The sequence below is a fragment of the Klebsiella sp. A-Nf5 genome, assembly GCF_002810545.1.
In the GTDB taxonomy this organism is placed as follows: Bacteria; Pseudomonadota; Gammaproteobacteria; order Enterobacterales; family Enterobacteriaceae; genus Klebsiella; species Klebsiella variicola.
Genome location: NZ_PIOG01000031.1, coordinates 1 through 57671 on the forward strand (window position 1 = coordinate 1; position 57671 = coordinate 57671).

Genomic DNA, 57671 nt, shown 5'->3' on the forward strand with positions numbered 1-57671 from the left:
GCGATGTTGAGGCCGCAACACCGGCAGTTTCAGCAGCCCCAGGACCCGCGGTGATTTGGGTTTGTAGGCCGGGTAAGGCGTACGCCGCCACCCGGCATAGATGCGGCTCCAAGCCTGATGCCATCGCCCGGCGGCGCTGCGCTTGCTCGGGCCTACAGACAGTCAGAGCCGAATAAGGTCGGGTAAGCGAAGCGCCACCCGACAAAACAACGGCGCATCCGCTGACCTCACCTCATCCGGTGCTCTCCGTTGACCAGCGCGTCGCGATCGAAAAAGCGCTGGATCACGCCCTCCGCCATAAACGCCGCCCGATCGGACATATGGGCGATGACGTCGGCATCGTGGCTGACCAGCAGATAGGTCATGCCGTGCTCCTGTTTCAGGCGGTTAAGCAGATTGAGAATTTCCGCCTGCACCGACATATCCAGCGCCGAGGTCGGCTCATCCAGCAGCAGGATCTGCGGGCGCAGCAGCAGGGCGCGGGCAATGGCCACGCGCTGCCGTTGCCCGCCGGAGAGCTGGTGTGGATAGCGGCGCACGGCGTCGGCGGCCAGACCCACCTGCTCAAGGGCGGTGGTCACCCGCGGGGCAACGTCGCGGATGCCGTGGATCTGCAGCGGCTCCGCCAGGGTGCGCCACAGGGTATGGTTGGGATGCAGCGAGGCGTACGGATCCTGAAACACCATCTGCACGTTGCGTCGCAGCGCGCCCTGAAAGCGGGCGCCCGGCGCGATGCCCTGGCCCAGCAGTTCCACGCTGCCGCGCCATTCGCGCTGTAATCCGGCGAGCACGCGCAAAATCGTCGATTTGCCGCAGCCGGAGGCGCCGATCAGACTGAAGGTTTCCCCGGCGTCGACACAGAAACTGGCGGCAGAGACCGCCGTCTTCGCGCCGAATGTTACCTGCAAATCCTGAAGATTAACGATCGCCATGGGCCGTCTCCGTAAAGTCCTGGGTTCTGTCGAGGGTCGGCAGCATCTGGCCGTAAGTGTGCGCATTCGGCCGGCAGGTCCACAGGGTGCGCGTATAAGGGTGCGTCGCGCTCGGCAGCGCCGGCGCCGGCATCTCATCGACCCGGCTCCCCTGGTACATCACCAGCACGCGATCGCAATGCGCGGCCACCAGCGGCAGATCGTGGCTGATCAGTAACATGGCCATCTGCCGCTGTGCGCACTGCTCCACCAGCAGCTCGAGGATCTGGTTGCGCAGGCGGGCGTCGAGGGCCGAGGTCGGCTCGTCGGCAATCAGCACTTTCGGGTTATTAAGCAGCGCGAGGGCGATCATTACCCGCTGCCCCATCCCGCCGGAGAGCTCGCCGGGATAGCGGCTGAGGACCGGCAGATCCAGACCGACGGCGGCGATGGCGTCTTTAACCGCCTCGGCGCGCGCGCGGCGGCTGAGACGCTGATGCAGGGTTAACGCCTCTTCCAGCTGCGCCTGAATGGACTGCACAGGATTTAGCGCATAGCGCGGATCCTGCAGCACCATAGCGATATCGTTGCCGCGCAGCGCCCGCCAGCCGCGGGCGCTGAGGGTTAGCACATCGCGCCCCAGCACCTCCAGCCGTTCGGCGCTCACCACCCCGGGCTTGCGCACCAGGCCCATCAGCGCCCGGGCGGTCATCGATTTGCCGGAGCCGGATTCGCCCACCAGCGCCAGCCGCTCGTTGCCGAGGGTGAAGCTGACGTTATCCACCACCCGGGCGGTGGGGTAGTCGACGGCGAGTCCCTGGACGGTCAGTCGGATGTCAGTCATGTTGCGGCTCCAGAATATCGCGCAGGCCATCGCCCAGCAGGTTAAACGCCAGGCTGGCGAGCAGGATCGCCGCGCCGGGGATGGCGGCGATCCACCACTGGTCGAAAATCACCTGCATCCCGTCAGCAATCATCGCTCCCCACTCCGCCATCGGCGGGCGGGCGCCAAGGCCGAGAAAGCCGAGCCCGGCAGCGGCGAGGATAATGCCCGCCAGATCGAGCGCCAGCCGGACAATCGCCGACGGCAGACACAGCGGCAGAATATGGCCGACCAGCAGCCGCCAGCCGCGAATACCCAGCATCTCCGCCGCGGCGAGGTAATCGCTATGGCGCAGGCGCTGAATTTCGCTGCGCGCCTGACGGGCGTAGGCCGGCCAGGTGGTCAGGGCTAACGCCAGCGCGCCGTTGACCAGCCCCGGGCCGAGCATCGCCACGAACGCGAAAGCGAGGATCAGGCGCGGCATCGACATCACCACGTCGGTAAACCGCATCAGTATCCGCTCCAGCCACCCGCCATAGTAGCCGGAGAGGATACCTACCAGCAGCCCGACGGGCAGGGTAATGGCGGTCACCAGCGCCACCAGACCCAGCGCCGGGCGGGTGCCGTAGAGCAGGCGCGACAGCAGGTCGCGGCCGTAGCTGTCGGTGCCGAGCCAGTGCCCTGCGCCCGGCCCCTGCAGACGAGCGGCGGCATCCTGCCAGTTGGGATCGTGCGGTGCCAGCCACGGGGCGAACAGCGCGGTCAGCACCAGCAGGATCACCAGGGTCAGGCCACTGAAGGCGGCGGGTGAGCGGCGCAGACGGCGTAAAAACAGATAAGTCGGCATCAGCGCACCCTCGGATCGGTTAACCGCACCAGCAGGTCGGTCAGGTTATTGATCAGCACAAAGCTCACGCCAATCAGCAGCGTGCCGCCCATGATCGCCGTGGTATCTCCGGCGAACAGCGCGGTGGTGAGATAGCGGCCGATCCCCGGCCACGAGAAGACGGTTTCGGTGAGCACCGCCCCTTCGAGCATCGAGGTCCAGGCGAGAGCGGTCACCGTCAGCAGAGTGCCGCGGATATTGGGCAGGACGTGGCGCAGCAAAATCGTCATCTCTCCGGCCCCTTTGGCCCGCGCCAGCAGAATGTACTCTTTGTTCATCTCGCTCAGGCAGGCGGAGCGGGTCAGACGGGTGATGCTGGCCAGCGAGTAATAGGCCAGCACCAGCACCGGCAGCGCCAGATGGCCGATCGCATTTTTAAACGCCGCGGTATCGCCGGAGAGCCAGGTGTCGATCAGCGCAAAACCGCTGCGCGGCTCGACGGTGTACTGATAAATATCGTCGAGGCGACCCGGGCCCGGCGCCCACTGCAGCCGGGCGTAGAACAGGGCCAGCATCAGCAGGCCGAGCCAGAATATCGGCACCGAGTTGCCCAACAGGGTAAAGGTGCGCACCGCCAGATCCCACGGTGAACCGGCGTAACGCGCGCACAGCACCCCGGCGACGATGCCCAGTACCGCACCGACGATCAGCGCCAGGGTCGCCAGCTCAAGGGTGGCCGGGAAGACCGCCAGCAGATCGTGGAGCACCGGCTGGCCGGTGGCGCTGGCGATACCGAGATCGCCATGGGCCAGGTTGACCAGGTAGTGCCAGAACTGCACCGGCAGCGGCTGGTCGAGACCCAGCTGATGGCGAACCTGGTCATAGGTCGACTGGCTGGCATGGTCGCCGACGATCTGCAGTACGCGGTCGACGGGCGACAGCGCGGAGAGCGAGAAGGTGACCAGCAGCAGCCCGAACAGCGTGAGCAGCAGCGTCAACAGCCCCTGCAGCAGGCGGGTAAGGTGAGTGGAAAACGATGGCATGGAAAATGGAAATTCCTGGTATATCAGCATGGTACCCGGCGGCGCGACGCCGACCGGGCCTGGGTGAGGCGTCGGTCATCCGGGCAGGTGAGGCCGCCGTACCCGGTGACAAAAACCGCTTACTTGGTCACGTTATCGTACCAGACCATATCGGCGTTCAGCCCCTGCTGATAGCCCTTCACGTTATCACGCACCACGATCTGGGTTTTCCCCTGGTCAATAAAGACGTACGGCGAATGCTGCAGCAGGGATCCCTGCATCGTTTTGTACAGGTCGAGGCGCTTCGCCGGGTCCGGCTCCGCCACCGCGGCGAGGGTGGCTTTATTCAGCTCAGGGATCTGCCAGCCGTTGAGCCCGGCCACGGTGCTGGATTTACCATCGTTCCAGGCAAAAGCGCTGGCGTTGGAATGCGCATCAAAGTAGTCCGGGATCCACAGGCGGATCGCCGCCTGATGCTGTTTCGCGCGTACCCGGGCATAGACCTGGCTGCCGGCGGCTGGCAGCAGATCCACTTTCACCCCGCCCTGGGCGAAGCTGGCCTGCAGCGACTGGGCGATGGTGATAAACGGCGGTTTGTTCTCCACGTCGAGGGTGAAGTGGGCATCCTTAATGCCCGCTTTATCGAGGATAGCCTTAGCTTTTTGTGGGTCGAAGGTGAACGGATTGGTTTCCAGCGCCCCCGGCAGGCCGGCCGGCAGGAAGCTTTGGTGAATAAAGTACTGGCCTTTCAGCAGATTTTTGGTGATGCCCTGATAATCGACCAGCCAGCGCGCCGCCTCCCAGAAAGCCGGGTTATTGAGCAGCGGGTTGGCGCTGTTGGCGGTATTAAACACCAGATAGTTCTGCTCGGCGGATGGGATGCTCAGCACCTTCACGCCGGGTTTATCCTGCAGGGCGGCAATCTGGTCAGCGCCGAGATCGCGCGCCACGTCGGCATCCCCCTGCTGGATCAGCAGGCGGCGGGAAGCCGGGTCGGGGACGTTTTTAATAATGATGCTCTTGATCTTCGGCGCGCCGGTGGGGGAGCTGGCGTTGGCTTCCAGCACGATGGCCTGATGCGGCTGGTAGACGCGCATTTTATAGGCCCCGCTGCCCGCCGAGTGCATCTTCAGCCAGTCGTTGCCGAAGTCATTATTTTTCGCGTTCGGCGCCACCTGTTTTTCATCAACGATGGAGGCGATAGGGGTGGAGAGAATATTCAGCGCCACCGCCGGGCTGACGTCGGCGGTCCAGTGCAGCGTCAGGGTATGGTCATCAATCTTTTTCAGCTGGCTGGCGATGTTGTCCGGCTGCCAGCCGAGCACGTTGAGAATAAACGCCGGCGATTTATTCAGCGTCACCGCACGGGTGTAAGAGAAAATCACATCTTCCGGGCGCAGCGGATTACCGGAGGCGAATGTGGCATCCGGCTTCAGTTTGATGGTCAGGGTTTTGGCCGCCGGATCGGCCTGCCAGCTTTCGGCGAGGATCGGCACGATTTTTTCAGGGTTGTTGCGGTCCGGCTGCACCAGACGCTGATAGAGGCTGGGGACCGTCTGAATGCTGGAGAGTTCGTTCGCTTCCGCCGGGTCGAGGCTGACGATATCGTCGAGACCTTGGGCGACCACCAGCGTGTTGGGCGGTGTAGCGGCATGCGCGGCGGCGGTGAGCGCCGTCAGTACCAGTAAAGGCAACAGTTTTTTGGTCATGTGCAATCCCTGAAAAATGGTTGTTTTAATTTTTTATGCCTCGCTACGTTAGGCCGCTTGCCAAAAGGCGTAAAGTCAAAATAAGGATATCCTTATGCTAAAAACGCATATTCAAGATCGACAGGTTATTGCCGGTCGCGCAGAAGCGCCTTTCTCCGCTTCTGGCTTCTTGCTATAACAAATTGTCTATTGCAAGGAGGTGGGTGTGCCGGAAATCAATGAGTTTGGCCAGCAGGTGAACGATCTTGTCCCCGGCTGGCAGGGGGCGCAAGTCCTGCGGCGGACGGCGTTAAACGGCCGTTTTTGTCGACTGGAGCCGCTGGACGTTGACCGTCATGCGGCGGATCTGTTTGCCGCCTATGCGCTCGGCGACAACAGCGACTGGACGTGGCTGGCGTCTACGCGGCCGGAGAGCGTGGCGGCGACCGCCCACTGGATCGCGGGCAAGGTGAATGATGATGCTCTGGTGCCGTACGCGGTGATTGACCTGCGTAGCGAGCAGGCGGTGGGCATCGTCAGCTATATGGCGATCGAGCGGGAAATGGGCACGGTTGAGATCGGCCATGTCACCTGGTCGCGACGGATGAAAAACACCCCGCTGGGTACCGAAGCGGTCTGGCTGTTGCTGAAGAACGGCTTTGACCATGGCTACCGTCGGCTGGAGTGGAAATGCGATTCGATGAATGTCGCCTCGCGCCGGGCCGCCGAGCGGCTGGGCTTTAGCTGGGAAGGACGTCTGCGGCAAAGGCTGGTGCGTAAAGGGCGGACGCGTGACAGCGATATGCTGTCCATCATCGACGGCGAGTGGCCTGCGCGCGATGCGGCGCTGCGGGCGTGGCTGGCGGCGGAGAACTTTACTGCCGACGGGCAGCAGATCAAACGCCTGGAGGCGTTTCGCTAACATCAACCTATGTGGTCAAACCCGGGAACGGCACCCCGGTCGCGCTGCGCTTACCGGGGCTACGTTACATTGCCTCAGGGTAGGCCGGGCAAGGCGTAGCCGCCGCCCGGCATTGACCCGTTAACGGCGAACCGGCGCGTCGCCAGCGACATAATACGCCGCGGTGCTGCGCGGCAGCGGCTGGCGGCCGCGAATGGCGTCAGCCATCTTCTCGCCAATCATAATGGTGGTGGCGTTGAGGTTGCCGGTGATGATCTGCGGCATAATCGAGGCATCGACCACCCGCACGCCTTCCAGACCGTGGACGCGGCCCTCGCCGTCGACCACCGCCATCTCGTCGTAACCCATCTTACAGGTCCCGCACGGGTGGAACGCGGTCTCGGCGTGGTTGCGCACAAACTCATCCAGTTCGGCATCGCTCTGGCATTCTATTCCCGGACTGATTTCGCGGCCGCGATACTTATCCAGCGCTGGCTGGTTCATGATTTCGCGGGTAATGCGGATGGCGTCGCGGAACTCCTGCCAGTCCTGTTCATGGGACATATAGTTAAACAGGATCGCCGGATGGGCGTGCGGATCGCGCGACTTCAGGCGCACGTGGCCGCGGCTGGGCGAACGCATTGAACCGACGTGGCACTGGAAGCCGTGCTCTTTCACCGCGTTGGAGCCATTGTAGTTAATCGCCACCGGCAGGAAGTGGTATTGAATATTTGGCCAGGCAAATTCTGCGCGGCTGCGGATAAAACCGCCCGCTTCGAACTGGTTGCTGGCGCCAATGCCGGTGCCGCCGAACAGCCACTCGGCGCCAATCTTCGGCTGGTTCCACCACTGCAGCGCCGGGTAGAGCGACACCGGCTCTTTGCATTCATATTGCAGATACATCTCCAGATGGTCCTGCAGGTTCTCACCCACGCCGGGGAGATCGTGCACCACCGGGATATCGAACTGCCTGAGCAGCTCCGGGTTACCGACGCCGGAGCGCTGCAGGATCTGCGGCGAGGCAATCGCCCCGGCGCACAGCAGCACCTCTTTGTTGGCCGTCGCTTTGGACGGGATCGTGCTTTCTCCCTCCAGCCACTCGACGCCCACCGCGCGCTTGCCGGCAAAAATAATGTGATCGGTCAGCGCATGCGTGCGGATGGTCAGGTTCGGGCGACCGCGCGCCTGGTCGAGATAGCCGCGGGCGGTGCTGGCGCGACGGCCCTGCGGCGTCACGGTGCGGTCCATCGGGCCAAAGCCTTCCTGCTGGTAGCCGTTGAGATCGTCGGTGCGCGGATAACCCGCCTGCACCCCGGCGGTGACCATCGCCTCGAAGAGGGGATTATTGCCCGGCTTCGGCGTCGTCACACTCACCGGGCCATCGCCGCCGTGATAGTCGTTAGGCCCGATATCGCGGGTTTCCGCTTTCCGGTAGTAGGGCAGGCAGTCGAGATAGCTCCAGTGTTCCAGACCCGGCTCTTTGGCCCAGTTGTCCAGATCCATCGCGTTACCGCGGATGTAGCACATGCCGTTGATCAGCGACGAGCCGCCGAGCCCTTTGCCGCGTCCGCACTCCATGCGGCGATGGTTCATATACGGCTCAGGTTCGGTTTCGTAGGCCCAGTTGTAACGTTTGCCCTGCAGCGGGTAAGCCAGCGCGGCGGGCATCTGGGTGCGGAAATCGAACCGGTAGTCCGGGCCGCCGGCTTCCAGCAGCAGGACGGTGGTGTTTGGATCTTCAGTCAGTCGTGTTGCCAGAACGTTGCCGGCGGAGCCGGCGCCAATAATGATGTAGTCAAATTGCAAAAAAACCTCCCGGTTAAAATATGGACTGGAATTTACCCATCTCAACCTGGATGGACTTCACCTGGGTGTAACTCTGCAGCGTCATGACGCCGTTCTCGCGGCCAATGCCGGAGTGCTTATAGCCGCCAACCGGCATCTCCGCCGGGGATTCACCCCAGCTGTTGATCCAGCAGATGCCGGCTTCCAGCTGGTGGATAAGACGGTGGGCACGGTTGAGGTTGGGCGTCACCACGCCGGCGGCGAGGCCGTATTCGGTGGCGTTGGCGCGGCGAATGACCTCCGCTTCGTCGGTATAGCTGAGGATCGACATCACCGGGCCGAAGATCTCTTCGCGCACGATGGTCATCTCGTCGCTACAGTCGGTAAACACCGTGGGGGCGACCCACGCGCCGTTATCGAAACCATCGCCTTTCAGCGCCTCGCCGCCGCACAGCAGGCGCGCGCCTTCGCGTTTGCCGCTCTCGATATAGCGCAGAACGTTGTCGCGATGGGGGAAGCTGACCAGCGGGCCGAAGTTGGTGTCATCGGCAAACAGATCGCCGGGGCGGATGCGGCCCACGCGTTCGAGGATCTTGTGCTCGAATTCCGCCTTCTGTTTCGCCGGGACAAACACCCGGGTGCCGTTGGTGCACACCTGACCGGAGCTGTAGAAGTTAGCCATCATGGCGATATCGGCAGCGAGGTCGAGGTCGGCATCGTCTGCGATAATCAGCGGCGATTTACCGCCCAGCTCCATGGTGACCTCTTTCAGCGACGATGCCGCGGAGTTGGCCATCACTTTTTTGCCGCTGGCGACGCCGCCGGTGAAGGAGATTTTGGCGATACCCGGATGTTCAGTCAGATACTGGCCGGTCTCCGCACCGATCCCTGGCAGGACGTTAAACACCCCGTCCGGCAGGCCCGCTTCGCTGTAAATTTCCGCCAGCTTGAGGGCGGTGAGCGGGGTGACCTCGCTCGGTTTGAAAATCATCGCATTGCCAGCGGCCAGCGCCGGCGCCGATTTCCACAGGGCGATCTGGATCGGGTAGTTCCACGCGCCGATCCCGGCTACCACCCCCAGCGGTTCGCGACGGGTATAGACGAAGGAACTGTCGCGCAGCGGGATCTGGCTGCCTTCCAGCGCCGGGATCAAGCCAGCGTAATACTCCAGCACGTCGGCGCCGGTGACGATATCGACGGCGGCGGTTTCGCTGAGGGGTTTACCGGTATCCAGCGTCTCCAGTCGCGCCAGCTCGTCGTTGCGCTGGCGCAGAAGGTCGACGGCGCGACGCAGGATGCGCGAGCGTTCCATGGCGGTCATCGCCGCCCAGATTTTTTGCCCACGCTGCGCGCTTTCAACGGCGCGGTCGACATCCTCGCGTCCGGCAGCCTGAACAGTCGCCAGCACCTCGCCAGTGGCAGGGTTGATGGTCTCGAAGGTGCGACCGCTGGTGGCCGATGTATAACCACCATTAATATAAAGCTGCTGTTCTGCCATTCGGGACATAACGCCTCCTCGGTTATGGGTTCGGTAAATGCTGACGAATAAAGTGGCTGGTCAGCGACTGCGCCAGCGTCTTATCCAGCGGTTTGCCGCTGAGCGCCGCCCGCAGCCACAGGCCGTCTATCAGCGCCGCCAGCCCGTAGCCGGCCTCCTGCGCCTGCTCGCGCGGCAGCTCGCGGCGGAATTCGTACACCAGGTTCGACAGCAGCCGACGGCTGCTGACCTGCTGTAACCGATAAAGCATCGGCTGGTGCATGCTGCTGGCCCAGAAGGCCAGCCAGGCCTTCATCGCCGCGCTGCTGATCTGCGTCTCATCAAAGTTGCCGCCGACAATCGCCTGCAGGCGCTGGCTGGCGCTGCCGTCCGGCAGGGCGTGCAGACGGTTGAGCACCGCGTCGCGCAGCTGGCTGGTGATGTCGCGCATGGTCGCCTCCAGCAGACCATTTTTATCTTTGAAATAGTGACTGATGATCCCCGTCGAGACGCCCGCCCGTCGGGCGATCTGCGCGATGGTCGCATCATGCATTCCGACTTCATTTATTGCGTCCAGCGTGGCATCGATCAGTTGCCTGCGCCGGATTGGCTGCATCCCCAGTTTGGGCATTTTTGCCACTCCATTCATCAGCGTTGGTTAACTATTAAAGCGGTTTTTGATTGGACGTTCAATATAAAATGTGTCTTAATTGTTACGTTATTGAATTTTAATAGTTACAAAAACAGTGGGGATACTGGATGACAGATCTTTCGCAAAACAGAGAAAAGGACAAAATCAATCCGGTGGTTTTTTATACCTCGGCCGGACTGATTTTGTTGTTTTCCCTGATGACGATCTTTTTTCGCGATTTTTCTGCCGAGTGGATTGGGCGCACCCTCAACTGGGTGTCGAAAACCTTCGGCTGGTACTATCTGCTGGCGGCGACGCTGTATATCGTCTTCGTCGTCTGCATTGCCTGCTCGCGCTTCGGCTCGGTGAAGCTCGGCCCGGAGCAGTCAAAGCCCGAGTTCAGCCTGCTGAGCTGGGCGGCGATGCTGTTCGCCGCCGGGATCGGTATCGACCTGATGTTCTTCTCGGTCGCCGAGCCGGTGACGCAATATATGCAGCCGCCGGAAGGGGCGGGGCAGACCATCGAGGCGGCGCGCCAGGCGATGGTCTGGACGCTGTTTCACTATGGCTTAACCGGTTGGTCAATGTATGCCCTGATGGGTATGGCGCTGGGATACTTTAGCTATCGTTATAATTTGCCGCTCACCATCCGCTCGGCGCTGTACCCGATTTTTGGCAAACGGATCAATGGGCCCATCGGCCACAGCGTCGATATTGCGGCGGTGATCGGCACCATCTTCGGCATCGCCACCACCCTCGGTATCGGCGTCGTGCAGCTCAACTACGGTCTGAGCGTGCTGTTCGATATTCCGGACTCGCTGGCGGCGAAAGCAGCTCTGATTGCGCTGTCGGTGATCATCGCCACCATCTCGGTCACCTCCGGGGTGGACAAGGGCATCCGCGTGCTCTCCGAGCTGAACGTCGCCCTCGCGCTGGGGTTGATCCTGTTTGTATTGTTCATGGGCGATACCTCCTTCCTGCTTAATGCGTTAGTGCTGAACGTCGGCGACTACGTCAACCGCTTTATGGGCATGACGCTGAACAGCTTCGCCTTCGACCGGCCGGTGGAATGGATGAATAACTGGACGCTCTTTTTCTGGGCGTGGTGGGTGGCCTGGTCGCCGTTTGTGGGCCTGTTCCTGGCGCGCATTTCGCGCGGGCGCACCATCCGCCAGTTTGTGATGGGCACCCTGATTATTCCGTTCACCTTTACCCTGCTATGGCTGTCGGTGTTCGGCAACAGCGCGCTGTATGAGATTATTCACGGCGATGCGGCCTTTGCCGAGGAGGCGATGGTCCACCCGGAGCGCGGATTCTACAGCCTGCTGGCGCAGTACCCGGCGTTTACCTTTAGCGCGTCGGTGGCGACCATTACCGGTCTGCTGTTCTACGTCACCTCCGCCGACTCCGGCGCGCTGGTGCTGGGGAACTTCACCTCGAAGCTGAAGGACATCAACAGCGATGCCCCGAACTGGCTGCGCATCTTCTGGTCGGTGGCCATCGGTCTGTTGACCCTCGGCATGCTGATGACCAACGGCATCTCGGCGCTGCAGAACACCACGGTGATCATGGGGCTGCCGTTCAGCTTTGTGATTTTCTTCGTGATGGCCGGGCTGTATAAATCCCTGAAAGTGGAAGATTACCGCCGGGTCAGCGCCAGTCGCGACACCGCCCCGCGCCCGATGGGCCTCCAGGATCGTCTGAGCTGGAAGAAGCGCCTGTCGCGGCTGATGAATTACCCGGGCACGCGCTATACCAAACAGATGATGGAGACGGTGTGCTACCCGGCGATGGAAGAGGTAGCCCAGGAGCTGCGGCTGCGCGGCGCCGCGGTGGAACTGAAGAGTCTGCCGCCGGAAGAGGGCGAGAACCTTGGCCACCTCGATCTGCTGGTGCACATGGGCGACGAGCAGAACTTCATCTACAAGATCTGGCCGCAGCAGTACTCGGTGCCGGGCTTTACCTATCGAGCGCGCAGCGGGAAATCCACCTATTACCGGCTGGAGACCTTCCTGCTGGAGGGCAGTCAGGGTAACGACCTGATGGACTACAGCAAAGAGCAGGTGATCACCGATATTCTCGACCAGTACGAGCGGCACCTGAACTTTATCCATCTTCATCGGGAAGCGCCGGGGAACAGCGTGATGTTCCCGGACGGCTAATCAGGGGAGCCCCCGTCGGGGAAAGGCTGACGGGGGCGATGGTCGTTACGGGTAGTTAAAGGCGTCCGGATGGTTGTCGAGGCTACCGCTGAGGGCGGCAAACAGCACGGTTTTGCCATCGATGGACAGGGCATCGCTGACGTTAAGCCAGGTCAGCTTCTCCTGGTCGGTTTTTTCATCGACCACCGAGTAAACGCCCGACATCTGTTGGCTTTTCTCGGACCAGATCACCGCGATACGTTCATGACCGCAGTCGTGGGGTTTGCAGGCGCTTAACACCTGCCAGGATTCGCTACCCAGCTTCACCGTCTGCGCCGGCGAACCGGTGCCGCCGGTGGTTACCCAGGCGGGCAGCTGATGGCCTTTGACCATCTGGTTAAACGACGCCCGGGTGGCGGCATCGTGGGCCAGACTGTTCAACGTGACATCGCCTTGCGCCATGACACTGGCGGAGGCGGCTAAGGTGATGATAGCGGTAAGCGCTTTAAACATGTTTCCTCCTGGACTTATTCCGTCCTCATAACAAGCCTCTTTATAGTGAGCGTAGGGAATGATTAATGCAAACTCTGACATATTTTCTGTGAATGATTAGGAGCGGTGCGCGCATGGACGTTACGCTAAGCGATATGCCATGATGCGGATTGATTTATTTTCCAAATATATGCCCTTGTGATAAAGCAGTTAGCGAAATGGCATAGTTATTCAGGCGATAAAGCATGGCGTATGTGAATCATCTACTGACGTTTATTGAGAGTAATCCGGCGCTGGCGGTGGGGTTTAATCTTATTCTGCTGCTGGTCTCCGGCATATTTGCCCATCTTTTATGCAAGTTCTTGCTGATTAAAGTGGTGCGTAAGGTCTTCTTTAGTAGCCACAAACAGGATGTGCCGCTGGAGAAGGATCGACGCATCGCCGAAAAGCTGTCCAATTTCATTCCGGTTATTATCGTCTATTACGTCCTGCAGTTTATGCCGGCGATGCCGACATCGCTGGTGACGGCGATTAATACCATCTGCGGGATCTTGTTTTTTATTTTTATGTCGGTGTTTTTCAACGAGATGTTGGATATTGTCAACAGCTCTTATCTGCGAAAGACCAAACGTAAAAATCATTCCATTAAGGGCTATATCCAGATAGGCAAAATCTTAGTCCACATCCTGGCGGCGATTATGATCCTCGCCGTGATGTCGAACAAATCGCCGATCATTATTATCTCCAGTCTGGGGGCAGTGGCGGCGGTGCTGATGATCGTGTTCCAGCATACCTTGCTGTCGCTGGTGGCGAACGTTCAGCTGTCGTCCAACGATGTGCTCCAGTTGGGGGACTGGATTGAAATGCCTGACAAGAACCTCAGCGGTGAGGTGACGGATATCGCGCTGCACACCATTACCATCCGCAACTGGGACAATACGATCTCCCGCATCCCGACCAAGAATTTCCTCACCGAGACCTATACCAACTGGCAGGCGATGTTCTCCTCCGGGGCGCGGCGGATCATGCGCAGTATCGCCATCGATCAGCACTCGGTGCGTTTTCTCGACCAGGAGATGCTCTCCTCGATGCTGACCATCCGTGGGGTGAGTGAGCCTTTGAGCACGCTGCTTGATGGCCGGGATCCCGGCGGCGTGGCCGACCGCTGGTTTGTCGATAACGGGCTGACCAACCTGACCCTGTTTCGCCACTATCTGATGCACTATCTCGCCGAGCGACCAGATATTATTAAGGAGATGTACATTGTGGCGAGAACGCTGAAACCGTCGCCGTCGGGCATCCCGCTGGAGATTTACTGCTTCACCTCATCGACGCTGTGGAAAGACTACGAAAATACCCAGTCGGCGATATTTGAGTACATTACCGCCGTGGCCGGGCAGTTTTCCCTGCGACTTTATCAGTATCCCGCCGGGCACGATTTCTGGCGTCTCTCCCAGGAGCATGCCGCCCGGACGGGCCTGCCGCCGTCGGCCGAAGGCTAAGCAGTGATCTGCTGGCGCCAGAGGGCGATCTCCTCCTCCAGCCAGGCGATGAACCGGGCGACTTCCCGCCGGTTCTCCGCCTGCGGGGAGACGGTCAGCCAGTAGTGCCAGGGGTAGGGGACGGTGACGGCGGTGAGCTGCACCAGCTCGCCGCGAGCTATCGCCCCCGCCACCAGGGAGCGCCGCTCCAGCGCCACGCCGGCCCCCAGGCGGACCGCCTCCAGCACCAGATTGGAGTCGTTCAGGCGCAGGCCCGAAGGGACGATCGGCTTTTCCAGCCCCGCCTGGCTGCACCAGGCGTTCCAGGACTCCATGGAAAAAATAATATCGCTGGCGGCGATCGCCTGCGGGGTGGTCGGCAGGTCGCCGCCGCGATAGCCGGGGGCGGCGACCACCAGTTGTTCATCGGCAAACAGATGCCGGCTTTCCATCCCCTCCCAGTCACCTTGCCCCATGCGAAGGGCCAGATCGATACCCTCCTGCTGCAGGTTAACCACCGCCAGGCTGGTCAGCAGGCGCACCGCGATCTGCGGATGCCGCGCCTGAAAGCGCGCCAGCCGCGGCAGCAGCCAGTGGCAGCCAAAGGAGGGGAGCGTCGCCAGGGTCACTTCCAGGGTGCGGGGTTTGATCTGCACCATGCGCGTGGCGTCGGCGATGTGCTGTAACGCCTCGCGGATTTGCAGGGCATAGAGCCGTCCTTCTTCCGTGATGCGCACCCCGCGGCCGTGGCGGATAAAGAGCGTGACGCCGACCAGCGCTTCCAGCTGTTTGATGTGCTGGCTGACCGCCGAATGGGTCACGTTCAACTCGTGGGCGGCCTGCGTCACGCTGCCGAGGCGCGCCACCGCCTCAAAGCTGCGCAGGCTGGCGACAGGGGGAAAATCTGCCATGGTGGTTTCTCTGTCAGTGAGTCGATACGTTAACGTTACTACCGGGTTAACGGGTTTTAAAGCCGCTGCGAACAGGCTGAAAAGGGGCTGTATGCTGCCTCAGTCGGTATAGCACAAGGGGGACAGGAGGGCTACCGCGAATCGCCAATCTGTTAGTTTGACTAACCATTGCGGTAAGTATCCCGTGATATTCGCGGCATGGGTTTTCCAGTAAGGTAAAGCCGCAACCCCTTTATCGCAGGCAGGAGTGACGATGAAACTCATTGGTATGATGGATTCACCTTATGTAAGACGCGTGGCGGTTTCTCTGGCGCTCTATGGCGTGGAATTCGAGAGTCTGCCGCTCTCGGTCTTTAGCGGCTTTGACGAATTTTCCCGTATTAATCCGGTGGTCAAGGCGCCGACGGTGGTGCTCGATAACGGGACGCAGCTGATGGACTCCACCCTGATCCTCCACTATTTCGAAACGACCAATCCCACCGGGCGCCGGCTGCTTCCCGCGCAGCCTGACGCGCTGGCCCGCGATCTGCACCTGCTGGGGGTGATCCTCGCCGCCAGTGAAAAAGCGGTCCAGCATGTTTATGAGCACCGTCTGCGGCCGGAAGAGAAGCAGCATCAGCCGTGGATAGCCCGGGTGACCGGCCAGCTGCTCGCCGCCTGTCGGGAATGGGACGCCCGGCTGGCAGACCGCGCCGCCGCCGCGCAGCCGGATCAGGTGCTGGTCACCAGCACGGTGGTCTGGTCCTTTATCCAGTTGATGATCCCGGCGGTGGTGTCGGCAGCGGCGTTTCCTCATATCCGCGCGCTGGCGGAGAAAGGAGAGGCGCTGCCGGCGTTTCAACAGTATCCGCTGGGTTAACGGCAGGGATGGAGAGGGGCGCCGCAGCGTGGCGCCCTGAAGCAGGAGAGGATCACCAGCAGACAAACCCGCCGTCGACCACCAGGTCTACGCCGGTGCAGAACGAGGCGGCGTCGCTGGCGAGGAACAGCGCCGGGCCGGCCATCTCTTCCACCTTCGCCATTCGCTGCATCGGCGTCTGGCTTTCAAACTCGCGGGTCTGGTGCACCATCTCCGGACGGGTATTCATCGGCGTGGCGGTATAGCCCGGGCTAATGGAATTGACGCGGATCCCTTTGCCCACCCACTCCATCGCCAGGCTTTTCGACAGATGGATCACGCCGGCTTTGGAGCAGTTGTAATGCGCCTGGTCGAGGCCGCGGTTAACGATAATCCCCGACATCGAGGCGATATTGATAATCGACCCGCCGCCGGACTCCAGCATCAGTTCCGCTTCCGCTTTGCAGGAGTTCCATACGCCGGTGAGATTGATATCGATCACCCGCTGCCATTGCTCGCTCTCCATCTCCAGCGCCGGATTGGCGTTGGCGATCCCGGCGGCGTTGACGGCGATGTCGAGGCGGCCAAAGCGGTTTTTGGCCAGCGCGACGGCGGCGCGCAGGTCGGCAATCTGGCGGACATCGCCGGTATAAGAACAAGCCTGACCGCCGATGGATTCAATATGGCTGACCGTTTCCGCCAGCCCGCCGTCGTCGCGAAGATCAAAACAGACTACCCGCGCACCCGCGCTGGCGAGGCTGCAGGCGATGGTCTGGCCGATACCGCTGCCGGCGCCGGTGACGAAGGCGACGCGCCCCTGCAGGTTAAACAGCTGCTGTGCAAAATCTTTACCGATCATAATGTTTACTCTCTTCAATATAGTGTCGAACGTCGGGAGCCCTGTTTCCCGAATGGCGGCGCGTAGCGCCTTATCCGGGCAACCTTTCGGCGGTGTTACGTAGCCCCGGTAAGCGAAGCGCCACCGGGGGGCCGTCCCGGGGTGGTGGCGCCAATGCGGGACACCTTATTCGGGCGATGGGGCCCGCTAACCCGCGGGGGATTACGACATAATCAAACCGCCATCGATATTGATGGTCTGCCCGGTGAGATAGCGCGCGTCGTCGGAGGCGAGGAAGGCCACCAGCCCGGCCACGTCTTCCGGTTTACCGGCGCGTTTCATCGGAATGCCCTCGACCCACTCGGCCATCAGTTCGCCCTTGCCGTAGCGCTTCTGCTCGGTGCTGAGAATTTCGCCCCACACGCGATCGTTGTAATCCCACATTTCGCTTTCAATAATGCCCGGGCAGAAGGCGTTGACGGTGATGTTCCACGGCGCCAGCTCGTGAGCCAGGCTTTGGGTAATGCCGATCACGCCCATTTTGCTGGCGGCATAATGCGGCGTGTAGATAAAGCCCTGCCGCCCCTGGCCGGAAGAGGTATTGATCAGGCTGCCGTGATTCTGTTTCACCATATATTTGGCCGCCTCGCGGCAGCACAGCCACACGCCGGTGGTGTTGACCGCCAGCACTTTTTCGAAATCAGCTTTTGGCATCCGGTCGTAGTAATCGATGGTGATCACCCCGGCGTTCTGAATGGAGACGTCAATAGTGCCGAAGCGGGCGGCGGCCTGCTCATATAGCCCCTGAACCTGGGCTTCATCGGTGACATCGACCTGCAGCGATAAAATATCCGCCTGATAGCGCTGACGCAGGGTGTCGGCGGTCTCGTGAACGCGCTCGGCGTTGGAGACCATCACCAGATTCGCGCCGTCGCGGGCAAAGCGCTCCGCAATACCTGCGCCGATGCCGCGGCAGGCGCCGGTGATCACCACCGTTTTGTTCTGGAAATCTCGTTGCATATTTTTTCCCTTTCGCTGAGCCGGGCACCAGGCCCGGCGGAAGATGTGAATCGTTACCGGTTAGCTGGAGGTGGCGCCGTTGGGGGAAATGGCGGCCAGTTTTTCCTCGTGGCGGCGCATCAGGATGACCTTGCTCTGCAGCTTCTGCTGGAACTGGTCGACGACCACAGCGGTGACGATCACCACGCCTTTAATCACCATCTGCCAGAAGTCGCTGACGCCCATCATCACCATGCCGTCGGCAAGGAAGACGATGACGAAGGCGCCGATAATTGACCCGGTCACCCGACCGCGGCCGCCGGCCAGCGCGGTGCCGCCGAGCACGGTGGCGCCGATGGCGTCCATCTCGAACATGTTGCCGGTCATCGGGTGCGCGGTTTGCAGCTGTGATGCGACAATCAGGCCAACAAACGCCGCGCACAGGCCGGAGAAGGCATAGACGAATATTTTCGCTTTCACGATCGGCACGCCGGCGAGGCGGGCGGCGGATTCGTTGCCGCCGATGGCGTAGATGTAGCGGCCAAGCGGCGTTTTGGTGGTCAGCCAGTAGCCCAGCACGAGGAAGCCGATCATCAGCCAGATCGGCAGGTAGACGCCGAGCAGAGTGCCGGAGCCGAGGGTGGCGAAACCGGTGTTGCCCAGCGCTTCCATGCCGTTAAGATTCGGGTAGGTGCTCCCGTCGTTAAACAGCAGCGCGGAGCCGCGGGCGACGTACATCATGCCTAAGGTGCAGATAAACGGCGCCACGCCGAAGCGGGTGATCACCGCGCCGTTCACCAGGCCGACCAGCACGCCGAAGATCGCCACGCAGAGGATCACCTCCGGGACGTTAAAGAAAATAACATCGCCGTTCCACAGCGGCAGGCCGTTGGTCAGCAGCGCGCCCGCCACCATGCCGCAGATCCCCGCCACCGCGCCGACGGACAAATCAATGCCGCCGGTGAGAATGACCAGCGTCATGCCGATGGCCAGCAGGCCGGTGATCGCCACGTGCTGGGTCATGATCAGCAGGTTCGAGGCGGTCAGGAAGTTGGGTACCATCACGCTGAAGAACGCGATCACCAGCAGGAGGGCGATAAAGGTGCGGGCCTTCAGCAGGTACATATAAATCATATATTTCTGGTTCATGATGGATTCCAGCCTGATTAATCTTGAGGTGTTGAAGCCGCGATTAACTGTTCGCGGGTCACCGCGTGACGCGGTAGATCGGCGGTAATGCGGCCATCGGCCATCACCAGGATGCGGTCGGCCAGGGCCATCACCTCATCCAGCTCCGAAGATGAAAACATCACCGCCAGCCCCTGCTGGGCCATTTTGCCGATCAGGTGATAGACGTCGGTTTTCGCGCCGACGTCGATGCCGCGCGTCGGTTCGTCGAGGAATACCACCTGTGGCTGAGTCATCAGCGCTTTACCCAGCACCACTTTTTGTTGATTGCCGCCGCTCAGCGAGGTGATGGGCAATGTGGCGTCGCTGACCTTGATCGCCAGCTGCTGGATCATCTCTTTTACGCAGCTCTCTTCTTTTTGCGGGTTCAACCACCGCCAGGCGCGGCGGAACCCCTGCAGGCTGAAATCAGAGAGCGTCATGTTGGCCTGAATCGACATCATCTGTACCACGCCTTCGCCCTGACGGTCCTCTGGCACCAGTGCCAGCCCCTTTTTCAGACGTTGCTGAAAGCGCGTTTTGCCGATGCTTTCGCCGTTGAGATGCACCTCGCCGCGCTGGCAGGGCATCAAGCCCACCAGACCTTTAAACAGCTCGGTGCGCCCGGCGCCCAGCAGGCCGTAAATACCGATCACTTCGCCTTTGCTGAGGGTGAAGGTGACGTCATTAAGTTTGTAGCCGCCACTCGGATGCAGCGCGGTCAGCCCTTTGACGTCAAGCACTGCGTCGCCTTTCGGCGCCGGTTGATAATCAAAATGTTTTTTCTTATCACCGACCATCTGCTCGATGATCCACGGAACGCTGGCGTCGCTGACGTGACGCTCGCTGATAAAACGACCGTCGCGGAAAATGGTGATGTTGTCTCCAATCTCCATCAGCTCTTCGAGGCGATGCGAGATATAGATGATGGTCACGCCGCGGCGTTTAAGCTGCGCGATCACCTTGAACAGCACTTTGACCTCAGACTGGCTCAGCGCCGAGGTGGGTTCGTCCATGATCAGCACCCGAGTGTCTTTCGACAGCGCGCGGGCAATCTCGACTAACTGCTGGTGGCCGATACCGAGTTCACCGAGCGGGGTGTAGGGATCAACATCCAGCTCCAGCCGTTCCAGCAGCGATTTTGCCAGCGCGTACTGGTATTTTTCGTTAATGCGTCCTTTCTGAAAGAATTCATTCGCCATGAAGATGTTGTCCATCACATTCATATTGGGAAATAAATTCAGTTCCTGGAAAATAATACTGATGCCCAGTTTTTCTGCCTGATGCGTCGACTGTAATGAAACCGCTTCGCCATCAAGAATAATTTGCCCGGAAGAGGGCGTTTCCACACCGGCAAGCATTTTCATCATGGTGGATTTACCCGCACCATTTTCTCCGATCAGCACGTTGACCTTATTTCGATAGACCCGGTAATTAACATTATCCAGGGCGGTCACGCCGGGATAGACGCGCGACAGACCGCGGGTTTCGATAATCACTTCGGACTCAACGGGCTGGGGAGCGACGAGATCGTGCGGCGCCATATTATTGTCCCCCCGCATGAATGATTTTCGCCGGGGTAATTTCCGGGAGAGTTTGCGGAATATCCCAGGCCGAGAAGACGCCGTACACCTCCACGCTATCGCCGGTTTTGACGTTGGCTGTCTGAATCATTTTGACCGCCTGACTGTTGATATTCTTGCTGTACTCGCCGAACAGCACCTGGTCATTAAAGTCCTGATAGCTGGCGCCGCTGTAGCCGTCGCGCAGCTGGGTGCCGCGCAGGGTAGGGCCAATTTGCACCGTCACATTGCCGACGCTGGCGTCGGACAGGGTCATTTTGCCGCTGCGCGAGGCGGTATCGAGTTTGCTGACGGTACCTGAAACCTTGACGTAGAAGATGCAGGGGTTTTCATCCTGCGCACGGTAGCCGAGGGTTTTGCAGGCGCTATCAATGTCTTTTGCCGCCTTGAGCGCGCTCATCAGTTCCGCCGCCGGACGCGCTTTCGTCACCACCTGCGGTACGATGCTCTGCTGCCAGGTTTTATCCATATTCGCCATATGCGGGTTGGGCGGGGATTTCAGGTCTGCCAGCTCCTGCTGCGAGACGATGCGACAGCCCCCTAGCGCCAGTACGGCCAGCGTCAGACAGGTTTTCTTAAACATAATGCTCTCCTCTGCGCCCCCGCAGGGGCGCAACCACCCGAACTCAGGACTTAATGTTGAAATCCTGGACTTTATCGGCGTTATCCTGGGTAATCAGAATGCCGCGGAACATCACGCGCTGTTTGGCCGGTTTTTCGCCTTTTTGCAGGTAATTATCCAGATCGGTGACGCCCTGGGCGGCGATAGCCTGCGCCTGCAGCATCACGGTTGCCTGCAGGGTGCCGGCTTTCACGGCGTCGCGCTCATCGTTGCTGCCGTCGATGCCGACGACAATCACATCGCTACGGTTGGCCGCTTTCAGCGCCGCAATCGCGCCAAGGGCTACCGGCCCGTTGCCACAGATGACGCCTTTCACGTCGGGGTGCGCCTGCAGGATGCTGTCCATGATGCGTTTGCCGTCGATCAGGGTGCCTTTGGCATCCTGTTTCGCCACGCTGACCATATCCGGATACTGGTCAATGACCTGATGGAAAGATTTAGAACGGGTGACGCAGTTATTATCGGCGAGGTTGCAGGTCAGCTCGGCGTATTTGCCTTTCTCCGCCATTTTTTCCACGAAGACGTTGGCGACCTCAGAGCCGGCCTGGAAGTTATTGTGGGTAATTTGTTCCAGCGCCACATCATCAACCGGAATTTCGCGGTTAATTAAGACCACCGGAATGCCGGCTTTTTTGGCTTTTTCAATGGCGGCGACGCTGGCGGTGGAATCAGCGTTATCGAGAATAATGCCCTGCACTTTTTTACCAATCGCGGTGTCGATAAGCTCATTCTGCTTTTTGACATCTTCGCCATGGGACAGCACGGTGGTTTTATAGCCGAGCGCCTGGGCTTTTTCGCTGGCGCCTTTGGCTTCCGAGGCGTAATACGGGTTATCCAGCGAGTTGACCATGATCATAATGGTGCCTTTCTCCGCGGCGTGCGCGGCAAAGGAGAAGGCGGTCAGGGTAGCAGCGGTTAAAAGGGTTATACGTAATTTCATGACTCTGTTCCTGTATTTTTATATTCGAACAAATGAGCCCCTGAGCGGGCAGGCTTTTACGGTCTGAAATTTCCCCTGATGTATTCGGGGATAGCGATATCGTTATGGGCCGGGTTTCTCCTGTGATAAGTGAATGCGTGTCGTCGCGCAGTCTGGCGGTCAGGCTGGCGAGTCCGGTTTCCATAATGTTCGGTCGACCGCATGGCGCCACTCCTGCCAGCGCGTTTGTAAGCGCAGGTGGCGGGCCATGTCGGGCTGAAAGGTGCTGTGTTCGGTTAAGAAGGCCTGCAGATCGGCGGTCGACCCCGGATGGAGCGCTTTGCGCGCCAGCAACGCCGCGCCGATGGCGGACAGCTCCGGCACGTCGCTGCGCATCACCGGGCAGCCGAGCAGATCGGCCTGGTATTGCATCAGCCAGTCATTGTTGGTCGGCCCGCCGTCCACCATCAACGCCGTCAGGGTGAACTCCTCATGCTGACGCATCGCCACCACCACGTCGGCTATCTGATAGGTGATGGACTCCAGCGCCGCACGGATCAGATGCGCGCGTTTCACCCCGCGACTCAGGCCGCAAATCACGCCGCGGGCGCTGTCGTCCCACCAGGGCGCGCCAAGACCGGTCAGCGCCGGCACGAAGTAGACCCCGAGGGTTGAGTCGACGGAGGCGGGGAGGGTATTCAGCTCATGGGCCAGCTCGGCGGCAGAGAGTTCGCTCAGTCCGGTGCTGTCCGCCATCCAGGCGACGGCATCGCCGGTGTGGGGAATATTCCCTTCCAGGCCCCACACCAGCTGGTCACCATCGTGCCAGGCGACAGTGGTCGCCAGCGCGTCGATATCGCACTGGGCCGATTTGACCGGGGCCATGACCGAAGAGCCGGTGCCGTAGGTGGCTTTGACGCAGCCGGCCTCGCCGAGCGCGTGGCCGAACAGCGCGGCGTGGGAGTCGCCGATCATCGCCATGATCGGAATACCGTCCGGAATGGCGGCCAGTCCTTTGGTATGGCCGAAGAGGCCGCTCGACGGTTTAATGTCCGGCAACGCCGCGCGCGGAATGCCGAACAGCGTCAGCATCTCGTCGTCCCACTCGCCGCGGTGCAGGTTCAGCAGCTGGGTGCGGGCGGCATTGGAGTAGTCGCAGCAGAAGGCTTCTCCGGCGGTCAGATTCCACAGCAGCCAGCTGTCGATGGTGCCGAGGCAAATCTCACCGCGTTCGGCGCGCAGGTGGCCATCGACAGTCGCATCCAGCAGCCAGCGCATTTTGGAGGCCGAGAACAGCGGGGCGATTGGCAGGCCGGTGGCACACTTAATGTGCTGTTCCTGGCGATCGTGACGCAGTGTGTCGCAGAACGCGGCGCTGCGGGTGCATTGCCAGGTGATCGCCGCGTTAATCGGTTCGCCGCTGTCGCGATACCAGCCGATGGCGGTTTCCCGCTGGTTGCTGATGGCCAGCGCGGCGACGTTTTCCGCGCCAACGTGGGCCACCGCGCTGGCGATCACCGCCAGCGAGGCGGTAACCAGCGCTTCGCCCGATTGCTCCACCCAGCCGTCGCGCGGCGTTTGGATCGCCAGCGGCTGCGAGAATTTGACGATAACCTTGCCCCGGCTATCCAGCACCACCGCTTTGGCGTTGGTGGTGCCTTCATCCAGGGCAATGATGAACTCTTTTGCTGTCGCCTGCATCGTGCTCTCCTCGGTCACTCGGTGTCCTGGAACCGCGGAGACGAGGAATATCTCCCACCGTCTCCTGCGTCTGTGCAGGCCATGTTGTGACATTTCGTTATCATCTTTTTAATCACTGAATATATATTCGATAGTGATTATTTATTTGATACCTTAAGCCACAAACCCGGTGACGGGCTACCGGAAAAATCATCAATTGTGCTGGCAATCACATTTCGCCGATCGGTGAAAGCGGCGGCTGGCGGCTGGAGTGGTTGATTAACTGATTGAATTTAAATGCATTAGCAGAGCCAGCCCTGAAGCTAAAAAAGCACGTCAGGGCGGCAGAAAGGAAAAGCAGCGCGGCAGGTTAGTCGCTAACCAGCATGCGAGCGGTAGGATAATCGGTGATTAAAACATCAATGTAGCCGCCGGTGAGGGCGCCTTTGATGGCCGCGACTTTATCGGTACCGCCGGCCAGCGCGACCACGTTCGGGCATTTTTTGACCTTCTCCAGCGCCATACCGATCACCGGATCTTCATCATCGCGTAACACCGGATGGCCGTTTTTGTCGTAGTAGTGCAGGCAGATATCACCCACCGCGCCGCGCGCCGCCAGCACCTGCAGCATATCTTCATGATAGTAGTTACCGGAGGTTTTCAGCAGCTGGGAGGGTTCGAGAATGCCGATACCGACGATGGCGATATCCACTTCATCAAAGCGCGACACCACGTCAGCGACGTCTTTGCTGGCCAACAGCCGGTTGCGCTCCTCCATGGATCCCTCGATGCTCTGTGACGGCAGCAGCCAGGCGTCGCAGTTCAGGCGCTGGGCGAGGGTCTGGGTAAGAATCGTCGCCTGCACGTTACCGTTTGGCCCGACGCCGCCGAGCAGCTGGATCACGCCGCTGGCTTTCAGGTTTTGCGCATGAACTTCATCGACCATCGCGCGAATGGTTGAGCTCCACGAGGAGACGCCAATCAGATCTTTTGGCCGCAGCCGGGTTTCCAGATAGTGGGCGGCGGCGGAGCCAATCGCCCGCTTGATGGTATGATCGCTGGCCTCTTCCTCGGTATCCACCACCACCGCCTGCTTAAGGCCGTAGCGATCCTCAAGCCCTTTTTCGAGCTTCAGAAAGATGTTGGACGGCTGAACGACGCTGATCTTGACGACGCCTTCTTTCTGGCAGCGGGTAATGGCGCGGGAGACAAATGACTGAGACAGCGAGAGAAGTTGGGCGATATCAGACTGCTTTCGTCCTTCCAGATAGTAAAGCGTGGCAATCTTAACCAATAGCCGTTGTTCATCCTGCTTAGCCATATTAATCCTCGAAAATCATTTATCGCCTTTCTTCAGGCGGTTAGCTGCAGCCATTATCGTAGTGACTTTTATCATACGCGAAAAAAAATCAGACTTAAGTGTGACAGGCGTCTAACTTTTGCCAATCCTCAAAATCGGCTATGGACAAAAACAAAACAGCCAGGCCATAATCGAATAAAGAATCATTATTGAATATATATTCAAGGCGATTTCGAGTCAACGTGTTTATCCGGGCTTCGCCTGGAGCGGGAGGCAGAATGTTCCTGAGTGGGGCGCTGTGGCAGAAGGCTTACCACCCGGCATGGGGATATCTGGTTTTTTTAGTCCTTGCTGGAATAAATATTCCATGCTGAAAATAAATTCAGAGGTATGAAATGAATCCCTACAGATATGATATTCAGACGCTGGAGCGTAAAGCCCGCGCGGTGCGGCGCCACATTGTGCGCTTAAACGCCAATAGTCCGGCCGGCGGCCACACCGGGGCTGACCTTTCGCAGGTCGAACTGTTAACCGCGCTCTATTTCCGCGTCCTTAACGTCGCGCCGGACCGGCTCGACGACCCGCAGCGCGATATCTACATCCAGTCGAAAGGCCACGCCGTGGGGTGCTACTACTGCGTCCTGGCGGAATCCGGTTTCTTCCCGGTTGAATGGCTGGAGACCTACCAGCATGCCAATTCCCATCTCCCTGGCCACCCGGTACGGCAGAAAACGCCGGGCATCGAGCTGAACACCGGCGCGCTGGGTCACGGTTTGCCTGTTGCGGTGGGGCTGGCGCTGGCCGCGAAGAAAAGCAACAGCACCCGCCGCATTTTTTTGATCACTGGCGACGGCGAGCTGGCGGAGGGGAGCAACTGGGAAGCCGCCCTGGCGGCGGCGCACTACGGTCTGGATAACCTGGTCATTATTAATGATAAGAACAACCTCCAGCTGGCCGGGCCGACGCGCGAAATCATGAATACCGATCCGCTGGCCGATAAATGGCGCGCCTTCGGTATGGAAGTCAGCGAGTGCCAGGGTAACGACATGGCCTCGGTGGTCGCGGCCATCGAGGGGCTACAGCAGACCGGTAAACCGAACGTCATTATTGCCAACACCACGAAAGGCGCGGGGATCTCCTTTATCCAGGGGCGCCCGGAGTGGCACCACCGGGTGCCGAAAGGCGAAGAGATCGCTCTGGCGCTGGAGGAACTGAAAGATGAGTAATACAGAACACCTGGCTAACGTCATGGTCGAGGCCTTTATTGCTGCCGTAGAAAACGGCGTCGATCTGGTGCCGGTGGTGGCCGATTCCACGTCGACGGCTAAAATCGCCCCCTTTATTAAGCAGTTTCCCGGTCGGCTGGTGAACGTCGGCATCGCTGAGCAGAGCATGGTCGGCACCGCCGCGGGGCTGGCGCTGGGCGGCAAAGTGGCAGTGACCTGTAACGCCGCGCCGTTTCTTATCTCGCGGGCCAATGAGCAAATCAAAGTGGATGTCTGCTACAACAACACCAATGTGAAGCTGTTCGGCCTTAACGCCGGGGCCAGCTACGGCCCGCTGGCCAGCACCCACCATGCCATTGACGATCTGGCGGTGATGCGCGGCTTTGGCAATATCCAAATCTTCGCCCCCTCCACGCCGCGCGAATGTCGGCAGATCATCGACTATGCCCTTGCTTATCAGGGCCCGGTCTATATTCGTCTCGATGGCAAAGCGCTGCCGGAGCTGCTTGACGAGTCGTATCGCTTCGTTCCCGGCGCCGTGCTGACCCTGCGTGAAGGCGAGGACGTCGCGCTGGTGGCCACCGGATCGACGGTGCATGAGGTAGTGGAAGCGGCGCAGCAGCTTGCCGACCTCGGTATCCAGGCGAAAGTGGTCAGCGTGCCGTCGATCCGCCCCTGCGATACCGCTGCGCTGCTGGCGGCGCTCCGGCCGTGTGGTTCGGTGATCACCGTCGAGGAGCATAACGTCAACGGCGGGCTGGGCAGCCTGGTGGCGGAGGTGTTGGCGGAAGCGGGGGTGGGCATTGCCCTGCAGCGGTTGGGGATCCCGGACGGGGAGTACGCCGCCGCCGCCGATCGCGGCTGGATGCGCCAGTACCACGGGTTTGATGCCGCCGCCATCGTTGCCCTGGTGCAAAAAAGGGGCTGATGGCCTGAACGCCCGTCGCGTGAAGCGCGGGCGTTTACTGCTGCAATGCGCAAAGCGTGATGACCTGCTCCTCCGACGCTATCCAGTGCAAGGGATAGCGTTGCTCCGCAAACTCAAGCGCTAAGGTGCTTGCCGTTATGTCCACGATCTGAAAATCGGCGAACCCCAGCGCGCGCTGATTTGCCGCAGGCGTCGCCTTAAACCCACTCTCTTTGGCCGAAAACGCCAGCGTCAGCGCCAGCGGAAAGGGCAGGCCGCTGCGCAGCAGCGCCGTTTTTTCCGCCGGACTGATAATGCTGCTCTCCAGCTCCGCCGACAGCTGTGGGGGAAACCGGCGCTCAATATCGACGCCCACCGGCCGATCGGCGATCACCGCCAGCGCGCGCTGGCCGCAATGGCTGATGCTACCGAACCAGGGCGTGGGCCACAGCGGCTGGCGCTGGTCGCCGATGGCGGGAGGCTGTTTCTCCCCCACCTCACGCAGGGCGTACACCGCGGCGATGCGCCCGGCCAGGTGCTCCGCCTGCCGCTTGCGGCCCCAACTGCTCAGGCTGGCGTGATAGGGCAACCAGAACAGATCTTCAGGCTGGAAAGTCGCCGGGTCGAAATCGATCTGCTGCAGCGTATAGCCGGCCAGCGGCAGCGTGGCGTGATGGATGCGCATAGGACAAGGTTACCGCGGTTGTCCCCGCCCTTTATCCTGCAAGGGCGGGGGAGGGAGAACCCGCTATCAGAAGTGGGTGTTGACGCTCATATACCAGGTGCGGCCCGATTCGTTATAGGTCTCGGCACCGGCGCCATACATATAGCCGGTGGTGCCCCCGGTGGTCTGGGCGTTGCCCGCGCGCCAGTGACGCTTGTCGAAGACGTTATCCACGCCGCCGGTCAGACTGACGTATTTGGTGACGTCCCAGGTCGCGCTCAGGCCGAGGATGCTGTAGGGGCTGACCTCGTTCTTCTCGCTGCCGGTAACCGGTTGACCCTTGTAGTTGTACTTCTTCGGCTCCTGCTTGCCGTACCAGGTAAAGGTTGACTGCAGCGAAACGTCATCGCGTACCTGCCAGCTCAGTGTAGAGTTCAGCGTGTATTCCGGGATAATCGACAGACGATCGCCGGTCTCTTTGTTCTTACTCTGCAGCATGTAGGTGATGTTGTTGGTCCAGTTCACGGTCTCGCTTACTGGCACGTTCAACGTCCCTTCCAGGCCTTCCACCACCGCTTTCGGCACGTTTTCCCATTGGTAGAGGTCAGTGCCGCTGCCGTTGGTATAGACCGGGGCATAGCCCGCTTCAATCTTATTGCGATAGTCGTTGCGGAACCAGGTGACGCCCGCCAGCCAGCCGTCGCGTTTAAACTCGAGGCCAATTTCTTTGTTGATGCTGGTCTCGGCTTTTAAGTCATCGTTACCCTGCAGATAGCAACCGGATTTACTGGCGTAGCAGCCCTGTCCTTTGCTGTAGAGAATATAGTTCGGGTTGGTCTGATACAGGCTCGGCGCTTTATAGGCGCGAGCGATACCCATCTTCAGCGTGAAGTCGTCCCACAGCCCCTGCGACAGGTTGAGGGACGGGCTCCAGTTATTGCCGACAATGCTGTGATGATCGAAACGCAGCGCCGGAGTCAGCATGGTGGTGTCGGTCAGCTCCATGTTGTTCTCGGCGAACAGCGAGAAGATTTCCGCCTGCGAGTACGGGCTGCGGCCGGTGCTGTCGTAACCCGGAATTTCGCCTCCCGACAGCGCCTGGGTGTTGGACGCGTTATCCTTCATCCGCTGTTGATTCCACTCGCTGCCCAGCGTCAGGTTCTGATTAACCAGATAGTCGAACGGGATACTGACTTCACTGTGCAGCATCACATCTGACAGATCGATATCCGAGAACTGATTACTGTTAAAGATCCCCTCGGTGCCCCCGGCCAGGCCTTCGCCTTTGCGCGAGTTGCGGGTGCGCTCGTACTGCGCCCAGTTGCTGGTGGTCACCCCGTTGTCCCAGGCGCCGTTCCAGGTGACCGAGTAGGTGTTGCGATACAGCCGGTTGGTCTCTTTACCGTAGTTCTCTTTTACCAGGTCGTTGGTGTTGGTGTTCTGGGTGTCGCCAGCGTAGAGGTTGCCCTGGCGGCTGTAGCCGGCTTCAAACTCCAGCGACTGCATCGGGGCGAATTCCCAGCGCACCAGACCATCGATGTTTTTATTTTGTACCCCTTCGCGCCCGGCAGGCAGGGTGTCGGCATAGATCCCGGTACGTTCGGACTGATGGCCCTGGTTGATATCCCAGGCGTCGGCCTGCGTTTTGTCGAGGTTACCGAACAGACGGAAGCTGAAATCGCCGCCCAGCGGGCCGCTGAGGCTGAAGTTAGTGCGTTTGGTGGAGCCTTCATCCTTGTGCTCCGGGGCGTTCATATAGGTGTTCCATGAGCCGTGCCACTCATCGCCGGTTTTTTTGGTGATGATATTCACCACCCCGCCGGCGGCGCCGTTGCCGTAGCGGGCGGCGGCCGGGCCGCGAATGACTTCGATGCGTTCGATCATCTCCGGCGGCACCCAGCTGGTGTCGCCGCGGGTGTCGCGCTCGCCGCGCCAGCCAAGGCGCACGGAATTGCGGCTGGTGACCGGCTTGCCATCGATCAGGATCAGGGTGTTTTCCGGGCCCATGCCGCGGATATCAATCTGGCGGTTATTGCCGCGCTGGCCGCTGGTGGAGTTGCCGGTCAGGTTGACCCCCGGCATGGTGCGAATGATCTCCGAGACGTCGCGCGCTGGCGGGCGTTTGCGGATCTCATCGGCGGTGATCGTGGAGACGCCCGGCGCCTGCAGATTCTGCTCGGCGGCGGTGACCACCATGGTCTCTTCAGCCGCGCTGTTTTTATCGTCGGTGGCGGTTTCCGCTGCGCTTAACGGAAAAGCAACCCCGTAAATTCCCAGATTGACCAGCAAGGCCAGGGATTTGATCCTGTTATTCATTGTTATTCCTGCTCTTTAGTCGCCACGTTCCCCAAACGCCCCTTCCCACCGGGAGGGGAGGCGGCATAAATGTTGCCGGAAGAGGGCAAAGGCACTCCGTCGCTAGCTGAATAAGCTCTCTTCGACATGTTTTGTGAAAGACGCGCTTCCCACGGCGCGCTAATACGCTATTGCAAATGCAAATAGTTATCAATAATATTATCAATAAAGAATTACAATTAATTAAAAAAGTCACGCTATACATAGGGTTAATGACAGAATGTTAAGGACAGGAAGCGAGGAGTGGTGGCAAACCCTGCAGGGGCCGCAGTGCCGCGCAGTGGATGGCGCCATCGAGGTGACGTTCTGGTGGCGGGATCCGGCGGGGGATGAAACGCACTCTCCGCGCCGTCGGGTATGGCTCTATATCACCGGGGTGACCGACCACCATCAGAATGCGCGGCCGCAATCGCTGACGCGCCTGCCCGGGACCGACGCCTGGTCCTGGCGAACCACGCTGTCGCCGACCTGGCGCGGTAGCTACTGTTTTATTCCCTCCGACCGTGACGATGATTTTTCCCCTGAGGTGTTCAGCGCTGACGCGCCCGACCGCGCGCTGCTGCGCGAAGGCTGGCGCAAACTGCTGCCGCGGGCGATAGCCGATCCGCTGAACCCGCACAGCTGGCAGGGCGGACGCGGCCATGGCGTGTCCGCCCTGGAGATGCCGCAGGCGCCCGCGCAGCCCGGCTGGGACCAGTTTAATGAGGCGCATCCTCCCGCCCGTTGCCTTGAGTGGCGCAGCGCGCGTCTGGGCAACCATCGCCGGGTCTGGATCTACACCACCGGCGAGGCCGTCGACCCGCAAACGCGGCCCCTGGCGATCCTGCTCGACGGCCAGTTCTGGGCCGAGAGCATGCCGGTGTGGTCGCCGCTGGCCGCACTGACCCGCGAGGGGAGACTGCCGCCGGCGGTCTACCTGCTGATCGACGCGATCGACAACCAGCGCCGCGGGGTTGAGCTGCCCTGTCACCGCGATTTCTGGCTGGCGGTGCAGGAGGAGCTCCTGCCGCTGGTCCGCGATCGCGCCCCGTTTAGCGACCGCCCGGAGCGGACAGTGGTGGCCGGGCAAAGCTTCGGCGGCCTGGCGGCGATGTTTGCTGCTCTCAACTGGCCGCAGCGCTTTGGCTGCGTACTCAGCCAGTCAGGCTCCTACTGGTGGCCGCATCGCGATGGCCGCGGGACGGGCTTTATCGGCGAACGTCTCCGCCTGGGCGAGGTATCCGCGGCCGGGCTGCGCATCTGGCTGGAAGCGGGCCAGCGTGAACCGATTATTTTTCGCGCTAACCAGGCGCTGTTGGCGCAACTCACTACGACACAGCAGACGATTTTCTGGCGTCAGGTTGACGGCGGGCATGATGCGCTTTGCTGGCGCGGCGGGCTGACGGCAGGGCTTATCCAGCTCTGGCAGCCTCTGCTGTCGCACCCTTAGCACCGCGCTTTACGACAGGAGTTTGATATGCAATTCAGTAACCCTTTCGACAATCCGCAAGGGCAGTTTTACATTCTGCGCAATGACCAGCAGCAGTACAGCCTGTGGCCGGGGCACTGCGCCCTGCCTGACGGCTGGACGGTGGTGTGCCCCCCGCAGTCGGCCGAGGACTGCAACGCCTGGCTGGCGGCCAACTGGTCAACCCTGACTCCCGCCCATCATGCGTCATAAGGAGCTGACAATGACCACTCGTTTACCGCTGGTTGCCGCGCAGCCGGGGATCTGGATGGCCGAGCGCCTCTCCACTCTGCCAGGCGCCTGGAGCGTGGCCCACTATGTTGAACTGCGGGGCGCACTCGACCCGGCGCTGCTGGGTAAGGCGATTGTCGCCGGTCTGCAGCAGGCGGACACCCTCAGCCTGCGCTTTCAGGAAGAGGAGGGGGAAGTCTGGCAGTGGGTGGCGGCCGACCGCACCTTTGGCGAACCGGCGATCATTGACCTGCGTACGGCGCCGGATCCGCATCGCGCCGCCACGGAGCGGATGCAGGCGGACCTGGCGCAGGATCTGCGTGTCGACGGCGGCAACCCGCTGGTGTGCCATCAGCTGCTGCGCGTCGGCGACGACCGCTGGTACTGGTATCAGCGCTATCACCACTTGCTGGTGGATGGCTTCAGCTTCCCGGCGATAACCCGGCAGATCGCTGCCATTTACCGCGCCTGGCAGCGGGGGGAAGCCACTCCTGAGTCGCCTTTCACCCCCTTCGCCGAGGTGGTGGACGAGTACCAGCGCTACGCCGGCAGCGAGGCCTGGCAGCGGGATAAAGCCTTCTGGCAGGCCCAGCGCCAGGCGTTACCGGCGCCAGCCTCACTCTCTGCCGCGCCGCTGGGCGGACGCGCCGCCGGGAGCGATATCTGGCGGATGAAGCTGGAGATGAACGCCGACGCCTTCCGCCGCCTGGCCGGCCATGCGCCGCAGTGTCAGCCCGCTGACCTGGCGCTGGCGCTCACCACGCTGTGGCTGGGCCGCCTGTGCAACCGGATGGACTACGCGGCGGGCTTTATCTTTATGCGCCGGATGGGTTCAGCCGCGCTGACCTCGACGGGGCCGGTGCTCAATGTCCTGCCTCTGGCGGTGCATATTGTCGCCCAGGAGACGCTGGCGGACCTGGCGATGCGCCTCGCCGGTCAGTTGAAAAAGATGCGCCGCCATCAGCGCTATGACGCCGAACAGATCGTTCGCGACAGCGGCAAAGCGGCAGGGGACGAACCGCTGTTCGGCCCGGTGCTGAACGTCAAAGTCTTTGATTACCAGCTGGATATCGATGGTGTGCAGGCACTGACCCACACCCTCGCCACCGGCCCGGTCAACGATCTCGAGCTGGCGCTGTTCCCGGATGAAACCGGCGGGCTGTCGCTGGAGATCCTCGCCAACAAGGCCCGGTACGATGAAGCCGAGCTCCGTCGCCACATGGCGCGACTGACCGCGCTGCTGGCGCAGTTCGCCGCCGATCCGGCGCTGCGCTGCGGCGAAGCAGAAATGCTCTCCGCCGACGAGCTGGTCCGGCTGGCGGCGGTCAACGATACCGCTGTGCCGCTGCCTGCCACCACCCTCAGCGCGCTGGTGGCCGACCAGGCGCGGAAGACCCCGGATGCCCCGGCGCTGGCGGACGCCCGCTGGCAGTTCAGCTATCGCGAGATGCGTCAGCAGGTGGTGGCGCTCGCGCAGCTGCTGCGTCAGCGCGGCGTGAAGCCGGGCGACAGCGTGGCGGTGGCCCTGCCGCGCTCGGTGTTCCTGACCCTGGCGCTGCACGGTATTGTCGAAGCGGGGGCCGCCTGGCTGCCGCTGGACACCGGCTACCCGGACGATCGCCTGCGGATGATGCTGGAAGACGCCCGGCCGTCGCTGCTGATCACCTCGGAGGATCAGCTGGCCCGCTTCAGCGATATCCCGGGGCTGGAAAGCCTCTGCTACCAGCAGCCGCTGGCCGCCGGGGATGACGCGCCGCTGGCGCTGTCAAAACCGGACCATACCGCCTACATCATCTTTACCTCCGGCTCCACCGGGCGGCCGAAAGGGGTGATGGTCGGCCAGACCGCCATCGTCAACCGCCTGCTGTGGATGCAGGATCGCTATCCGTTATCTGCCGACGACGTGGTGGCGCAGAAAACGCCGTGCAGTTTTGACGTGTCGGTGTGGGAGTTCTGGTGGCCGTTTATCGCCGGCGCACAGCTGGTGATGGCCGAGCCGGAGGCGCACCGCGACCCGCAGGCGATGCAGCAGTTCTTCGCCCACTACGGCGTGACCACCACCCACTTTGTGCCGTCGATGCTGGCGGCGTTTGTCGCCTCGCTGGATGCCGACAGCGTCGCCGCCTGCCGCACGCTGCGGCGGGTATTCTGCAGTGGCGAAGCGCTGCCGACGGAATTGTGCCGTGAATGGGAGCGCTTAACCGGCGCGCCGCTGCATAACCTGTACGGCCCGACGGAGGCGGCGGTGGACGTCAGCTGGTATCCGGCCTGCGGCCCTGAGCTGGCGGCGGTGACCGGCAGCAGCGTGCCGATTGGCTGGCCGGTATGGAACACCGGGCTGCGCATTCTCGATGCCGCGATGCGCCCGGTGCCGCCGGGGGTGGCGGGGGATCTTTATCTCACCGGCATCCAGCTGGCGCAGGGCTATCTGGGGCGTCCGGACCTCACCGCCAGCCGCTTTATTGCCGACCCGTTTGCCCCCGGTGAGCGGATGTATCGCACCGGCGACGTGGCGCGCTGGCTGACGAACGGCGCGGTGGAGTACCTTGGCCGCAGCGACGATCAGCTGAAGATCCGCGGGCAGCGCATCGAGCTTGGCGAGATTGACCGGGTGATGTCGGCCCTGCCGGACGTGGCGCAGGCGGTGAGTCACGCCTGCGTCTTCAATCAGGCGGCGGCGACCGGCGGCGATGCCCGGCAGCTGGTGGGCTATCTGGTCTCTGACTCCGGCCTGCCGCTGGATACCGCGGCACTGAAAGCGCGGCTGGCGGAACAGCTGCCGCCGCATATGGTACCGGTGGTGCTGATGCAGCTCGCCGACCTGCCGCTGAGTGCCAATGGCAAACTGGACCGCAAAGCGCTGCCGCTGCCGACCCTCGGCGGCGAACGCAGCGGCCGACCGCCGGAGCCCGGCATGGAAACCCTTGTCGCCGCCGCCTTCAGCCAGCTGCTGGGCTGCGAGGTGAACGATATCGACGCCGATTTCTTCGCCCTCGGCGGTCATTCTCTGCTGGCGATGCGTCTGGCGGCACAGCTCAGCCGCCAGCTGGCGCGGCAGGTGACCCCGGGGCAGGTGATGGTGGCCTCGACGGTGGGCAAACTGAGCGCGCTGCTGGCTGCCGATCTCAGCGATGAGCAGGCCCGGCGCCTGGGGCTGGATACGCTTCTGCCGCTGCGCGAGAGCGACGGCCCGACGCTGTTCTGCTTCCATCCCGCCTCCGGCTTTGCCTGGCAGTTCAGCGTGCTGGCGCGCTATCTCAGCCCGCGCTGGTCAATAACCGGTATTCAGTCGCCGCGCCCGCAGGGGCCGATGGTCACCGCCACCAGCCTCGACGAGGTGTGCGAGCACCATCTGCGCACGCTGCTGGCGCAGCAGCCGCACGGCCCTTATTACCTGTTTGGGTATTCGCTGGGCGGCACCTTAGCCCAGGGCATTGCCGCCCGGTTGCGCCAGCGCGGCGAAGCGGTGGCCTTCCTCGGCCTGCTGGATACCTGGCCGCCGGAGACGCAAAACTGGGCGGAGAAAGAGGCCAACGGGCTGGATCCCGAAGTGCTGGCGGAAATTGACCGCGAGCGCGAAGCGTTCCTCGCCGCCCAGCAGGGGCAAGCTTCCGGCGAGCTGTTCAGCGCCATCGAAGGCAACTATGCCGATGCGGTGCGGCTGTTAACCACCGCCCACAGCGCGAAGTTTGACGGCAAGGCGACGTTGTTCGTGGCGGAGAAGACGCGGCAGGCGGGGATGGATCCGCAGGTCGTATGGGGCCCGTGGGTGGGGGAACTGGAGGTGTTCAGCCAGAACTGCGCCCACGTCGACATCATCTCCCCGCAGGCCTTTGAGGCCATCGGCCCGGTGGTTAGGGAGATTCTGGGGTAACGGTTGAGTTCGGGCTACAGCACGTAGCCCGTCTCAGCGTAGCGCAAGCCGGGGAAAGAGGAGATTACCGGCGGCCCAGCGGTACCACCAGCGGCGTATGCGCCACCGGATCCTCAATGATCGTGCAGCGCAGGCCGTAAATCCGTTCAATCAGATCGGCGGTGACGATCTCCTTCGGCGCCCCCTCGGCGACGATCTTGCCGTCGCGCAGGGCGATCAGGTGGGTGGCGTAGCGGCAGGCCTGGTTAAGATCGTGCAGCACCGCCGCCAGGGTATATCCCTTCTCGCGATTCAGCTCGCTCAATAGCTCCAGCAGGTCGATCTGATGGCTGATGTCCAGCCAGGTGGTTGGCTCATCCAGCAGCATAATCGCCGTTTCCTGGGCCAGCACCATCGCAATCCACGCCCGCTGCCGCTGGCCGCCGGAAAGCGTGTCGACGCTCTGCAGCGCCAGATCGCTGATCCCGGTCGCCCGCATCGCCTTGTTCACCGCCTCTTCATCTTCTTTGCGCCAGCGGGTAAACAGCGGCTGGTGCGGATAGCGCCCGCGGGCCACCAGCTCCTGCACCGTGATATCGCCAGGAGTGGTGGCATTCTGCGCCAGCAGCCCGATACGGCGGGCAACCTCTTTACTGGCGTACTGCTGGATCTGCGCGCCGTCGAGCCAGACGTGGCCGCTGGCCGGCGTCATCAGGCGACTGAGGGTGCGCAACAGCGTCGACTTGCCGCAGCCGTTGGGGCCGATAATGGCGGTGAAGTGGCCGTCAGGGATGGTCACGTTCAGCGACTCGGCGATGGTCTTGTTACCGTAGGCCAGGGTTAACTGCTCGCCGCGCAAACGGGAGGGGGCTGCACTCATTTTTTGCGGGACTCCTGAATCAACAATGCAATAAGGTAAATACCGCCGAGGCTGACGGTTAACACGCCAACCGGCAGCTGCCACGGCATAAACAGCCGCTGGGCGCCGTAATCGGCCAGCGCCAGCAGCAGCGCGCCGCACAGGGCCGACTGGGTCAGTCCCCAACGGGCCGTGCCGCTCAGGCGGCGGGCGATATGCGGCGCCACCAGCGCGATAAATGAGATCGGCCCGGCCAGCGCCGTCGAGGCGGCGGTGAGCACCACCGCCACCAGCATCAGCAGCAGGCGCGAACGCTCGACCTGCACCCCCAGCGCGCAGGCGGTATCGTCGCCCATCTCCAGCAGTCGCATCCGGCGAACCAGCAGGGCGCTGCCCACCAGCATCAGCAGGATCAGCGGCGCCGACGGCCAGGTTTTACCCCACGTCAGGCCGTTAAGCGATCCGGCGTTCCACAGGCCCGCAGAAAGTGCGGTCTCCAGCGAGGCGCGCAGCAGCAGCCAGGTGTTGAATGCCACCAGCATGGCCCGCACGCCGATACCGATAATGATCAGGCGGAAGGTCTCGATCCCATTGCGCCAGGCCAGCAGCCAGACCACCAGCGAGGTCAACACCCCGCCGGCCATCGCCGCCAGAGCAATCGCCGTCAGGTTCTGGCCGAAGAGGACCATCGCCACCAGCACGCCGCTCCAGGCGCCGGTGTTAAAGCCCATCACGTCCGGGCTGCCGAGCGGGTTGCGGGTCAGCGACTGGAAAATGGCGCCGCTGACGCCGAGCGCGGCACCGATGAGCAGCGCCATTAACACCCGCGGCAGCCGCCATTCGTTCACCACCATCGCGACGTTGCGCGGCGCGTCGCCGAACAGCGCGGAGAACACCTGGTCGATCGTCAGGGGCACCGGGCCTTGCGCCAGCCCGAGCAGGGAAATCAGCAGGCTGGCGGCCATCAGCAGCAGGCAACTGGCTATCAGGCGGCGGGACGGGGCAATCACAGGCCACCTCCCCGCGGCTGGCGGCGCACCAGCCAGATCAGCACCGGCGCGCCGAGAAAGGCGCTCACCACCGATACCCGCAGTTCGCCGGGCACCAGCAGGCGGCCAATCACGTCGGCAAACAGCAGCAGGGCCGGGGTGGCGAGCAGGGTGACCGGCAGCGACCAGCGATGATCGGCACCTACCAGCCAGCGCGCCATATGCGGCATCATCAGGCCGATAAAGGCGATGGGGCCGACGACGGCGGTGGCGCTGCCGCACAGCACGGTGATGACGATCAGGCCGATCAGTTGGGTGCGGGCGACGCGGCTGCCGAGGGCAGTGGCGGTATCGTTGCCCAGGCTCAGGCTGTTAAGCGCCCGGCTCAGCAGCAGGGCGGCGATCCCCGCCATCACCACCGGCAGCAGGACAATTTTCAGGGTTTGCAGGGTGCGGATATCCAGCGAACCGGCCTGCCAGAAGCGCAGCTGATCGTAGACGTCCGGGTTGAGCAGGGCGATGCCGTTTGACAGCCCCTCCAGTACCGCCGCGAGGGCGACCCCGGCGAGGGTGAGGCGTACCGGGCTCAGCTGGCCGCCGCCCTGACTGCCGGTAAAGGCCACCAGCAGCGAGGCGCAGAGCGCGCCGCAAAACGCCAGCAGCAGTTGCTCCTGCGGAGAGGTGATCCCGAACAGCGCCGCGCCGAGGACGATGGCGAAGCTGGCGCCGGAGTTGACCCCCAGCAGGCCGGGGTCGGCCAGCGGGTTACGGGTGAGCGTCTGCATCAGCGCGCCGGCGAGACCGAGGGCGACGCCGGCCAGCAGACCGGCCAGGGTACGCGGCAGGCGCGCGTCCAGCACGATGGTGCAGTCGGCGCTTTGACAGGTTCCGCTGAAGGCGGTGAATACCGTGCCGATCGGCAACGATTTGGCGCCGATGGTCAGGCTAAGCGCGGCGGCTAAGGCGAGTAACAGCAACAATCCGGGCACGGCGACAGAGCGTACCGCGGTCGTAGAAAACGACATAACTGACATCCCTGATATGATAATGATAGTAATTATCGTTATCGATTTTATTCAGCTATGGTAGCATGACCCACAGTAAAAAGGGTATTAAAAATAACGACAAGGCGCTGTAATGAACCGACAATCCTGGCTGCTCAATCTCAGCCTGCTGAAAACTCACCCGGCGTTTCGCGCCGTTTTTATCGCTCGCTTTATCTCTATTCTGTCGCTTGGCCTGCTGGGCGTGGCCATTCCGGTCCAGATCCAGATGATGACTCATTCGACCTGGCAGGTCGGGCTGTCGGTGACCTTGACCGGCGCGTCGATGTTTGTTGGCCTGATGGTGGGGGGCGTGCTGGCTGACCGCTATGAACGTAAACGCCTGATCCTGCTGGCGCGCGGCACCTGCGGCGTGGGCTTTGTCGGCCTGTGTCTGAACGCCCTGCTGCCGGAGCCGTCGCTGGCGGCGATCTACCTGCTGGGGATCTGGGATGGGTTCTTCGCCTCGTTGGGGGTGACCGCGCTGCTGGCGGCGACGCCGGCGCTGGTGGGACGGGAAAACCTGATGCAGGCCGGGGCCATTACTATGCTGACGGTGCGCCTTGGCTCGGTGATTTCGCCGATGATCGGCGGCCTGCTGCTGGCCACCGGCGGCGTGGCCTGGAACTTCGGCCTGGCGGCGGCGGGGACCTTTATCACCACCTTAACCCTGCTGCGTCTGCCGCAGCTGCCGCCGCCTCCGCAGCCGCGCGAGCATCCGCTGCGATCCCTGCTGGCGGGGCTGACCTTCCTCTGCCAGAGCCCGCTTATCGGCGGGATTGCGCTACTCGGCGGTCTGCTGACCATGGCCAGCGCGGTGCGGGTGCTCTATCCGGCGCTGGCCGACGGCTGGCAGATGTCGGCCGGACAGATTGGCCTGCTGTATGCCGCTATTCCGCTCGGGGCGGCGCTGGGGGCGTTGACCAGCGGCCAGCTGGCCCAGACGGTGCGGCCCGGCGCGCTGATGCTGGCGACCACGGTGGGATCGTTTGTCGCCATTGCGCTGTTCAGCCTGATGCCGCACTGGGCGTTGGGCGCGCTGTGCCTGGCGCTGTTTGGCTGGCTGAGCGCTATCAGTTCGTTGCTGCAGTACACCCTGATCCAGACTCAGACGCCGGAAAATATGCTTGGGCGGATTAATGGTCTGTGGACCGCGCAAAACGTCACCGGCGACGCCATCGGCGCGGCGCTGCTCGGTGGCTTAGGGGCGGTGATGACCCCGGCGGCTTCCGCCAGCGCCAGCGGCTGGGCACTGGCGCTCGTCGGCGTGCTGCTGGTGGGGCTGCTACGCGAGCTGCGCCGTTTCCAGCGCCCGGAAATCGTCAACGAAAGTTAAGTAGGGTGCGATTGCCCGGTGGCGGCTGCGCCTTACCGGGCCTACGGTCTGGCCTGGGGGCGCTGGCATTGTAGGCCGGTGCAAGCGCAGCGCCGCCCGGCAAAAGAGTTCAGGCCGCATTCCCGTCCTGATGCCCGGTGGCGGCTACGCCTTACCGGGCCTACGGTCTCGGGCATTGTAGGCCGGTGCAAGCGCAGTGCCGCCCGGCAAGTGATGGTACGGCCCGCGTTAGCCGAACAGGCTGGAGAGACGCTGGAGCACCAGCAGGGCGCTGTAGTAGTCAAGGCGGAAGGTCTCGGTGCCCAGCGGGTAGACGCGTTTGCTTGCCACCGCCGGGAGATGCGCCAGCAGCGGGTTGGCGTAGATGGCATCCGCATCTTTCTGGTCGCCGGCGAACAGGAACAGGCTCTGGCCGTTCAGACCGGCCGCGAGGTTCTCCCCGCCCAGTTGCACGATATCGTGGCGTTTACCCTGGCTATGGCTGGCGGGCAGGCCGCCCGGCAGCGTCGCCAGGCTAAAGCCCAGCTGTTCGAGCATCTGCCCCTGGGCCGATGCCGGCGTCCAGATATTGGCGCTGTGCGCGGCGGCGGTATAGACCAGGGCGGTCACCGGCTGCGGCGGCAGTTTCATTTTTTCTTTTAACGAAACGAGCTGTTTATTGAAGTCGGCAATGCGCGCGCTGGCCTGCTGCTCATGGCCGGTGATCTGCCCCAACTGGGTGAGAAGAGTTTGCCAGCTTTTATCGTCATAGTTGATGACCAGCGTCGGGGCGATCGTTTTGAGCTGATCGTACAGCGGCAGGGCAGAGTCGCCGCCGGTGGCACTCACCAGGATCAGATCCGGCATCTGGGCGGCCACCGCTTCCGCGCTCGGTTCGCCGATGTACAGCCGCGCCAGCTTACGGGCTTTGGCGACCTCGCTCCACTGGCGCAGAAAGCCCTGACTATCGGCGACGCGGTTGTTCGGCGTGGTGGCGCCGCTGGCGACCACCGGGGCGTCAATCGCCAACAGCGAGCCGGTGAGGGTCACGCTGGTGGAGACAATGCGCAGCGGCTGGCTCGCCAGGGTGTGCGTCCCGTAGCTGTCGGTGATCTGGCGCGGCCAGTCCGCCGCCTGGGCTGAGGTAATTCCTAAAAGCAACAGCATGCCGGTCAGCACACCGCGGCGGCAGAAAGAAAAGAAGTTCACGTCATCGCATCCTGATTCGAAAGGTAATAAATGCGTCTCATTTTCAACTTTACATCAGCAGGATGCAAGCCAAAGTGGCGGTGCAATGACGTAACGCGGTTGACATGGCGGGCAATACCTTTTAGGTTAGCCAACCAAAATACAAATGATAATTATTCGTAATATATTTATCGTTTTTTGGAGGATGATATGGAAACGTCACTGGCTGAGGATGTACAGAAACACTCCCAGACCCTGTCTCCGGACAGCTTCTTCTTTATGTCGCCGTACCGCAGTTTTAGCACCTCCGGCTGCTTCCGCCGCTTCTCACAGCCCGCCGTCGGCGGCGATGCGCTGAACGGCGAGTTCCAGCAGCAGCTGGCCGCCGCTTTTGCCGACGCCCGCGCGGCGGGGATCCGCAAGCCGGTGATGGTGGGGGCTATCCCGTTCGACACCTGTCAGCCTTCCGAGCTCTATATCCCCGAGCGCTGGGAAGCGTTCTCCCGCCCGGAAAAACAGCGTTCCGCCCGCTATGCCGCGCCGCTGGAGACAATGGAAGTGGTGGAGCGCCGGGAGATCCCGGAGCAGGACGCGTTTTTAGCCATGGTGGAACGCGCTGCCGCGCTGACCGCCACCCCGGAAGTGGACAAGGTGGTGCTATCAAGGCTTATCGATATTACCACCCGCGACCGCGTCGACAGCGGCGCGCTGATGGAGCGACTGATTGCCCAGAACCCCGCCAGCTTTAACTTCCACGTGCCGCTCTCCGACGGCGGCGTGCTGCTGGGCGCCAGCCCGGAGTTGCTGCTGCGTAAAGAAGGGCCGCGCTTCAGCTCATTGCCGCTGGCTGGCTCCGCTCGTCGTCAACCGGACGATGTGCTGGACCGGGAAGCGGGTAACAGGCTGCTGGCATCCGGCAAAGATCGCCACGAGCACGAGCTGGTGACCCAGGCGATGAAGAGCGTGCTGGGCCCGCGCAGCAGCCAGCTGTCGTTGCCGGCATCGCCGCAGCTGATCACGACGCCGACGCTCTGGCATCTGGCGACGCCAATCGAAGGCACCGCGCTGGCGCAAGAAAATGCCATGTCGCTGGCCTGTCTGCTGCACCCGACCCCGGCGCTGAGCGGCTTCCCACACCAGGTGGCGAAGCGCCTGATTGCCGAACTGGAACCCTTCGACCGCCAGCTGTTCGGCGGCATCGTCGGCTGGTGTGACGATGAAGGCAACGGCGAATGGGTGGTGACCATCCGCTGCGCGCGTCTGCAGCAGCGTACACTGCGCCTGTTTGCCGGCGCGGGCATCGTTCCGGCCTCCTCGCCGTTGGGCGAATGGCGCGAAACCGGCGTCAAACTGACCACCATGCTTAACGTATTTGGCTTGAATTAAGAGGCAAGGATGATTGCATTTACCCGTTGGCCGGAGGCGTTCGCGGCCCGCTATCGTCAAAAAGGCTACTGGCAGGATCTGCCGTTAACCAATCTGATCACCCGTCACGCGGAAAACGACGCCGTGGCGATTATCGATGGCGAGCGGCAGATTAGCTACCGCCAGTTTAATCAGCTGGTGGACAACCTTGCCTGCTCGCTGCAGCGCCAGGGACTGAAGCGCGGGGAAACCGCGCTGGTGCAGCTGGGCAACGTCGCCGAGTTTTACATCACCTTCTTCACGCTGCTGCGCATCGGCGTCGCGCCAGTGAACGCGCTGTTCAGCCATCAGCGCAGCGAGCTTAACGCCTACGCCGCGCAGATTAAACCGGCGCTGCTGATTGCCGATCGCGAGCACGCGCTGTTTGCTGACGATAGCTTCCTCCATGCGTTTATCGCTGAACATCCTTCCCTGCGCGTCGCACTGTTGCGTAACGACGGCGGCGAGCGCGATCTGGCGACGGAGATTAACCGCCCGGCGGATAACTTTGTCGCCAATCCAACCCCTGCCGACGAAGTGGCCTTTTTCCAGCTCTCCGGCGGCAGCACCGGGACGCCGAAGCTGATCCCGCGCACCCATAACGATTACGACTACAGTATCCGCCGCAGCAACGAGATCTGCGGGATTAACGCTGAGACGCGCTACCTCAACGCGCTGCCGGCGGCGCATAACTATGCGATGAGCTCCCCGGGTTCGCTCGGCGTCTTCCTCGCCGGCGGGCGGGTGATCCTCGCCGCTGACCCGAGCGCCACCCTCTGTTTCCCGCTGATTGAACAACATCAGATCAACGTTGCCTCGCTGGTGCCGCCGGCGGTCAGCCTGTGGCTGCAGGCGATTCATGAATGGGGCAGCAACGCGCAACTGCAATCGCTGGAGCTGTTGCAGGTCGGCGGCGCGCGCCTGTCGGCGACCCTCGCCGCGCGCATTCCGGCGGAAATCGGCTGCCAGCTGCAGCAGGTGTTCGGCATGGCGGAAGGGCTGGTGAATTACACCCGCCTTAACGACAGCCCGGAGCGGATCATCCATACCCAGGGCTGCCCGATGTGCCCGGACGATGAAGTGTGGGTCGCGGATGCCGATGGCAACCCGCTGCCGCGCGGCGAAGTGGGCCGTCTGATGACCCGCGGGCCGTACACCTTCCGCGGCTACTACAACAGCCCGCAGCATAACGCAGAAGCCTTTGACGCCGACGGGTTTTACTGCTCCGGCGATCTGATTTCGATCGACGAAGACGGCTATATCACCGTCCAGGGCCGGGAAAAAGATCAGATCAACCGCGGCGGCGAGAAGATCGCCGCCGAAGAGATCGAAAACCTGCTGCTGCGCCATGAGGCGGTGATCCACGCCGCGCTGGTCAGCATCGAAGACAACCTGCTGGGCGAGAAAAGCTGCGCTTATCTGGTGGTGACCTCGCCACTGCGCGCCGTCGCGGTGCGCCGTTTCCTGCGCGAGCAGGGGGTGGCTGAATTTAAACTGCCGGATCGCGTGGAGTGCGTTGCCGCGCTGCCGCTGACGCCGGTGGGCAAAGTCGATAAAAAACAATTACGTCAGTGGCTGGCCGAAGGCAAGCTGGGCTGAAGGAGAACAGAGAATGGCAATCCCTAAATTACAGGCATATGCGCTGCCGGAAGCCAGCGATATCCCGGCGAACAAAGTCAATTGGGCCTTTGAGCCGTCGCGCGCCGCGCTGCTGATCCACGATATGCAGGAGTATTTCCTCAACTTCTGGGGCGAAAACAGCGCGATGATGGAGAAAGTGGTGGCGAATATTGCCGCCCTGCGCGACTTCTGCAAACAGAACGGCATTCCGGTGTACTACACCGCCCAGCCGAAAGAGCAGAGCGATGAAGATCGGGCGCTGCTGAATGATATGTGGGGGCCGGGTCTGACCCGCTCGCCGGAACAACAGCAGGTGATTGCCGCGCTGGCGCCGGATGAAGACGATACCGTGCTGGTGAAATGGCGTTACAGCGCATTTCATCGCTCGCCGCTGGAGGAGATGTTGAAAGAGGCCGGCCGCGACCAGCTGATCATCACCGGCGTTTATGCTCATATCGGCTGCATGACCACCGCCACCGATGCTTTCATGCGCGATATCAAACCGTTCTTTGTCGCCGACGCCCTGGCGGACTTCAGCCGTGAAGAGCACCTGATGGCGCTGAAATACGTCGCCGGCCGCTCCGGCCGCGTGGTGATGACCGAAGAATTGCTGCCTCTGCCGGCTTCTAAAGCGGCGCTGCGCGCGCTGATCCTGCCGCTGCTCGACGAATCCGACGAACCGCTGGATGATGAAAACCTGATCGACTACGGTCTGGATTCGGTGCGGATGATGGCCCTGGCCGCCCGCTGGCGCAAAGTGCACGGCGATATCGACTTCGTGATGCTGGCGAAGAACCCGACCATCGACGCCTGGTGGGCGCTGCTCTCCCGTGAGGTGCAATAATGGCGGCGCTGGATTTTCGCGGCCAGACCGTGTGGGTGACCGGCGCAGGTAAAGGGATCGGCTATGCCACCGCGCTGGCTTTCGTCGAGGCCGGGGCTAACGTCACCGGTTTCGACCTTGCCTTTGCCGGCGAAGGCTACCCGTTTGCCACCGAAACGCTGGACGTCGCCGATGCCGACCAGGTTCGCGACGTGTGCGCGCGGCTGCTCAACAACATCGAACGACTGGACGTGCTGGTGAACGCCGCCGGGATCCTGCGCATGGGCGCCACCGATCAGCTGAGCGCGGAAGACTGGCAGCAAACCTTCGCGGTCAACGTTGGCGGCGCGTTTAATCTGTTTCAGCAGACGATGGCCCAGTTCCGCCGTCAGCGGGGCGGGGCGATCGTTACCGTCGCCTCCGATGCCGCGCATACGCCGCGTATCGGCATGAGCGCATATGGCGCCTCGAAAGCGGCGCTGAAAAGCCTGGCGTTAACCGTTGGCCTTGAGCTGGCGGGCAGCGGGGTGCGCTGTAATCTGGTCTCGCCGGGCTCTACCGATACTGATATGCAGCGCACCCTGTGGGTTAGCTACGATGCCGAGCAGCAGCGGATCCGCGGCTTCGGCGAGCAGTTTAAGCTGGGGATCCCGCTGGGCAAAATCGCCCGTCCGCAGGAGATCGCCAATACCATTTTGTTCCTCGCCTCTTCTCACGCCAGCCATATTACCCTGCAGGATATTGTGGTTGATGGCGGCTCGACGCTGGGGGCGTAAATGGCCTGGAAGCGAGAGCTCACGCTGGCGGCGCTGAACGCCAGCAGCGAAAACACCATGGTGGCGCATCTGGGGATCGTCTACACCCGGCTGGAAGCGGGGCTGCTGGAGGCGGAGATGCCGGTGGATGCGCGCACCCATCAGCCGTTTGGCCTGCTGCACGGCGGCGCTTCCGCGGCGCTGGCGGAGACGCTGGGCTCGATGGCCGGTTGGCTGATGACCGAAGAGGGGCAGTGCGTCGTCGGGACTGAGCTGAACGCCAGCCATCACCGGGCGGTCTCCAGCGGGAAAGTGCGCGGCGAATGCCGTCCGCTACATCTTGGCCGCCAGAGCCAGAGCTGGGAGATAGTGGTGTATGACGAGAAGGGGCGGCGCTGCTGTACTTGTCGTCTGGGCACCGCGGTGCTGGGCTAAGGAGCCGCTATTTCCCCGGCTTGCGCTACGCTTAGCCGGGCTACGTATCGGCGCAATGAGTAGCCCGGATAAGGCGCAGCGCGCCGCCATCCGGGAATTTCCCTGCTCGGGCTGCGCTTAGCCGGGCTACGGATCTGTAGGTCGGGTAAGGCGTTAGCCGCCACCCGACAAAAAAAACGGCACCGTTCACGGTAATCCTTTCATTCATTTTCCTGCCTTAAGTGATCTCGCTAGCAATGTGAGACAAATCTCTGTGGGCGTACGGCATCTGCGCTGTTTCGATGTTGTTAAATTCTGCGTTGTGATCTAGAAACAAAATGTAACATCCTGATTACCCTACCGGTGGACCACAACAATGAATAATTCAGGGAAATACCTCATCTGGACATTGCTCTCCGTGATCGGCGCCTTTGCCCTCGGCTATATCGCCTTAAACCGGGGTGAGCAGATCAACGCGCTGTGGATTGTCGTCGCCGCGGTCTGCGTCTATCTGATCGCGTATCGTTTCTATGGTCTGTATATCGCCAAAACCGTGCTCGGCGTTGACCCGACGCGAATGACGCCGGCGGTGCGGCATAACGATGGCCTCGACTACGTTCCAACCGACAAGAAAGTGCTGTTCGGTCACCATTTTGCGGCGATTGCCGGGGCAGGACCGCTGGTGGGCCCGGTGCTCGCCGCGCAGATGGGCTACCTGCCGGGGATGATCTGGATCCTCGCCGGCGTGGTGCTGGCCGGGGCAGTACAGGACTTTATGGTGCTGTTTGTTTCGACCCGTCGCGATGGCCGCTCGCTTGGCGAACTGGTCAAAGAGGAGATGGGGCCGACCGCAGGCGTCCTGGCGCTGGTGGCTTGCTTTATGATCATGGTCATCATCCTCGCGGTCCTGGCGATGATCGTGGTGAAAGCGCTGACCCACAGCCCGTGGGGCACCTATACCGTCGCCTTTACTATTCCGCTGGCGATCTTTATGGGCATCTATATTCGTTACCTGCGTCCGGGACGCATCGGCGAGGTGTCGGTGATCGGCCTGGTGATGCTGGTGTTCGCCATCATCTCCGGCGGTTGGGTGGCGGAAAGCCCGACCTGGGCGCCGTGGTTTGATTACACCGGCGTACAGCTGACCTGGATCCTGGTGGGCTACGGCTTTATTGCCGCGGTACTGCCGGTCTGGCTGCTGCTGGCCCCGCGCGACTACCTCTCCACCTTCCTGAAAATCGGCACCATTGTTGGGCTGGCGATTGGCATTCTGATTATGCGCCCGACCCTGACCATGCCGGCGTTGACCAAGTTCGTCGACGGTACCGGCCCGGTGTGGAGCGGCAACCTGTTCCCGTTCCTGTTTATCACCATCGCCTGCGGCGCGGTCTCCGGCTTCCACGCGCTGATCTCCTCCGGCACCACGCCGAAAATGTTGGCCAACGAAGGCCAGGCCTGCTTTATCGGCTACGGCGGCATGTTGATGGAATCCTTCGTCGCCATTATGGCGCTGGTGGCGGCCTGTATCATCGACCCGGGCGTCTACTTCGCGATGAACAGCCCGATGGCGGTGCTGGCGCCGGCGGGAACCACCGATGTCGTCGCCTCGGCGGCGCAGGTGGTGAGCGGCTGGGGCTTTAGCATTACGCCTGATACGCTGCATCAGATCGCCAGTGAGGTGGGTGAACAGTCGATTATCTCCCGCGCCGGCGGCGCGCCAACCCTGGCGGTGGGGATGGCCTACATCCTGCACGGCTCGCTGGGCGGGCTGATGGATGTCTCGTTCTGGTACCACTTCGCCATTCTGTTTGAGGCGCTGTTTATCCTGACGGCGGTTGATGCCGGCACCCGCGCGGCGCGATTCATGTTGCAGGATCTGCTGGGCGTGATTAGCCCGGGGCTGAAAAAAACCAGCTCGCTGCCGGCTAACCTGCTGGCGACTGCGCTGTGCGTGCTGGCGTGGGGCTACTTCCTGCATCAGGGGGTAGTGGATCCGCTGGGCGGGATTAACACCCTGTGGCCGCTGTTCGGTATCGCCAACCAGATGCTGGCGGGGATGGCGCTGATGCTCTGCGCGGTGGTCCTGTTCAAGATGAAACGCCAGCGCTACGCGTGGGTGGCGCTGCTGCCGACCAGCTGGCTGCTGATCTGTACCCTGACCGCCGGCTGGCAGAAGTCGTTCAGCCCGGACACCAAAGTCGGTTTCCTGGCGATCGCTAATAAATTCCAGGCGATGATCGACAGCGGCACCATTCCGCCGCAATATACCGAATCACAGCTGGCGCAGCTGGTGTTTAACAACCGTCTCGATGCCGGGCTGACCATCTTCTTTATGATTGTGGTGGTGGTGCTGGCGCTGTTCTCGATTAAAACCGCGCTGGCGGCGCTGAAAGAGGACAAACCGACGGCGAAAGAGACGCCGTATGAGCCAATGCCTGAAAACCTGAACGCGATTGAGACCCAGGCGAAAGGGGCGCATTAACCGGTGTGCCGGGTGGCGGCTTCGCCTTACCCGGCCTACATTTCTGATCCTCCTTCTCCCTTTGGGAGAGGAAAACAAAAGAGAAATGACTTATGTTCGACACCCTTTCCAAAGCGGGAAAATATTTAGGCCAGGCGGCGAAGATGATGATCGGCGTGCCGGATTACGATAACTACGTCGAGCATATGCGAATAACCCACCCGGATCAGACGCCGATGACCTATGAAGAGTTCTTTCGCGAGCGCCAGGACGCGCGCTACGGCGGCAAGGGCGGGGCGAAGTGCTGTTAGCCCTCTTTGGGGAGATAGAGGCTGATTTGCTCCTGGGTACAGCCGTAAATCGCCGCCAGCTTCTCGCGGGTGCGCTTCTGCGGACGGGAGTCCAGCGCTTCCAGCTGTGACACCGCGGACTGGCTGATGCCGAGTTTAGCCGCGACCTCCTGCTGGGATAGCCCGCGCAGGATGCGCCACGCGGCCTGCAGGCTGACGTTTTCTTTATGCATCACGTCGCATACTTCGCCAGGCAGCATGACGTTATCATAGATGTCTGATTCATAAGGAATATCTTCCCAATCGTTTTCATCCTCGTCGTCGTACTCCAGCAGCGCCAGGCGCATACGAAAGTAATCACTGTAAGGAATGACGACATACTGGTCTTTTCCTTCTTCATCCTTGATGTACTGAATAGTCATATTCGGTATGTTCCTCATGAAGGTAGGTGGTGGTGGTTCTGCGTTTAACCGCCACGACGTAGCAGGTATCGCCCGGCGGATCCCCAAAGGTGTAGATGACTCTGTAATCACCTAATCGCAGCCGGTAGTGGTTTTCGGGAGAGGACAATTTTTTGATATCCGAGATAGGTGAAGCTTTATCATCCATCTTCTCCAGCCTGGATTTAATGCGGCTCTTATACCGATTATCGATTTTAGAAAATTGCTTATCTGCCGTTTTTGACCAGACAATCTTCATCTGTACCTCCACTGTACGCCCACACAAAATATAAGGAAATAATAAGACTATTAGATAAATTCCGAATTTCTTATGGGGTACTGTAGAGCGGAGAAAAAACGCAGGTAAGAGGCAAAACGCAACCCGTCGAGGCGGAGCGGGAAGGCCTCTGCCGGGTGACAGAGGCTTGCAGAAAATGTGCGATCAGGCGTTCAAACCGCCATCCACGTCCAGCCCCGTACCGGAGATCTGCCCGGCGGCCGGGCTGGCGAGGAAGGTAACCGCCGCGGCGATGTCTTCCGGCTGGCCGTAGTGACCGACCGCAATCATCTGGCGCTGGGCTTCCGCCTGTTCCCCGTCTTCCGGGTTCATATCGCTGTTGGTCGGCCCTGGATGGACAAGGTTAACGGTGATCCCGCGAGGGCCTAAATCACGCGCCAGGCCACGGGTCAGGGCGTTGAGGGCGGACTTGGTCATGGCGTAAACCGCGATGCCCGGCATGGCCACGCGGTTAGCCAGACAGCTGCCGATATTGATGATCCGTCCGCCATCGGCCATATGCACCAGCGCTTCCTGGGTGGCGATGACCACCCCACGAATATTGACGTTGATAAGCGCGTCAATGTCCGCCAGCGTCATGGATTCCAGTGGGCCGCCGCGGGCGATCCCGGCGTTGTTGACCAGAATATCCAGCCCGCCGAGGGACCGGGCCGCATGGGTGACGGCATCCTGAATCGCCTGCGCGCTGGCGCTGTCGGCCTGCACCGCCTCGCCGTGCCGACCCAGCGCCTTTATTTCATCGGCGACTGCCTGGGCTTTATCGGCCGATTTTTCATACGTAATAACCACATCGGCACCGGCGCGTGCCAGCGACAGCGCGATTGCGCGACCCAACCCACGGCTGGCGCCGGTAACCAGCGCCTTCTTACCTGTTAAATCGATCTGCATGATGACCTCGTTGCGAGAGTGGTGAGAATCATCATTAGGTATAGACGGTCGGGGTGATTAACGGCTGAAGTATTCCACCTTCTCAAACGCCGCGCGCAGAACCTCAGGGGTTAACGTCACCGGTAAATAGTGAATCGACTCGCCCGGGCGCAGGGTATGGGCAATGACCCGGTCCAGTTCTGTGCGGTTATTGATATCGACCTCCAGTGCCGCCAGGGTGGTCGGCAGGTTAAAGCGCTGATACGCCTGCACTAACTGCGCCAGCACATCGTCCTGAGCAAGCAGGGCGCTCTGTACCAGAATGCCGTAGGCGACTTTGGTACCGTGGAGGAATTTATCCGTCTGCGGCAGCACCGTCAGTCCGTTGTGCACCGCATGGGCGGCGGCGACCCGGGTGTAACGTTCCCCCAGCCCGCCAACCATCCCGCCGCCGGCGATAATCGCATCTACCACATCGCGAAACGCCTGGGTCAGATCGCCGCGGCGCTGGTCCGCCAGCGCCGTTTCGCTGCTGGCCAGCAGCACGTCGCGGATCGCCAGCGCGCCGTTAATCCCCAGCCGCACGGTGAGCGGCAGCGCCTCCGGCTGCGGCGCCAGCACCACGGCCTCATACCATTTGGCTAAGGTGTCGCCAATGCCCGCCAGCAGATACTCCGCCGGGGCGTTGAGAATGATGCGCGGCTCGACCAGCACCAGGAAGTTGGCGTCATCGAAGATCTCAAAATTCAGGGCCTGTCCGGCGTCGCTGTACCACACCGAGAGCGGCGTCCACGCCGCGCAGGTAGCGGCGATAGTCGGGATGGCCACCAGCGGTACCCCCAGGCGGCGGGCCAGCACTTTCGCGCTGTCGAGCAGCGCGCCGCCGCCGACGCCAATCACTACCGCCCGATCGTCACCGGAGGCCTGCACCAGCTCCGCCACGTCGCGTTCGCTGCAGTGGCCGGTAAAGCGGATCTTTTTTGCCTCCGGCAGGTGGAAGGCCGCCGGCAGAAAAGGTTCGGCACCGGCCAGGGCGCGCTCGCCATAGACCCACACCGCCCGCGAGAGCTGGTCGGCGCTGAAAAAATCGCTCAGCCGCTCAAGGCTGCCAGGGTGGGAGAAATAGTTGGCCGGGCCGGGTACGACGCGGATGTCGCTGTTGCTCATGGAAGCTGTCCTTATAGGTGTTGGGCTAAACTGATGTTATGTCTGGACATCCAGATGGCTAATATTATTTCGTTGTATCTTATGCTTTTTACGCAGTTGTCAGCCAGCGGCGGCTATGAAAAATTCGTTAAATCAGAAGATTAATTACCGCACGGGAACAGTGATGAGCGCGAACCGCCTTGAGATGCATAACATTAGCCTGGCCTTCTCCGGCTTTCAGGCACTGAACAAGGTGGACTTTACCCTTCATGGCGGGTCGGTGCATGCCCTGACCGGGGCCAACGGCGCGGGTAAGTCGACGTTGATGGCCGTGCTGTGCGGGACGCATGCTCACTATCAGGGCGAGGTGACGATCAACGATCAGCCGGTCACCATTCGTTCGCCGCGGGATGCTAAACAGTTGGGGATCCACCTGGTACAGCAGGAGGTGGATGTGGCGCTGGTACCGGGCCTGAGCATTGCGGAAAACATCATGCTGGACAGGCTGGCGGAGCCGGGCATGGCGTTTCGCTGGTCGCGGGTTCGGCAGCTGGCGCGCGAGGCGCTGGCGCAGCTGGACGTGGCGCTGGACGTCAGACGCTCCATTGACAGCTGCACGCTCGCCGAAAAACAGCAAATCCTGCTGGCCCGCGCCCTGTCGCATCATTGCCGCTTTTTGATTCTGGATGAGCCCACCGCGCCGCTGGATCAGCATGAAAGTGAGCGCCTGTTTGCGGTAGTACGCCGTCTGCAGCAGCAGGGGATCGGGGTGGTGTTTATTTCGCATCGTATCCATGAACTGAAGGCAATCTGCGACACCCTGACGGTGCTGCGCGACGGGCGGCTGATTGAAAGCGGCCCGATGGCGCCGCTGAGCGGCGAACAGATTGTCGAAAAGATGCTGGGCCACGAGCTGAGCGATATCTTCCCGCCGCCGCGCCCGCCGCACGGCGAAGAGGTGCTGCTGCAGATTGACGGTTTGCATGATGAGGCGCTGCTGCAGGATATTTCGCTGCGCCTGCGGAAGGGGGAAATTCTTGGTATCGCCGGGCTGGCCGGCGCGGGCAAAACCGAGCTGTGCAAAGCGCTGTTCGGCGCCAGCAAAAGCCGGGTGCAGCGTGGCGAGCTGAACGGCCAGCCGTGGCGACCGCGCGATCCAGCCGACTCGGTGGGGCGCGGCCTGGCGCTGGTCCCGGAGGAGCGGCGCAAAGAGGGCATTTTCATCGAAGAGCCGATCGCGATGAACCTGGCGGTCAGCGCCGATAACAGCTTTTCGCGCTGGAGCCTGTTTGGCCATCGGCAGGCCTGGCGCTGGGCGGAGGAGGTGATTGCCCGCCTCGGCGTGCGCGCCACTGGCCCGGGGCAGACGCTGCGCCGTCTTTCCGGCGGCAATCAGCAGAAGGTGGCCATTGGCAAATGGCTGCGCAGTCATGCCAATGTTTTGATTTTTGACGAACCGACCAAAGGGGTCGATGTGAAAGCGAAAACCGATCTGTTCATGCTGATCGATGGTCTGGCGCGGGAAGGCAAAGGGGTGATTTATGCCTCGGGTGAATTCGCCGAGCTGGTCGGTTTATGCGACCGCATCTGCGTGCTATGGGACGGACGGATTGTGGCGGAGATCCCCGGCGCGGAAGCCCGGGAAGAGACGTTGCTTTATTATTCAACCGGAGGAGCGGCAGCGTGAGCAAGGCCCTGGCAGTAAACGCGACGGTATCGGGCCGTCAGCGATTTTTTGATTTTCTCTATAAGTGGGGCATGTTGCTGACCGTGGTGCTGCTGGTGGCGGTCTTTGGCCTCGCCTCGGACAACTTCCTTGATCCGTTCAACATCATCAACATTCTGCGCTCGATCGCGATTGTCACGGTGATTGCCATCGGGGTGTCGATTTCTCTCACCATTGGCGGCTTTGATCTGTCGGTGGGATCGACGGCATCGCTGGCTAACGCGCTGGTGATTTCCCTGTTTGTCTGGCATGGCCTGGGGACCACCGAAGCGATTCTGATCACCCTCGCGCTCTGCACCTTGGTGGGGCTGTTTAACGCCTTTCTGATCGTGGTGCTGCGCATTCCTGACATGCTCGCCACCCTGGCCAGCCTGTTTGTGATTCAGGGCGTGGCGATGACCTACAGCTACGGCGGTTCGATTACTGAAAACATGGTGCTGCCGAGCGGCGAGATGGCGGAAGGCACTATCCCGGCGGGCTTTGGCGCGCTGGGGCAGGTGCCGACCATCGTCATCATCATGCTGGTGGTGACGCTGGTCGCCCAGCTGGCGCTGTCGTTCACCACCCACGGACGGCGGATGTACGCCATCGGCGGCAACCCGGAGGCCGCGCGGCTCTCCGGCCTGCGGATCACGCGTTACAAAGTCGCAGCATACGTGATTGCCTCGCTGCTGGCCGGGCTGGGCGGCATTCTGCTGGCCTCGCGTATCGGATCCTCGCAGGTCAACGCCGGCGGCGGCTATCTGATGGACGCGGTGGCGGCGGCCTGGATCGGCTTTTCGCTGGCGGGCTCCGGTAAACCGAACGCCCTGGGGACGCTGGTGGGGGCGGTGATCCTCGGCGTGCTCTCCAACGGGCTGGTGATGCTCTCGGTGCCGTATTACGCGATGGACATTATTAAAGGGTTGGTCCTGGCTGGCGCGCTGGCACTGACCTATTTTCAGCGCCGTACTTAACATTTTACAGGGTAAACAGCATGAAAAAGATCGCACTCTCTCTGATGACGCTGGGTCTGCTGCAGTCGACGGCGGCGCTGGCCACTGCCCCGACGCCGGTGCCGGCGGCGATTGCCGAGCACAGCGGCCCGATCCGTATTGCGGTGATCCGCAACCTGGGGTCTGACGATAACACCACCCAGTTTGTCTCCGGGGCGCTGCAGGAAGGCAAAAAGCTCGGTTTCAAAATCAGCACCTTCCTGAGCAACGGCGATGACGCCAAATTCCAGGACTTCGTCAACCAGGCCATCAGCCAGAAATACGATGGCATTATTCTCTCCCAGGGGCGTGACCCGTATTCCACCGCCCTGGTGAAGAAGGCGGTGGATGCCGGGATCAAAGTGGCGGTGTTCGATACCGCGGTGAGCGGTGAGATCCCAGGGGTGACGGTCAGTCAGCAGGATGACGCGTCGCTGACCGAGCTCTCTTTTGGCCAGCTGGTGAAAGACTTCAACGGCAAGGCCAACATCGTCAAGTTGTGGGTGGCGGGCTTCCCGCCGATGGAGCGCCGTCAGGCGGATTACCAGACGCTGCTGAAGCAAAATCCGGGGATTAAAGAGCTGGAGTCGATCGGCGCCGTGTCATCCGATGTGCAGGGCGACACTGCCAACAAGGTGGGGGCGATCCTCGCCAAGTATCCGAAAGGGAAAATCGACGCGATCTGGGGCACCTGGGATGCCTTTAGCCAGGGGGCCTATAAAGCGCTGAAAGAGAATGGCCGCACCGAGATCAAACTCTACAGCATTGATATTTCCAACCAGGATCTGCAGCTGATGCGCGAAGCCGGCAGCCCATGGAAGGTGAGCGTGGCGGTGGATCCGAAGCTTATCGGCGCGACCAACGTGCGGCTGATCGCCAATAAGATCGCCGGCGAGCCGACGCCAGCCACCTACGACTTCAAGGCGGCGGCGATCCCGCAGGCGCTGCTGGCGGCCCAGCCGGGGGCGGTGAACGTGGCGTCGCTGGGGAAAATTATCCCTGGCTGGGGCCAGACCGAAGACTTTATCGCGCCGTGGTTCGCGACGCTGGAAGCGAAAAACAAATAAAATCAAGCCGGGTGGCGGTGGGCGGCGGCCTGGTGCCCTCACCCCGGCCCTCTTCTGCAGGGAGAGGGGGAAAACCATGCCACCGGGCGAGAGGGATCCCCTATGTCAGCATTACCTTCCCCCGAATACAGCCGCAATATGCGGCTGATTGGCCATAGCGATCAGGGCGGTCGTCCGGACGGCGTGCAGCTGATGGTGCACCGCGGATTCGCCTATATCGGCCATATGGTGTCGCAGGGCTTTTCCGTGGTCGATGTTCGCGATCCGACCCGGCCTACCACCGTCAACTATATTGCCGCGCCGCCGGGCACCTGGAACGTGCATCTGCAGGCGCATGACGATCTGCTGCTGGTGATCAACGCCCGGGATCTGTTTGCCGACGCCCGTTTTGCTGATGAGAAGGTCTACTACACCCGCTCGGTGGGCGACACGGTCAGCGATGTGCAGGACAAGGGCTGGAGCGCCGGGCTGCGCATCTTTGATATTTCCACTCCCGCGCAGCCGCGGGAAATCAGTTTCCTGTCGCTTAACGGCATCGGTATTCACCGCATCTGGTACGTCGGCGGCCGCTGGGCGTATGTGTCCGCGTTGATCGACGGTTTTACTGACTACATCTTCCTGACCATCGATCTGGCCGATCCGCGTAAGCCCGAAGTGGCCGGGCGCTGGTGGCTGCCGGGGATGCACCAGGCGGGCGGTGAAACACCGGACTGGCCGCAGGGCAAACGCTATGCGCTGCATCACGCCATTATTGCCGGGGATACCGCCTACGGCAGCTGGCGCGACGGCGGCCTGACGCTGCTGGATGTCAAAGACCGTACCCAGCCGACGCTGATTAGCCATCGCAACTGGAGCCCGCCGTTCGGCGGCGGGACGCATACCGCGCTGCCGCTACCGGATCGTGACCTGCTGGTGGTGCTGGATGAAGCGGTGCTCGACAATCAGGAGGACGGTGAGAAGCTGATCTGGCTGTTTGATATCCGCGAGCCGTCAAACCCGGTGAGCATCGCCACGTTCCCGCCGCCGGATGAAATCGACTATGTGGCGAAAGGGGCGCATTTCGGCCCGCACAACCTGCATGAGAATCGTCCCGGCAGCTTTGTCAGCTCGACGCTTATCTTCGCCACTTATCAGAATGCCGGCGTGCGGGCTTACGATATATCTAACCCGTATCGTCCGCTGGAGACCGGGGCGCTGGTGCCGGCGGCGCCGAAGACGATGATGGATACCCGTCCCGGCCGCCCGCAGGTGATCCAGTCCTGTGACGTGTTTGTCGATGCGCAGGGCATTATCTACAGCACCGATTATAACGGCGGGCTGTCGGTGATTGAATATCTGGGATGAGGGCAAGATAAACGCAAAATGGTGCTCGCATTTCTGCCGGGTGGCGGCTTTCGCCTTACCCGGCCTACGAAAGACTGCAATATCAAACCGTTATGCAGTTATCTGTAGGCCCGCGCAAGCGCAGCGCCGCCGGGCAAACCCTGAAGATTGCACTTTTTTAGGGTGTGCTCCCTCTCCCTATGGGAGAGGGCCGGGGTGAGGGAAAACAGGCGCACTCAGCTGTACTGGCGTACCCGCGCCAGCAGCTCGTCGACGCTGTCGATACGCTCGGCCAGTACAATCAGCGCTTTGCCGAGGGTAATGGCGTGGCGCAGGCATTCATGGCGCATGGCGTCGTCCTGGATAGTGTCGATATCCGCGACGTGCGACAGCCCGACGCTGCGGCGGATCAGTTCGCTGCCGCAGAAGCCAACCGCGTCGGCCCAGACTTTCTTCAGAAAGGCGGAGGCGTAGCCGGGGTAAGCCAGCGCCGCGTCGCGGGTTTTCTCCGCCGCCAGCGCCTGGAAGCGTTCGGCGAAGGTGGTCCACAGCTGGTGGATATCGTTCAGTCGCTGCTCGCGCGCGGCGGCGGCGTCGCGAATGCCGAGCTGGCCCGGCAGGCCGCAGTAGTTAAGCAGCAGGTTGCCGATAGCGGTGCCGATATCGAAACCAATGGGGCCGAAATAGCCGAACTCGGCGTCGATGGCCTTCAGGCTGCCTTCGGCAACGAAGATCGACCCGCTGTGGATATCGCCGTGCAGCAGCGCTTCCGCATGGGCAAAGAAACGGTGCTTCAGCGCCGCCACAGCCAGCTTTAACTGCGCGTCGTCGCGCAGGGCGGCAACATCGGCCTCCAGCTCCGCCGGGTAGTTATTGCGCTCGTGGATCTGATACGGGTCGTTAAAGAACAGATCCTCGGTGATCTCGCACATCGCCGGGTTACTAAACTGC

50 protein-coding genes (1 of these 50 running past the window's edge) are annotated in these 57671 nt (G+C 61.6%); 21 read left to right on the forward strand and 29 right to left on the reverse strand.

The window, feature by feature from the left end:
* Positions 1-227: 227 nt before the first annotated feature.
* The 5 genes from CWM53_RS03625 to CWM53_RS03645 form a co-directional block, all read right to left on the reverse strand.
* Positions 228-932 (reverse strand): ABC transporter ATP-binding protein, encoded by a 705-nt coding sequence (locus CWM53_RS03625; protein WP_074386602.1) that lies wholly within the window; start codon positions 930-932, stop codon positions 228-230.
* Positions 919-1755 carry an ABC transporter ATP-binding protein gene (locus CWM53_RS03630; protein WP_074386601.1) on the reverse strand — a complete coding sequence of 279 codons (837 nt, stop codon included), beginning with the start codon at positions 1753-1755 and terminating at the stop codon, positions 919-921. Before CWM53_RS03630 ends, CWM53_RS03625 begins: the two co-directional genes overlap by 14 nt.
* Positions 1748-2581 (reverse strand): ABC transporter permease, encoded by an 834-nt coding sequence (locus CWM53_RS03635; protein WP_100631582.1) that lies wholly within the window; start codon positions 2579-2581, stop codon positions 1748-1750. Before CWM53_RS03635 ends, CWM53_RS03630 begins: the two co-directional genes overlap by 8 nt.
* Positions 2581-3603, reverse strand: a complete 1023-nt coding sequence (locus tag CWM53_RS03640) for an ABC transporter permease (protein WP_008805559.1) — start codon at positions 3601-3603, stop codon at positions 2581-2583. The genes CWM53_RS03635 and CWM53_RS03640 overlap by 1 nt, the downstream gene beginning before the upstream one ends.
* Positions 3604-3722: 119 nt before the next feature.
* A complete protein-coding gene (locus CWM53_RS03645; RefSeq protein WP_100729351.1) occupies positions 3723-5291 on the reverse strand; it encodes an ABC transporter substrate-binding protein in 1569 nt (522 codons plus the stop codon).
* Between the two features lie 205 nt (positions 5292-5496).
* Here CWM53_RS03645 and CWM53_RS03650 point away from each other — a divergent pair, with 205 nt between their 5' ends.
* Complete coding sequence (locus tag CWM53_RS03650; RefSeq protein ID WP_087851150.1) at positions 5497-6192, forward strand: GNAT family N-acetyltransferase; 696 nt, start codon at positions 5497-5499, stop codon at positions 6190-6192.
* A 120-nt stretch (positions 6193-6312) separates the two neighbouring features.
* Here CWM53_RS03650 and betA read toward each other — a convergent pair whose 3' ends face one another.
* Genes betA through betI form a run of 3 tightly spaced genes read right to left on the reverse strand, consistent with a single transcriptional unit; the run spans position 6313 to position 10064 of the window.
* Positions 6313-7977: a choline dehydrogenase gene (gene betA, locus CWM53_RS03655; RefSeq protein WP_100631580.1), complete on the reverse strand. Its 1665-nt coding sequence runs from the start codon at positions 7975-7977 to the stop codon at positions 6313-6315.
* A 13-nt stretch (positions 7978-7990) separates the two neighbouring features.
* A complete protein-coding gene (gene betB, locus CWM53_RS03660; RefSeq protein ID WP_012542501.1) occupies positions 7991-9463 on the reverse strand; it encodes a betaine-aldehyde dehydrogenase in 1473 nt (490 codons plus the stop codon).
* A gap of 13 nt (positions 9464-9476) precedes the next feature.
* Positions 9477-10064, reverse strand: coding sequence for a transcriptional regulator BetI (gene betI / locus CWM53_RS03665; RefSeq protein ID WP_004151671.1), 588 nt, complete (start codon positions 10062-10064; stop codon positions 9477-9479).
* A 128-nt stretch (positions 10065-10192) separates the two neighbouring features.
* Here betI and betT point away from each other — a divergent pair, with 128 nt between their 5' ends.
* Positions 10193-12226, forward strand: coding sequence for a choline BCCT transporter BetT (gene betT / locus CWM53_RS03675; RefSeq protein WP_008805564.1), 2034 nt, complete (start codon positions 10193-10195; stop codon positions 12224-12226).
* Between the two features lie 45 nt (positions 12227-12271).
* Here betT and ivy read toward each other — a convergent pair whose 3' ends face one another.
* On the reverse strand, positions 12272-12718 hold the full coding sequence (gene ivy, locus CWM53_RS03680) for an Ivy family C-type lysozyme inhibitor (RefSeq protein WP_008805565.1): 447 nt from the start codon (positions 12716-12718) through the stop codon (positions 12272-12274).
* A 224-nt stretch (positions 12719-12942) separates the two neighbouring features.
* On the opposite strand from ivy, the gene CWM53_RS32275 reads away from it, so the two are divergent.
* Positions 12943-14199, forward strand: coding sequence for a mechanosensitive ion channel family protein (locus CWM53_RS32275; RefSeq protein WP_061155404.1), 1257 nt, complete (start codon positions 12943-12945; stop codon positions 14197-14199).
* On the opposite strand, the gene CWM53_RS03690 is transcribed toward CWM53_RS32275, so the two are convergent.
* Positions 14196-15089: a LysR substrate-binding domain-containing protein gene (locus tag CWM53_RS03690; RefSeq protein ID WP_100631579.1), complete on the reverse strand. Its 894-nt coding sequence runs from the start codon at positions 15087-15089 to the stop codon at positions 14196-14198. The genes CWM53_RS32275 and CWM53_RS03690 overlap by 4 nt on opposite strands.
* Positions 15090-15342: 253 nt before the next feature.
* On the opposite strand from CWM53_RS03690, the gene CWM53_RS03695 reads away from it, so the two are divergent.
* The gene (locus tag CWM53_RS03695; protein ID WP_074386593.1) at positions 15343-15948 is read left to right on the forward strand and encodes a glutathione S-transferase; all 606 of its coding nucleotides are present in this window, start codon (positions 15343-15345) and stop codon (positions 15946-15948) included.
* A gap of 52 nt (positions 15949-16000) precedes the next feature.
* Here the strand turns inward: CWM53_RS03695 and CWM53_RS03700 are convergent, their stop codons facing one another.
* The 8 genes from CWM53_RS03700 to CWM53_RS03735 all read right to left on the reverse strand — a co-directional run bounded on the left by CWM53_RS03700 (position 16001) and on the right by CWM53_RS03735 (position 25056).
* Positions 16001-16786 (reverse strand): SDR family oxidoreductase, encoded by a 786-nt coding sequence (locus CWM53_RS03700; RefSeq protein WP_023297198.1) that lies wholly within the window; start codon positions 16784-16786, stop codon positions 16001-16003.
* A gap of 201 nt (positions 16787-16987) precedes the next feature.
* Positions 16988-17785, reverse strand: coding sequence for an SDR family oxidoreductase (locus CWM53_RS03705; protein WP_074386591.1), 798 nt, complete (start codon positions 17783-17785; stop codon positions 16988-16990).
* Positions 17786-17845: 60 nt separating this feature from the next.
* Positions 17846-18913, reverse strand: coding sequence for an ABC transporter permease (locus tag CWM53_RS03710; RefSeq protein WP_100631578.1), 1068 nt, complete (start codon positions 18911-18913; stop codon positions 17846-17848).
* 17 nt (positions 18914-18930) lie between these two features.
* Positions 18931-20475, reverse strand: a complete 1545-nt coding sequence (locus tag CWM53_RS03715; RefSeq protein ID WP_100631597.1) for a sugar ABC transporter ATP-binding protein — start codon at positions 20473-20475, stop codon at positions 18931-18933.
* A 1-nt stretch (position 20476) separates the two neighbouring features.
* Positions 20477-21097 (reverse strand): DUF2291 family protein, encoded by a 621-nt coding sequence (locus CWM53_RS03720; RefSeq protein WP_100631577.1) that lies wholly within the window; start codon positions 21095-21097, stop codon positions 20477-20479.
* Between the two features lie 43 nt (positions 21098-21140).
* A complete protein-coding gene (locus CWM53_RS03725) occupies positions 21141-22076 on the reverse strand; it encodes a D-ribose ABC transporter substrate-binding protein (RefSeq protein WP_004176926.1) in 936 nt (311 codons plus the stop codon).
* A gap of 159 nt (positions 22077-22235) precedes the next feature.
* A complete protein-coding gene (locus CWM53_RS03730; RefSeq protein WP_100631576.1) occupies positions 22236-23756 on the reverse strand; it encodes an FGGY family carbohydrate kinase in 1521 nt (506 codons plus the stop codon).
* Positions 23757-24105: 349 nt separating this feature from the next.
* Positions 24106-25056 carry a sugar-binding transcriptional regulator gene (locus CWM53_RS03735; protein WP_002893602.1) on the reverse strand — a complete coding sequence of 317 codons (951 nt, stop codon included), beginning with the start codon at positions 25054-25056 and terminating at the stop codon, positions 24106-24108.
* 374 nt (positions 25057-25430) lie between these two features.
* Between CWM53_RS03735 and CWM53_RS03745 the strand changes: the two genes are divergently transcribed.
* Together CWM53_RS03745 and CWM53_RS03750 are read left to right on the forward strand one after the other, a co-directional pair.
* The gene (locus CWM53_RS03745; RefSeq protein ID WP_100729350.1) at positions 25431-26261 is read left to right on the forward strand and encodes a transketolase; all 831 of its coding nucleotides are present in this window, start codon (positions 25431-25433) and stop codon (positions 26259-26261) included.
* Complete coding sequence (locus CWM53_RS03750; RefSeq protein WP_023297201.1) at positions 26254-27189, forward strand: transketolase family protein; 936 nt, start codon at positions 26254-26256, stop codon at positions 27187-27189. Before CWM53_RS03745 ends, CWM53_RS03750 begins: the two co-directional genes overlap by 8 nt.
* A 34-nt stretch (positions 27190-27223) precedes the next feature.
* On the opposite strand, the gene entD is transcribed toward CWM53_RS03750, so the two are convergent.
* The gene (gene entD, locus CWM53_RS03755; RefSeq protein WP_100729349.1) at positions 27224-27853 is read right to left on the reverse strand and encodes an enterobactin synthase subunit EntD; all 630 of its coding nucleotides are present in this window, start codon (positions 27851-27853) and stop codon (positions 27224-27226) included.
* A 66-nt stretch (positions 27854-27919) separates the two neighbouring features.
* Positions 27920-30148 carry a siderophore enterobactin receptor FepA gene (gene fepA, locus CWM53_RS03760; RefSeq protein WP_100729348.1) on the reverse strand — a complete coding sequence of 743 codons (2229 nt, stop codon included), beginning with the start codon at positions 30146-30148 and terminating at the stop codon, positions 27920-27922.
* A 259-nt stretch (positions 30149-30407) separates the two neighbouring features.
* Between fepA and fes the strand changes: the two genes are divergently transcribed.
* Genes fes through entF form a run of 3 tightly spaced genes read left to right on the forward strand, consistent with a single transcriptional unit; the run spans position 30408 to position 35739 of the window.
* On the forward strand, positions 30408-31616 hold the full coding sequence (fes, locus tag CWM53_RS03765) for an enterochelin esterase (RefSeq protein WP_100729347.1): 1209 nt from the start codon (positions 30408-30410) through the stop codon (positions 31614-31616).
* A gap of 27 nt (positions 31617-31643) precedes the next feature.
* Positions 31644-31847 (forward strand): MbtH family protein, encoded by a 204-nt coding sequence (locus tag CWM53_RS03770; protein WP_074386583.1) that lies wholly within the window; start codon positions 31644-31646, stop codon positions 31845-31847.
* Between the two features lie 10 nt (positions 31848-31857).
* Positions 31858-35739 (forward strand): enterobactin non-ribosomal peptide synthetase EntF, encoded by a 3882-nt coding sequence (entF, locus tag CWM53_RS03775; RefSeq protein ID WP_100729346.1) that lies wholly within the window; start codon positions 31858-31860, stop codon positions 35737-35739.
* Between the two features lie 64 nt (positions 35740-35803).
* Here entF and fepC read toward each other — a convergent pair whose 3' ends face one another.
* From fepC to fepD, 3 genes are read right to left on the reverse strand one after another with little or no spacing between them, the layout of a single operon-like run.
* On the reverse strand, positions 35804-36598 hold the full coding sequence (gene fepC / locus CWM53_RS03780) for an iron-enterobactin ABC transporter ATP-binding protein (protein WP_074386581.1): 795 nt from the start codon (positions 36596-36598) through the stop codon (positions 35804-35806).
* Positions 36595-37587 (reverse strand): iron-enterobactin ABC transporter permease, encoded by a 993-nt coding sequence (fepG, locus tag CWM53_RS03785; RefSeq protein ID WP_004147521.1) that lies wholly within the window; start codon positions 37585-37587, stop codon positions 36595-36597. The genes fepC and fepG overlap by 4 nt, the downstream gene beginning before the upstream one ends.
* Positions 37584-38591 (reverse strand): Fe(3+)-siderophore ABC transporter permease, encoded by a 1008-nt coding sequence (fepD, locus tag CWM53_RS03790; protein WP_008805582.1) that lies wholly within the window; start codon positions 38589-38591, stop codon positions 37584-37586. Before fepD ends, fepG begins: the two co-directional genes overlap by 4 nt.
* A gap of 112 nt (positions 38592-38703) precedes the next feature.
* Between fepD and entS the strand changes: the two genes are divergently transcribed.
* On the forward strand, positions 38704-39945 hold the full coding sequence (gene entS, locus CWM53_RS03795) for an enterobactin transporter EntS (RefSeq protein WP_074386580.1): 1242 nt from the start codon (positions 38704-38706) through the stop codon (positions 39943-39945).
* A gap of 228 nt (positions 39946-40173) precedes the next feature.
* On the opposite strand, the gene fepB is transcribed toward entS, so the two are convergent.
* Positions 40174-41133, reverse strand: a complete 960-nt coding sequence (fepB, locus tag CWM53_RS03800) for a Fe2+-enterobactin ABC transporter substrate-binding protein (RefSeq protein ID WP_100675929.1) — start codon at positions 41131-41133, stop codon at positions 40174-40176.
* A gap of 189 nt (positions 41134-41322) precedes the next feature.
* On the opposite strand from fepB, the gene entC reads away from it, so the two are divergent.
* The 7 genes from entC (at position 41323) to CWM53_RS03835 (ending at position 48900) form a co-directional block, all read left to right on the forward strand.
* Complete coding sequence (gene entC / locus CWM53_RS03805) at positions 41323-42498, forward strand: isochorismate synthase EntC (protein WP_100675928.1); 1176 nt, start codon at positions 41323-41325, stop codon at positions 42496-42498.
* Between the two features lie 9 nt (positions 42499-42507).
* Entirely contained in the window at positions 42508-44115 is a 1608-nt protein-coding gene (gene entE / locus CWM53_RS03810) for a (2,3-dihydroxybenzoyl)adenylate synthase EntE (protein ID WP_100729345.1), read from the forward strand.
* 13 nt (positions 44116-44128) lie between these two features.
* Entirely contained in the window at positions 44129-44980 is an 852-nt protein-coding gene (gene entB, locus CWM53_RS03815; protein ID WP_074386576.1) for an enterobactin biosynthesis bifunctional isochorismatase/aryl carrier protein EntB, read from the forward strand.
* Positions 44980-45735, forward strand: a complete 756-nt coding sequence (gene entA, locus CWM53_RS03820) for a 2,3-dihydro-2,3-dihydroxybenzoate dehydrogenase EntA (protein WP_133123780.1) — start codon at positions 44980-44982, stop codon at positions 45733-45735. Before entB ends, entA begins: the two co-directional genes overlap by 1 nt.
* Positions 45736-46149 carry a proofreading thioesterase EntH gene (gene entH / locus CWM53_RS03825; protein ID WP_025714607.1) on the forward strand — a complete coding sequence of 138 codons (414 nt, stop codon included), beginning with the start codon at positions 45736-45738 and terminating at the stop codon, positions 46147-46149. It begins immediately after the preceding gene.
* A 355-nt stretch (positions 46150-46504) separates the two neighbouring features.
* A complete protein-coding gene (gene cstA / locus CWM53_RS03830) occupies positions 46505-48610 on the forward strand; it encodes a pyruvate/proton symporter CstA (protein WP_100729344.1) in 2106 nt (701 codons plus the stop codon).
* Positions 48611-48702: 92 nt separating this feature from the next.
* Entirely contained in the window at positions 48703-48900 is a 198-nt protein-coding gene (locus CWM53_RS03835) for a YbdD/YjiX family protein (protein ID WP_002893903.1), read from the forward strand.
* Here CWM53_RS03835 and CWM53_RS03840 read toward each other — a convergent pair.
* From CWM53_RS03840 to CWM53_RS03855, 4 genes are all read right to left on the reverse strand, one after another.
* Entirely contained in the window at positions 48897-49301 is a 405-nt protein-coding gene (locus CWM53_RS03840) for a helix-turn-helix domain-containing protein (protein WP_002893905.1), read from the reverse strand. The genes CWM53_RS03835 and CWM53_RS03840 overlap by 4 nt on opposite strands.
* Positions 49276-49578 (reverse strand): type II toxin-antitoxin system RelE family toxin, encoded by a 303-nt coding sequence (locus tag CWM53_RS03845; protein ID WP_061155386.1) that lies wholly within the window; start codon positions 49576-49578, stop codon positions 49276-49278. Before CWM53_RS03845 ends, CWM53_RS03840 begins: the two co-directional genes overlap by 26 nt.
* 183 nt (positions 49579-49761) lie before the next feature.
* Positions 49762-50505, reverse strand: a complete 744-nt coding sequence (locus tag CWM53_RS03850; RefSeq protein WP_012968723.1) for an SDR family NAD(P)-dependent oxidoreductase — start codon at positions 50503-50505, stop codon at positions 49762-49764.
* Between the two features lie 57 nt (positions 50506-50562).
* Positions 50563-51651 (reverse strand): oxidoreductase, encoded by a 1089-nt coding sequence (locus tag CWM53_RS03855; protein ID WP_074386572.1) that lies wholly within the window; start codon positions 51649-51651, stop codon positions 50563-50565.
* Positions 51652-51814: 163 nt separating this feature from the next.
* Here CWM53_RS03855 and CWM53_RS03860 point away from each other — a divergent pair, with 163 nt between their 5' ends.
* The 4 genes from CWM53_RS03860 (at position 51815) to CWM53_RS03875 (ending at position 56741) form a co-directional block, all read left to right on the forward strand.
* On the forward strand, positions 51815-53317 hold the full coding sequence (locus CWM53_RS03860; protein ID WP_074386571.1) for a sugar ABC transporter ATP-binding protein: 1503 nt from the start codon (positions 51815-51817) through the stop codon (positions 53315-53317).
* Positions 53314-54312: an ABC transporter permease gene (locus CWM53_RS03865; protein WP_012968720.1), complete on the forward strand. Its 999-nt coding sequence runs from the start codon at positions 53314-53316 to the stop codon at positions 54310-54312. The genes CWM53_RS03860 and CWM53_RS03865 overlap by 4 nt, the downstream gene beginning before the upstream one ends.
* 20 nt (positions 54313-54332) lie before the next feature.
* Positions 54333-55397, forward strand: a complete 1065-nt coding sequence (locus CWM53_RS03870) for a sugar ABC transporter substrate-binding protein (RefSeq protein ID WP_100729343.1) — start codon at positions 54333-54335, stop codon at positions 55395-55397.
* A 102-nt stretch (positions 55398-55499) separates the two neighbouring features.
* Positions 55500-56741 carry an LVIVD repeat-containing protein gene (locus CWM53_RS03875; protein WP_012968719.1) on the forward strand — a complete coding sequence of 414 codons (1242 nt, stop codon included), beginning with the start codon at positions 55500-55502 and terminating at the stop codon, positions 56739-56741.
* A 215-nt stretch (positions 56742-56956) separates the two neighbouring features.
* Here CWM53_RS03875 and mtnK read toward each other — a convergent pair whose 3' ends face one another.
* Positions 56957-57671: the 3' portion of an S-methyl-5-thioribose kinase gene (gene mtnK, locus CWM53_RS03880; protein WP_074386568.1), read on the reverse strand. The gene runs 485 nt beyond the window's last position; only the last 715 of its 1200 coding nucleotides appear in the window; its start codon lies beyond the right edge, outside the window; the stop codon is at positions 56957-56959.

Excerpts from the sequence above, each read along its gene's own strand:
- CWM53_RS03635 (WP_100631582.1), bottom strand. The coding sequence starts at position 2,581 with ATGCCGACTTATCTGTTTTTACGCCGTCTGCGCCGCTCACCCGCCGCC.
- CWM53_RS03730 (WP_100631576.1), bottom strand. The coding sequence starts at position 23,756 with ATGCAGGCGACAGCAAAAGAGTTCATCATTGCCCTGGATGAAGGCACC.
- entH (WP_025714607.1), top strand. The coding sequence starts at position 45,736 with ATGGCCTGGAAGCGAGAGCTCACGCTGGCGGCGCTGAACGCCAGCAGC.
- entE (WP_100729345.1), top strand. The coding sequence starts at position 42,508 with ATGATTGCATTTACCCGTTGGCCGGAGGCGTTCGCGGCCCGCTATCGT.
- fepC (WP_074386581.1), bottom strand. The coding sequence starts at position 36,598 with ATGAGTGCAGCCCCCTCCCGTTTGCGCGGCGAGCAGTTAACCCTGGCC.
- CWM53_RS03690 (WP_100631579.1), bottom strand. The coding sequence starts at position 15,089 with ATGGCAGATTTTCCCCCTGTCGCCAGCCTGCGCAGCTTTGAGGCGGTG.
- CWM53_RS03835 (WP_002893903.1), top strand. The coding sequence starts at position 48,703 with ATGTTCGACACCCTTTCCAAAGCGGGAAAATATTTAGGCCAGGCGGCG.
- betB (WP_012542501.1), bottom strand. The coding sequence starts at position 9,463 with ATGTCCCGAATGGCAGAACAGCAGCTTTATATTAATGGTGGTTATACA.
- CWM53_RS03875 (WP_012968719.1), top strand. The coding sequence starts at position 55,500 with ATGTCAGCATTACCTTCCCCCGAATACAGCCGCAATATGCGGCTGATT.
- cstA (WP_100729344.1), top strand. The coding sequence starts at position 46,505 with ATGAATAATTCAGGGAAATACCTCATCTGGACATTGCTCTCCGTGATC.
- fes (WP_100729347.1), top strand. The coding sequence starts at position 30,408 with ATGTTAAGGACAGGAAGCGAGGAGTGGTGGCAAACCCTGCAGGGGCCG.
- fepA (WP_100729348.1), bottom strand. The coding sequence starts at position 30,148 with ATGAATAACAGGATCAAATCCCTGGCCTTGCTGGTCAATCTGGGAATT.
- betT (WP_008805564.1), top strand. The coding sequence starts at position 10,193 with ATGACAGATCTTTCGCAAAACAGAGAAAAGGACAAAATCAATCCGGTG.
- CWM53_RS03745 (WP_100729350.1), top strand. The coding sequence starts at position 25,431 with ATGAATCCCTACAGATATGATATTCAGACGCTGGAGCGTAAAGCCCGC.
- CWM53_RS03750 (WP_023297201.1), top strand. The coding sequence starts at position 26,254 with ATGAGTAATACAGAACACCTGGCTAACGTCATGGTCGAGGCCTTTATT.
- CWM53_RS32275 (WP_061155404.1), top strand. The coding sequence starts at position 12,943 with ATGGCGTATGTGAATCATCTACTGACGTTTATTGAGAGTAATCCGGCG.
- CWM53_RS03840 (WP_002893905.1), bottom strand. The coding sequence starts at position 49,301 with ATGACTATTCAGTACATCAAGGATGAAGAAGGAAAAGACCAGTATGTC.
- CWM53_RS03640 (WP_008805559.1), bottom strand. The coding sequence starts at position 3,603 with ATGCCATCGTTTTCCACTCACCTTACCCGCCTGCTGCAGGGGCTGTTG.
- entD (WP_100729349.1), bottom strand. The coding sequence starts at position 27,853 with ATGCGCATCCATCACGCCACGCTGCCGCTGGCCGGCTATACGCTGCAG.
- CWM53_RS03735 (WP_002893602.1), bottom strand. The coding sequence starts at position 25,056 with ATGGCTAAGCAGGATGAACAACGGCTATTGGTTAAGATTGCCACGCTT.
- CWM53_RS03845 (WP_061155386.1), bottom strand. The coding sequence starts at position 49,578 with ATGAAGATTGTCTGGTCAAAAACGGCAGATAAGCAATTTTCTAAAATC.
- CWM53_RS03630 (WP_074386601.1), bottom strand. The coding sequence starts at position 1,755 with ATGACTGACATCCGACTGACCGTCCAGGGACTCGCCGTCGACTACCCC.
- fepD (WP_008805582.1), bottom strand. The coding sequence starts at position 38,591 with ATGTCGTTTTCTACGACCGCGGTACGCTCTGTCGCCGTGCCCGGATTG.
- entB (WP_074386576.1), top strand. The coding sequence starts at position 44,129 with ATGGCAATCCCTAAATTACAGGCATATGCGCTGCCGGAAGCCAGCGAT.
- CWM53_RS03715 (WP_100631597.1), bottom strand. The coding sequence starts at position 20,475 with ATGGCGCCGCACGATCTCGTCGCTCCCCAGCCCGTTGAGTCCGAAGTG.
- entS (WP_074386580.1), top strand. The coding sequence starts at position 38,704 with ATGAACCGACAATCCTGGCTGCTCAATCTCAGCCTGCTGAAAACTCAC.
- CWM53_RS03710 (WP_100631578.1), bottom strand. The coding sequence starts at position 18,913 with ATGAACCAGAAATATATGATTTATATGTACCTGCTGAAGGCCCGCACC.
- entC (WP_100675928.1), top strand. The coding sequence starts at position 41,323 with ATGGAAACGTCACTGGCTGAGGATGTACAGAAACACTCCCAGACCCTG.
- CWM53_RS03645 (WP_100729351.1), bottom strand. The coding sequence starts at position 5,291 with ATGACCAAAAAACTGTTGCCTTTACTGGTACTGACGGCGCTCACCGCC.
- CWM53_RS03625 (WP_074386602.1), bottom strand. The coding sequence starts at position 932 with ATGGCGATCGTTAATCTTCAGGATTTGCAGGTAACATTCGGCGCGAAG.
- CWM53_RS03770 (WP_074386583.1), top strand. The coding sequence starts at position 31,644 with ATGCAATTCAGTAACCCTTTCGACAATCCGCAAGGGCAGTTTTACATT.
- CWM53_RS03860 (WP_074386571.1), top strand. The coding sequence starts at position 51,815 with ATGAGCGCGAACCGCCTTGAGATGCATAACATTAGCCTGGCCTTCTCC.
- ivy (WP_008805565.1), bottom strand. The coding sequence starts at position 12,718 with ATGTTTAAAGCGCTTACCGCTATCATCACCTTAGCCGCCTCCGCCAGT.
- CWM53_RS03870 (WP_100729343.1), top strand. The coding sequence starts at position 54,333 with ATGAAAAAGATCGCACTCTCTCTGATGACGCTGGGTCTGCTGCAGTCG.
- CWM53_RS03850 (WP_012968723.1), bottom strand. The coding sequence starts at position 50,505 with ATGCAGATCGATTTAACAGGTAAGAAGGCGCTGGTTACCGGCGCCAGC.
- CWM53_RS03705 (WP_074386591.1), bottom strand. The coding sequence starts at position 17,785 with ATGCAACGAGATTTCCAGAACAAAACGGTGGTGATCACCGGCGCCTGC.
- CWM53_RS03855 (WP_074386572.1), bottom strand. The coding sequence starts at position 51,651 with ATGAGCAACAGCGACATCCGCGTCGTACCCGGCCCGGCCAACTATTTC.
- entA (WP_133123780.1), top strand. The coding sequence starts at position 44,980 with ATGGCGGCGCTGGATTTTCGCGGCCAGACCGTGTGGGTGACCGGCGCA.
- CWM53_RS03695 (WP_074386593.1), top strand. The coding sequence starts at position 15,343 with ATGAAACTCATTGGTATGATGGATTCACCTTATGTAAGACGCGTGGCG.
- CWM53_RS03720 (WP_100631577.1), bottom strand. The coding sequence starts at position 21,097 with ATGTTTAAGAAAACCTGTCTGACGCTGGCCGTACTGGCGCTAGGGGGC.
- CWM53_RS03725 (WP_004176926.1), bottom strand. The coding sequence starts at position 22,076 with ATGAAATTACGTATAACCCTTTTAACCGCTGCTACCCTGACCGCCTTC.
- CWM53_RS03700 (WP_023297198.1), bottom strand. The coding sequence starts at position 16,786 with ATGATCGGTAAAGATTTTGCACAGCAGCTGTTTAACCTGCAGGGGCGC.
- entF (WP_100729346.1), top strand. The coding sequence starts at position 31,858 with ATGACCACTCGTTTACCGCTGGTTGCCGCGCAGCCGGGGATCTGGATG.
- betI (WP_004151671.1), bottom strand. The coding sequence starts at position 10,064 with ATGCCCAAACTGGGGATGCAGCCAATCCGGCGCAGGCAACTGATCGAT.